Origin of the sequence: Frigidibacter sp. (genome assembly GCF_030695035.1) — a bacterium.
Lineage (GTDB): Bacteria > Pseudomonadota > Alphaproteobacteria > Rhodobacterales > Rhodobacteraceae > Frigidibacter.
In genome coordinates, this window is the sequence record NZ_JAUYTT010000005.1 from 1 (window position 1) to 57102 (window position 57102).

General features: G+C 65.6%; 51 protein-coding genes and 1 tRNA gene (1 of these 52 only partly in view). 22 read left to right on the forward strand and 30 right to left on the reverse strand.

From position 1 onward, the window contains the following. Positions 1-264: 264 nt before the first annotated feature. The 6 genes from gltB to Q8S30_RS02045 form a co-directional block, all read right to left on the reverse strand. Positions 265-4803 carry a glutamate synthase large subunit gene (gene gltB / locus Q8S30_RS02020; RefSeq protein ID WP_305664368.1) on the reverse strand — a complete coding sequence of 1513 codons (4539 nt, stop codon included), beginning with the start codon at positions 4801-4803 and terminating at the stop codon, positions 265-267. A gap of 3 nt (positions 4804-4806) precedes the next feature. Continuing rightward, a complete protein-coding gene (locus Q8S30_RS02025; RefSeq protein WP_305664369.1) occupies positions 4807-5247 on the reverse strand; it encodes a GFA family protein in 441 nt (146 codons plus the stop codon). Next, positions 5240-5965 (reverse strand): hypothetical protein, encoded by a 726-nt coding sequence (locus Q8S30_RS02030; RefSeq protein WP_305664370.1) that lies wholly within the window; start codon positions 5963-5965, stop codon positions 5240-5242. Before Q8S30_RS02030 ends, Q8S30_RS02025 begins: the two co-directional genes overlap by 8 nt. A 177-nt stretch (positions 5966-6142) precedes the next feature. Continuing rightward, positions 6143-7582: an NAD(P)-dependent oxidoreductase gene (locus Q8S30_RS02035; protein WP_305664371.1), complete on the reverse strand. Its 1440-nt coding sequence runs from the start codon at positions 7580-7582 to the stop codon at positions 6143-6145. Positions 7583-7742: 160 nt separating this feature from the next. Next, positions 7743-8549 carry an undecaprenyl-diphosphate phosphatase gene (locus tag Q8S30_RS02040; RefSeq protein ID WP_305664372.1) on the reverse strand — a complete coding sequence of 269 codons (807 nt, stop codon included), beginning with the start codon at positions 8547-8549 and terminating at the stop codon, positions 7743-7745. Positions 8550-8662: 113 nt separating this feature from the next. Continuing rightward, positions 8663-9646, reverse strand: coding sequence for a complex I NDUFA9 subunit family protein (locus tag Q8S30_RS02045; protein ID WP_305664373.1), 984 nt, complete (start codon positions 9644-9646; stop codon positions 8663-8665). Positions 9647-9828: 182 nt separating this feature from the next. Here Q8S30_RS02045 and Q8S30_RS02050 point away from each other — a divergent pair. From Q8S30_RS02050 to Q8S30_RS02090, 9 genes are all read left to right on the forward strand, one after another. Then, positions 9829-9913, forward strand: a tRNA-Leu gene (locus tag Q8S30_RS02050). 127 nt (positions 9914-10040) lie between these two features. Next, positions 10041-10658 carry a ribonuclease D gene (locus tag Q8S30_RS02055; RefSeq protein WP_305664374.1) on the forward strand — a complete coding sequence of 206 codons (618 nt, stop codon included), beginning with the start codon at positions 10041-10043 and terminating at the stop codon, positions 10656-10658. Beyond that, a complete protein-coding gene (locus tag Q8S30_RS02060; RefSeq protein WP_305664375.1) occupies positions 10655-11620 on the forward strand; it encodes an SIS domain-containing protein in 966 nt (321 codons plus the stop codon). Before Q8S30_RS02055 ends, Q8S30_RS02060 begins: the two co-directional genes overlap by 4 nt. Positions 11621-11623: 3 nt before the next feature. After that, positions 11624-12223, forward strand: a complete 600-nt coding sequence (lptC, locus tag Q8S30_RS02065; RefSeq protein ID WP_305664376.1) for an LPS export ABC transporter periplasmic protein LptC — start codon at positions 11624-11626, stop codon at positions 12221-12223. A gap of 46 nt (positions 12224-12269) precedes the next feature. Beyond that, entirely contained in the window at positions 12270-12797 is a 528-nt protein-coding gene (lptA, locus tag Q8S30_RS02070; protein WP_305664377.1) for a lipopolysaccharide transport periplasmic protein LptA, read from the forward strand. Next, positions 12797-13558, forward strand: coding sequence for an LPS export ABC transporter ATP-binding protein (lptB, locus tag Q8S30_RS02075; RefSeq protein WP_305664378.1), 762 nt, complete (start codon positions 12797-12799; stop codon positions 13556-13558). Before lptA ends, lptB begins: the two co-directional genes overlap by 1 nt. A 9-nt stretch (positions 13559-13567) precedes the next feature. Further along, entirely contained in the window at positions 13568-14857 is a 1290-nt protein-coding gene (locus Q8S30_RS02080) for an RNA polymerase sigma-54 factor (RefSeq protein WP_305664379.1), read from the forward strand. A gap of 63 nt (positions 14858-14920) precedes the next feature. Continuing rightward, positions 14921-15502 carry a ribosome hibernation-promoting factor, HPF/YfiA family gene (hpf, locus tag Q8S30_RS02085; protein ID WP_305664380.1) on the forward strand — a complete coding sequence of 194 codons (582 nt, stop codon included), beginning with the start codon at positions 14921-14923 and terminating at the stop codon, positions 15500-15502. A gap of 35 nt (positions 15503-15537) precedes the next feature. Then, positions 15538-16002, forward strand: coding sequence for a PTS sugar transporter subunit IIA (locus Q8S30_RS02090; RefSeq protein ID WP_161346629.1), 465 nt, complete (start codon positions 15538-15540; stop codon positions 16000-16002). A gap of 2 nt (positions 16003-16004) precedes the next feature. Here the strand turns inward: Q8S30_RS02090 and Q8S30_RS02095 are convergent, their stop codons facing one another. The 9 genes from Q8S30_RS02095 to cysQ all read right to left on the reverse strand — a co-directional run bounded on the left by Q8S30_RS02095 (position 16005) and on the right by cysQ (position 26333). Beyond that, a complete protein-coding gene (locus tag Q8S30_RS02095; RefSeq protein WP_305664381.1) occupies positions 16005-17414 on the reverse strand; it encodes a sulfotransferase family 2 domain-containing protein in 1410 nt (469 codons plus the stop codon). Between the two features lie 13 nt (positions 17415-17427). Then, the gene (locus Q8S30_RS02100; protein WP_305664382.1) at positions 17428-19128 is read right to left on the reverse strand and encodes a beta-1,6-N-acetylglucosaminyltransferase; all 1701 of its coding nucleotides are present in this window, start codon (positions 19126-19128) and stop codon (positions 17428-17430) included. 10 nt (positions 19129-19138) lie between these two features. Continuing rightward, positions 19139-20149, reverse strand: coding sequence for a glycosyltransferase family 2 protein (locus Q8S30_RS02105; protein WP_305664749.1), 1011 nt, complete (start codon positions 20147-20149; stop codon positions 19139-19141). Positions 20150-20194: 45 nt separating this feature from the next. Continuing rightward, positions 20195-21436 (reverse strand): glycosyltransferase family 1 protein, encoded by a 1242-nt coding sequence (locus Q8S30_RS02110; RefSeq protein WP_305664383.1) that lies wholly within the window; start codon positions 21434-21436, stop codon positions 20195-20197. Between the two features lie 6 nt (positions 21437-21442). Continuing rightward, positions 21443-22429, reverse strand: coding sequence for a UDP-glucose 4-epimerase GalE (gene galE, locus Q8S30_RS02115; RefSeq protein WP_305664384.1), 987 nt, complete (start codon positions 22427-22429; stop codon positions 21443-21445). A gap of 3 nt (positions 22430-22432) precedes the next feature. Next, positions 22433-23326: a UTP--glucose-1-phosphate uridylyltransferase GalU gene (gene galU / locus Q8S30_RS02120; protein WP_305664385.1), complete on the reverse strand. Its 894-nt coding sequence runs from the start codon at positions 23324-23326 to the stop codon at positions 22433-22435. 165 nt (positions 23327-23491) lie between these two features. Next, the gene (locus Q8S30_RS02125; protein ID WP_305664386.1) at positions 23492-24727 is read right to left on the reverse strand and encodes a glycosyltransferase family 2 protein; all 1236 of its coding nucleotides are present in this window, start codon (positions 24725-24727) and stop codon (positions 23492-23494) included. After that, entirely contained in the window at positions 24727-25539 is an 813-nt protein-coding gene (locus Q8S30_RS02130) for a 3-deoxy-manno-octulosonate cytidylyltransferase (protein ID WP_305664387.1), read from the reverse strand. Before Q8S30_RS02130 ends, Q8S30_RS02125 begins: the two co-directional genes overlap by 1 nt. Then, on the reverse strand, positions 25539-26333 hold the full coding sequence (cysQ, locus tag Q8S30_RS02135; protein ID WP_305664750.1) for a 3'(2'),5'-bisphosphate nucleotidase CysQ: 795 nt from the start codon (positions 26331-26333) through the stop codon (positions 25539-25541). The genes Q8S30_RS02130 and cysQ overlap by 1 nt, the downstream gene beginning before the upstream one ends. Before the next feature lie 139 nt (positions 26334-26472). Here cysQ and Q8S30_RS02140 point away from each other — a divergent pair, with 139 nt between their 5' ends. Beyond that, positions 26473-27354 (forward strand): ABC transporter permease, encoded by an 882-nt coding sequence (locus tag Q8S30_RS02140; protein WP_371135423.1) that lies wholly within the window; start codon positions 26473-26475, stop codon positions 27352-27354. 105 nt (positions 27355-27459) lie between these two features. On the opposite strand, the gene Q8S30_RS02145 is transcribed toward Q8S30_RS02140, so the two are convergent. Then, complete coding sequence (locus Q8S30_RS02145; RefSeq protein WP_305664388.1) at positions 27460-28104, reverse strand: alpha-ketoglutarate-dependent dioxygenase AlkB; 645 nt, start codon at positions 28102-28104, stop codon at positions 27460-27462. 177 nt (positions 28105-28281) lie between these two features. Between Q8S30_RS02145 and dnaK the strand changes: the two genes are divergently transcribed. From dnaK to radC, 3 genes are all read left to right on the forward strand, one after another. After that, the gene (dnaK, locus tag Q8S30_RS02150; RefSeq protein WP_305664389.1) at positions 28282-30186 is read left to right on the forward strand and encodes a molecular chaperone DnaK; all 1905 of its coding nucleotides are present in this window, start codon (positions 28282-28284) and stop codon (positions 30184-30186) included. 72 nt (positions 30187-30258) lie between these two features. Beyond that, positions 30259-31416, forward strand: a complete 1158-nt coding sequence (dnaJ, locus tag Q8S30_RS02155; protein WP_305664390.1) for a molecular chaperone DnaJ — start codon at positions 30259-30261, stop codon at positions 31414-31416. A gap of 258 nt (positions 31417-31674) precedes the next feature. Next, the gene (gene radC / locus Q8S30_RS02160) at positions 31675-32445 is read left to right on the forward strand and encodes a DNA repair protein RadC (RefSeq protein WP_305664391.1); all 771 of its coding nucleotides are present in this window, start codon (positions 31675-31677) and stop codon (positions 32443-32445) included. Between the two features lie 3 nt (positions 32446-32448). Here the strand turns inward: radC and Q8S30_RS02165 are convergent, their stop codons facing one another. Both Q8S30_RS02165 and secA read right to left on the reverse strand, forming a co-directional pair. Next, the gene (locus tag Q8S30_RS02165; protein WP_305664392.1) at positions 32449-33345 is read right to left on the reverse strand and encodes a hypothetical protein; all 897 of its coding nucleotides are present in this window, start codon (positions 33343-33345) and stop codon (positions 32449-32451) included. 191 nt (positions 33346-33536) lie between these two features. Beyond that, the gene (gene secA, locus Q8S30_RS02170) at positions 33537-36260 is read right to left on the reverse strand and encodes a preprotein translocase subunit SecA (RefSeq protein ID WP_305664393.1); all 2724 of its coding nucleotides are present in this window, start codon (positions 36258-36260) and stop codon (positions 33537-33539) included. Positions 36261-36447: 187 nt separating this feature from the next. On the opposite strand from secA, the gene Q8S30_RS02175 reads away from it, so the two are divergent. From Q8S30_RS02175 to Q8S30_RS02190, 4 genes are all read left to right on the forward strand, one after another. Then, positions 36448-37293: a peptidylprolyl isomerase gene (locus Q8S30_RS02175; protein ID WP_305664394.1), complete on the forward strand. Its 846-nt coding sequence runs from the start codon at positions 36448-36450 to the stop codon at positions 37291-37293. Between the two features lie 26 nt (positions 37294-37319). Continuing rightward, positions 37320-38690, forward strand: coding sequence for a bifunctional glutamate N-acetyltransferase/amino-acid acetyltransferase ArgJ (gene argJ / locus Q8S30_RS02180; protein WP_305664395.1), 1371 nt, complete (start codon positions 37320-37322; stop codon positions 38688-38690). A gap of 7 nt (positions 38691-38697) precedes the next feature. Then, complete coding sequence (locus tag Q8S30_RS02185) at positions 38698-39096, forward strand: (deoxy)nucleoside triphosphate pyrophosphohydrolase (RefSeq protein WP_305664396.1); 399 nt, start codon at positions 38698-38700, stop codon at positions 39094-39096. A gap of 203 nt (positions 39097-39299) precedes the next feature. After that, positions 39300-39437, forward strand: coding sequence for a hypothetical protein (locus Q8S30_RS02190; protein WP_305664397.1), 138 nt, complete (start codon positions 39300-39302; stop codon positions 39435-39437). A gap of 98 nt (positions 39438-39535) precedes the next feature. Here Q8S30_RS02190 and infB read toward each other — a convergent pair whose 3' ends face one another. The 5 genes from infB to Q8S30_RS02215 all read right to left on the reverse strand — a co-directional run bounded on the left by infB (position 39536) and on the right by Q8S30_RS02215 (position 45568). Continuing rightward, positions 39536-42058, reverse strand: a complete 2523-nt coding sequence (gene infB, locus Q8S30_RS02195) for a translation initiation factor IF-2 (RefSeq protein WP_305664398.1) — start codon at positions 42056-42058, stop codon at positions 39536-39538. Beyond that, complete coding sequence (locus Q8S30_RS02200) at positions 42055-42702, reverse strand: RNA-binding protein (RefSeq protein ID WP_305664399.1); 648 nt, start codon at positions 42700-42702, stop codon at positions 42055-42057. The genes infB and Q8S30_RS02200 overlap by 4 nt, the downstream gene beginning before the upstream one ends. A gap of 22 nt (positions 42703-42724) precedes the next feature. Continuing rightward, positions 42725-44332, reverse strand: coding sequence for a transcription termination factor NusA (nusA, locus tag Q8S30_RS02205; RefSeq protein ID WP_305664400.1), 1608 nt, complete (start codon positions 44330-44332; stop codon positions 42725-42727). A gap of 2 nt (positions 44333-44334) precedes the next feature. After that, positions 44335-44946: a ribosome maturation factor RimP gene (gene rimP / locus Q8S30_RS02210; RefSeq protein WP_305664401.1), complete on the reverse strand. Its 612-nt coding sequence runs from the start codon at positions 44944-44946 to the stop codon at positions 44335-44337. A 163-nt stretch (positions 44947-45109) separates the two neighbouring features. Further along, positions 45110-45568 (reverse strand): TspO/MBR family protein, encoded by a 459-nt coding sequence (locus Q8S30_RS02215; protein ID WP_305664402.1) that lies wholly within the window; start codon positions 45566-45568, stop codon positions 45110-45112. Positions 45569-45785: 217 nt separating this feature from the next. Between Q8S30_RS02215 and Q8S30_RS02220 the strand changes: the two genes are divergently transcribed. After that, positions 45786-46787 (forward strand): sensor histidine kinase, encoded by a 1002-nt coding sequence (locus Q8S30_RS02220; RefSeq protein WP_305664403.1) that lies wholly within the window; start codon positions 45786-45788, stop codon positions 46785-46787. 63 nt (positions 46788-46850) lie between these two features. On the opposite strand, the gene Q8S30_RS02225 is transcribed toward Q8S30_RS02220, so the two are convergent. The 4 genes from Q8S30_RS02225 to Q8S30_RS02240 form a co-directional block, all read right to left on the reverse strand. Continuing rightward, positions 46851-47351, reverse strand: coding sequence for a ferritin-like domain-containing protein (locus Q8S30_RS02225; protein WP_305664404.1), 501 nt, complete (start codon positions 47349-47351; stop codon positions 46851-46853). Positions 47352-47800: 449 nt separating this feature from the next. Continuing rightward, complete coding sequence (locus Q8S30_RS02230) at positions 47801-48142, reverse strand: DUF2853 family protein (RefSeq protein WP_305664405.1); 342 nt, start codon at positions 48140-48142, stop codon at positions 47801-47803. Between the two features lie 154 nt (positions 48143-48296). Next, a complete protein-coding gene (ahcY, locus tag Q8S30_RS02235) occupies positions 48297-49685 on the reverse strand; it encodes an adenosylhomocysteinase (protein ID WP_305664406.1) in 1389 nt (462 codons plus the stop codon). Positions 49686-49788: 103 nt separating this feature from the next. Continuing rightward, a complete protein-coding gene (locus tag Q8S30_RS02240; protein WP_305664407.1) occupies positions 49789-50232 on the reverse strand; it encodes a hypothetical protein in 444 nt (147 codons plus the stop codon). Positions 50233-50450: 218 nt separating this feature from the next. Here Q8S30_RS02240 and Q8S30_RS02245 point away from each other — a divergent pair, with 218 nt between their 5' ends. Further along, positions 50451-51017, forward strand: a complete 567-nt coding sequence (locus Q8S30_RS02245; protein ID WP_305664408.1) for an HD family hydrolase — start codon at positions 50451-50453, stop codon at positions 51015-51017. 8 nt (positions 51018-51025) lie between these two features. Here the strand turns inward: Q8S30_RS02245 and Q8S30_RS02250 are convergent, their stop codons facing one another. The 3 genes from Q8S30_RS02250 to Q8S30_RS02260 all read right to left on the reverse strand — a co-directional run bounded on the left by Q8S30_RS02250 (position 51026) and on the right by Q8S30_RS02260 (position 52720). Continuing rightward, entirely contained in the window at positions 51026-51379 is a 354-nt protein-coding gene (locus Q8S30_RS02250) for an H-NS histone family protein (protein WP_305664409.1), read from the reverse strand. A gap of 90 nt (positions 51380-51469) precedes the next feature. Then, positions 51470-52024, reverse strand: a complete 555-nt coding sequence (locus tag Q8S30_RS02255) for an ActR/PrrA/RegA family redox response regulator transcription factor (RefSeq protein WP_161346182.1) — start codon at positions 52022-52024, stop codon at positions 51470-51472. A 69-nt stretch (positions 52025-52093) separates the two neighbouring features. Further along, positions 52094-52720: an SCO family protein gene (locus Q8S30_RS02260; RefSeq protein WP_305664410.1), complete on the reverse strand. Its 627-nt coding sequence runs from the start codon at positions 52718-52720 to the stop codon at positions 52094-52096. Between the two features lie 91 nt (positions 52721-52811). On the opposite strand from Q8S30_RS02260, the gene regB reads away from it, so the two are divergent. The 3 genes from regB to tsaE all read left to right on the forward strand — a co-directional run. Then, the gene (gene regB / locus Q8S30_RS02265; protein WP_305664411.1) at positions 52812-54197 is read left to right on the forward strand and encodes a sensor histidine kinase RegB; all 1386 of its coding nucleotides are present in this window, start codon (positions 52812-52814) and stop codon (positions 54195-54197) included. Between the two features lie 142 nt (positions 54198-54339). After that, complete coding sequence (locus tag Q8S30_RS02270) at positions 54340-56019, forward strand: PAS-domain containing protein (RefSeq protein ID WP_305664412.1); 1680 nt, start codon at positions 54340-54342, stop codon at positions 56017-56019. Between the two features lie 104 nt (positions 56020-56123). Next, positions 56124-57102, forward strand: partial view of a tRNA (adenosine(37)-N6)-threonylcarbamoyltransferase complex ATPase subunit type 1 TsaE gene (gene tsaE, locus Q8S30_RS02275; protein ID WP_305664413.1) — the 5' portion only. The gene runs 551 nt beyond the window's last position; only the first 979 of its 1530 coding nucleotides appear in the window; its start codon is at positions 56124-56126; its stop codon lies beyond the right edge, outside the window.

A 57102-nucleotide genomic window follows, 5' to 3' on the forward strand; every position in this document is an offset into this window, starting at 1 on the left:
CGCTTAGTTCGGGCGGAAAAAGGCGAGGCACTGCCTCGCCCCGCCCGTGCGGGACATGTCACCCGGTGCCCCCACAGCGAGAGACCGGATGAGGACAGCGCCCGCCGGGGGCGGGGCGGGCGCTGGCCGGGCCCGTTGGGGGCCCGTCCGGTGCAAGATGCACATGGACCGCGTGGCGAAGGCGATGGCCTTCGCCAAGGAGACGGGTGCGAAGGCAAAGGCCCCGCCGTCCCCGGCAGGGCCCCTCCCGTCACCCCCGCACACTCACTCCGCCGGCATCGCCTGCAGCTCGTCCGACAGCGGGTGCGGCAAGCGCGCCAGCATCTCGCGCGGGCAGATCTGCACGAAATTCGCCCGCTCCTCGGCCCAGTTGGTCAGGATCGCCAGTGCCTTCAGGCTGCCGGTTTCCTTGGCATGCCGCTCCACCAGCCCCTTCAGCTGCCCCTCCCAATGCGGGTGGCTGACGGCGCAGGTCACCAGGCTTTCGAGGTTCATCATGTCCTCGGCCACCCCGTGCGGATCATGCACATAGGCCATGCCGCCGGTCATCCCCGCGCCAAAGTTCGCGCCGATGCTCCCCAGGATCACCGCCACACCGCCGGTCATGTACTCGCAGCCGTTGGTGCCGCAGCCCTCGATCACCACCTTCGCGCCCGAGTTGCGCACCGCGAACCGCTCCCCCGCCCGCCCCGCGGCGAACAGGTAGCCATCGGTCGCACCGTACAGAACCGTGTTCCCGATGATGGTGTTCTCGGACGCCACCAGCGGCGAGGACATCTGCGGGCGCACCACGATGGTACCGCCCGACAGGCCCTTGCCGACATAGTCGTTGGCATCGCCCATCACCTCGATCTTCAGCCCCGGCGCCGCGAACGCCCCCAAGGACTGCCCGCAGCTGCCCGACAGCTTCACCGTCAGATGATCGGGCTGCAGCGCGTTGCGCATCCCGAAGTTCTGCACGATGTGGCTCGACGCCCTTGTGCCGATGGTCCGGTGCGTGTTGCGCACCGCATAGGACAGCTGCATCTTCTCGCCGTCCTCGAAGAACCGCGCACCGTCCTTGACGATTTCCGCGTCCAGCGTGTCGGGCACGAAGTTCCGCGGCTTGCTGCGGTCATAGACGATCTTGTCCCAGCCATCGACGGTGATCAGCAGCGGGTTCAGGTCAAGGTCATCCAGATGCGCCGCGCCGCGGCTGACCTGCGTCAGCAGATCCGCGCGCCCGATCACCTCATCGAGGCTGCGCGCCCCGATGCTTGCCAGGATCTCGCGTACCTCCTGCGCGTAGAAGGTGATCAGGTTCACCACCTTGTCGGCCGTGCCGGTGAACTTGGCGCGCAGCGCCTCGTCCTGCGTGCACACGCCGACCGGGCAGGTGTTGCTCTGGCACTGGCGCACCATGATGCAGCCCATGGCGATCAGCGCCGCGGTGCCGATGCCATATTCCTCGGCCCCCATCATCGCCGCGATCACCACGTCGCGCCCGGTGCGCAGCCCGCCATCGGTGCGCAGCGTGATCCGCTCGCGCAGCCGGTTCATCGCCAGAACCTGATGCGCCTCGGTCAGGCCCATTTCCCACGGCAGACCGGCATATTTGATGCTGGTGCCCGGAGAGGCCCCGGTGCCGCCATTATGGCCCGAGATCAGGATCACGTCGGCCTTGGCCTTCGCCACCCCCGCCGCAATCGTGCCGACGCCCGACGAAGACACCAGCTTCACCGTCACCTTGGCGCGCGGGTTGATCTGCTTGAGGTCATAGATCAGCTGCGCAAGGTCTTCGATGGAGTAGATGTCGTGGTGCGGCGGCGGGCTGATCAGCGTCACCCCCGGTGTCGAATGGCGCAGCCGCGCGATCAGCGAAGTGACCTTCATCCCCGGCAGCTGGCCGCCCTCGCCGGGCTTGGCGCCCTGCGCAACCTTGATCTCCAGCTCTTCGCAGGCATTCAGGTATTCCGCCGTCACGCCGAACCGGCCCGAGGCAACCTGCTTGATCTTGGCGCTCGGGTTGTCGCCATTCGGCTCCGGCACGAAATGCGCCGGATCCTCGCCGCCCTCGCCAGAGTCGGACTTCGCCCCGATCCGGTTCATCGCCACGTTCAGCGTCTTGTGCGCCTCGGGCCCCAACGCGCCAAGGCTCATCCCCGGCGTCACGAACCGCTTGCGGATCGACGTGATGCTCTCCACCTCTTCGATCGGCACCGCCTTCGCCAGCGGCTTGATGTCCAGAAGGTCGCGCAGATGGATCGGCGGGTTCGCCCGCATCGCGGCCGAATACTGCTTCCACAGGTCATAGCTGGCCCGGTCGCAGGCCGATTGCAGCATATGCATCGTCTGCGCTTCCCAGGCGTGCTTCTCGCCCGACCGGCGTGCCTTGTAGAAGCCGCCCACCGGCATCACATCCGCGCCGCCGAGCCAGCCCTTGGCATGGACCTCCTCGGCCTTGTGCTGGATGCCATGCAGGCCGATGCCGGAAATCCGGCTGTGCATCCCGGGGAAATACTCGGCCACGATGGCACGGCTCAGCCCCACCGCCTCGAAGTTCAGCCCGCCGCGATAGGACGAGATGACCGAGATGCCCATCTTCGCCATGATCTTCAGCAGCCCGGCATCCACCGCGTCGCGGAAGCGTCGCGTGGCATCCACAAGGCTGCCCTCCAGCAGCCCGCGGCTCAGGCGGTCGGCGATGCTGTCCTGCGCAAGGTAGGCGTTCACCGTGGTCGCGCCGCAGCCGATCAGCACCGCAAAGTAATGCGGGTCGATGCACTCGGCCGAACGAACATTGACGGAACAGAAGGTCCGCAGCCCCTTGCGCGTCAGCCAGCTGTGCACCGCGCTGGTCGCCAGGATCATCGGCATGGCCACGCGGGCCTCGCTCTGATGCTGGTCGGTCAGCACCAGATGCCCTGCGCCGGAGCGAACCGCATCTTCCGCCTCGGCCCGGATCCGCTCCAGCCCGTTGCGCAGCGCATCCTGCCCCTCGCCCTTGGCAAAGGTGCAGTCGATGAAGGCAACCCCGGCCGCGAATTGGCGCACCATCTCGTCAAATTCGGCATTGGCGATGAACGGGCTTTCGAGCACCAGAATCTCGGTCTGGCTGGAGTTTTCGTCCAGCACGTTCTTCAGGTTGCCAAAGCGCGTCTTCAGGCTCATCACCCGGCTTTCGCGCAGGCTGTCGATGGGCGGGTTCGTCACCTGGCTGAAGTTCTGCCGGAAGAAATGCGACAGCGGGCGATAGACGCTGGACAGCACCGCCGCCGGCGTATCGTCGCCCATGCTGGCGATCATCTCCTTGCCGTCCTCGGCCATCGGGGCCAGCACCTGCTCCAGCTCTTCCAGCGTATAGCCGGCGGCGATCTGGCGCTTGCGCAGTTCGGCCCCCTCGAACAGATGGGTCTCGGGGATGTGGCGCAGATGGGCGTTCAGGTCCACGACCTTCTCGATCCAGTCGCCAAAGGGCTGGCTGCCCGCCAGACGGTCCTTGATCTCGCGGTCATGGTACAGCTTGCCGCCCTTCATATCCACGGCGATCATCTGCCCAGGCCCCAGCGCGCCCTTTTCCTTCACCCGAGTCTCGTCGACCGGCACCATCCCGGCCTCCGATCCCGCGATCAGCAGCCCGTCGCCCGTCACCACATAGCGCAAGGGGCGCAGCCCGTTCCGGTCCAGCCCGCCGCAGACCCAGCGGCCATCGGTCATCGCCAGCGCGGCCGGCCCGTCCCAAGGCTCCATCACCGCGTTGCAATAGGCATACATGTCCTGCCAGGCCTTCGGCATCTCGCCCGTGGTCTTGCTCCAGGCTTCCGGCACCAGCATCGTCTTGGTCATCGGCGCCGACCGGCCCGACCGCACCATCACCTCGAACACAGCATCCAGTGCGGCGGAGTCCGAAGACCCCGCCGGCACGATCGGCTTGATATCCTCCGCCGCCTCGCCGAACGCGCTGCTGGCCATGCGGATCTCATGGCTGCGCATCCAGTTGAGGTTGCCCTTCAGCGTGTTGATCTCGCCGTTATGGGCCAGCATCCGGAACGGCTGCGCCAGCCACCATTGCGGGAAGGTGTTGGTCGAATAGCGCTGGTGATAGATCGCAAAGGCGCTCTCGAACCGCTCATCCTGCAGGTCGGGGTAGAAGACGCTGACGGCCTCGGCCAGCATCATGCCCTTGTAGATGATGCTGCGGCACGACAGGCTGCACAGGTAGAGGCCCGCAATCTGCGCCGCCACCGCCGCCTTCTCGATCCGCCGGCGGATCACATACAGCTCGCGCTCGAAGGTCTCGTCGTCGATGTCCTTCTCGCAGCGGATCAGGATCTGCTCGATCTCGGGCCGCGTCGCATTGGCCTTCTCGCCCAGAACATCGGTGTTCACCGGCACATGCCGCCAGCCATAGATGTAATGGCCCATCCGCAGCACTTCGGTTTCCACGATGGTCCGGCAGCGCTCCTGCGCGCCAAAGTCGGTGCGCGGCAGGAACACTTGCCCCACCGCGATCAGCTTTTGCATGTCGGGCTCATGCCCGGTGCGCCGCACCTGGTCATAGAAGAACCGCACCGGGATCTGCACATGGATGCCCGCGCCGTCGCCGGTCTTGCCATCGGCATCCACCGCGCCCCGGTGCCAGACCGCCTTCAGCGCATCGATGCCGTTCTGCACCACCTTGCGACTGGGAACCCCGTCGATGGACACGACCAGACCCACCCCGCAGGACGCATGTTCATCCTCCTCGCGGTACAGGCTGTTCTCGGCCATCCATTTGCGCTTGGTCTCTTCTTCGCGCACCCAGGCTTCATTGTACTCGGTCATGGTCTACTCCTCTGGGTTGGGCGGAAGCGAGGCAAGGAACTCTGCCTCGGTCATCTGATGGGTCGGGCCGGCAAAGGCATAGGCGTCCGGTTTCCGGTCGATATAGATCTCATGCTCCAGCCGCATTCCGGACAGATCGTCCAGCAATCCGGCGGCAAGGTAATATTCTGCCGCATCGCCCTCGGTGGTCAGCCGGTACCACAGGGGTGAGCCGCAGGTGCCGCAGAACGCGCGCTCGGCCCAGTCCGACGAGGGATAGGCGCGGATCGCCTCCCTACCGCTGAGGATATTCAGCGCATCGGCCGGAACGCCCAGCGACAAGGTGGCAAGCCCCGTCCAGCGCCGGCACATGCTGCAATGGCAGGCGCCCAGTTCATGGGCCGGGTCGGTCACCTCGAAGGCAACCGCGCCGCAGAGGCAATGTCCGCTGCGGATATCAGCCATGATCCACCTCCTGCGCAGGGGCCGCCTGCGACATCAGCTCGTCACAGTCGAACAGCGGCACGGTGGACAGGTATCCCGGCTCGCCCGGGAAGATGAAACTCACCGGCGTGTTGTCGGTCGGCAGCCGGCCATCGGGGTTCTCGAAGGTCTCGCGCCCCGAGAAGAACAGCCGCCAGTCGCGGTGCACATACTGATTGCCCCAGCGCCGCGCGACCACCTCGCCGGTCTCGGTCTTTTCCTCGATCTCGAACTCGGTCACCTCCAGTTCGATCCCGTCGATGGTCTGGCGCTCTCCGGTCAGCCGGTCCACGCCCACATAGCTGCGTCGGTAGCCATCTTCGGACAGGGTGGAGAAATCATAGGTATCCTCGCCCGTCGACAGCAGGCCCGAGAACGACGCCGCATCCCGCGACGGTTCCTCCAGCACGGTCCGCTGCGGCGGGGAAAACTCCCAGCTTTCTATCCACTGGAACTCGGCATCCACCTTGGCGCTGAAGAACGGCCCGTCGGCATCATAGAGCGTGTCCCATTGATCCCCCGGCGCGTCACCCGCGCAGGTGAAGTAATGCGCCACAAGGCAGCCGCGCATCTGCACCGACATGAACGGCGTGCAGCTTTGCGGCGGGGTGAAAGTGGCCGCGGCAGCGGGGCCGCACAGCATCAGCCCCGCCAAAGCGGCGGTCAGGGTAGTCCGGCTTGCGGCCAATCTGCGTGCCATCTCGCGCCCCCTTGTCTGATTGCGGGTCAGCCCTGCTGCCCCATTAACCTAGGTAAAATCTGGTCAGCCTATTCCCGACAGTTCCGCTATACATATAACATATGTATGGGTTCTGTATGACTTCTGGCTGGTCCCACCGGGCCAACTCTGCGGCCCGGTAACGTCCGTTAACGCGACCTATTCGGCCGCCACCGCAGCCACGGGCTGCCCCAGATAGGTCAGGATCGCTTCCGCTGCCTCGCGCCCGTCGCGGATCGCCCAGACCACAAGGCTGGCGCCGCGCACGATGTCGCCCACCGCGTAAACGCCCGGCAGGCTGGTCGCATGGGTGCGGAAATCGGCCTTGATCGTGCCCCAGCGGGTCACTTCCAGCTCCGGCACGTTCCACAGGCCCGGAATATCCTCGGGCTCGAACCCCAGCGCCTTGATGACCAGATCGGCCTCCTCGACGTAATCCGCGCCCTCGATCAGCTCGGGGCTCTGGCGCCCAGTCGCATCCGGCGCCCCCAGCCGCATCCGCTGCACCATCACGCCTTCGACCGCGCCGCTGGCGGTAAAGCCCTTCGGCGCCGCCAGCCAGACGAACTCCACGCCCTCCTCCTCGGCATTGGCCACCTCGCGCTGGCTGCCCGGCATGTTGGCCCGGTCACGGCGATACAGGCACTTGACCGACACCGCGCCCTGCCGGATCGCCGTGCGCACGCAGTCCATCGCGGTATCGCCGCCGCCGATGACCACGACCCGCTTGCCCTCGGCATTCAGCTCGCCGCTGTCATACTCGGGGACCTCATCGCCAAAGCTCTTGCGGTTCGACACGGTCAGATAGTCGATGGCGCGCACGATGCCCTCGGCACCCGAACCCGGGCCCATCAGATCGCGGGTCTTGTAGACGCCGGTGGCGATGACCACCGCATCATGTTTGCCGCGGATCGCGTCAAAGCTCAGATCCTCGCCCACCGTGCAGTTCAGCACGAATTGCACGCCGCCATCTTCCAGCTGCTTGATGCGGTTCATCACCACATCCTTCTCCAGCTTGAAGCCGGGGATGCCATAGGTCATCAGCCCGCCCGCGCGGTCATAACGGTCATAGATCGTGACCTGCACCCCCTTGCGGCGCAGGAAGTCGGCGGCCGCCAGCCCCCCCGGCCCGGCGCCGATGATGCCGACGCTTTCGGTGCGTTCCGAATGCGGGCGGATCGGCTTGACCCAGCCCATGTCCCAGGCGGTATCGGTCACGAACTTCTCGACAGACCCGATGGTCACGGTGCCATGCCCCGATTGCTCGATCACGCAATTGCCTTCGCACAGCCGGTCCTGCGGGCAGATGCGGCCGCAGATCTCGGGGAAGGTGTTGGTGGACTGGGCAATCTCATAGGCTTCCTGCAACCGGCCCTCGGCGGTCAGCCGCAGCCAGTCGGGGATGTTGTTGTGCAGCGGGCAATGGCTCTGGCAATAGGGCACGCCGCACTGGCTGCAGCGCCCGGCCTGCTCTTCCGCCTTCGGAATCGCGAACTCGCGGTAAATCTCGTTGAAATCCTGTGCGCGGACACTGGCGTCACGCTTCTCGGGCGTCTCGCGCCCGACGGTCACGAACTGGAGCATGCGTTGCTTGGCCACTGGCTGCGCCTCCCTGGTTTCTGCGGGTCGCGCATTGCTACAATGGGTCAAACCAAAATAAAAGTCAGTACGGTTTACCTAATATGTCGATTTTTTCGGTGCAGGGGCCCGTTGGGGGCGTTGCCGACCCAAAAATGGGTCAGCACCTTTTACCTATCGGTCAGAAACCCATCTGCAAAGCGGTCAAAGCCACCGCGCCGACGATGATTCGCCACCAGCCGAACAGCGCGAACCCGTGCTTGGAAACGTAGCCCAGCAACCACCGCACCACGAGGATCGCCGACAAGAACGCCATGACAAATCCCACCGCGATCTCGCCCATTGCCGAAGAATCAAGCACATCCCGGTTCTTGAACAGATCATAGGCGAAAGCGCCCGCCATCGTCGGCATCGACAGGAAGAAGGAAAACTCCGCCGCCGCCCGCTTCGACGCGCCCAGCGCCAGCGCGCCCACGATGGTCGCACCCGACCGCGAAACCCCTGGAATCATCGCCAGACACTGGATGAACCCGATGGCCACAGCCATTCCCAGCGGAAACTTCTCCGCCTCATGGTGCTTGGCCACCAGCGGCAGCCTGTCCACCACCAGCAGCACAATTCCGCCCAGAATCAACATGATCGCAATCAGCTTCGGCGTCTCGAACAGCACGTCCTTGATGAAACCATGCGCCATGACGCCGATGAACACCGCCGGCAAAAACGCCAGCAGGACCGCCAGGATGAATCGCCGCGACTGCGGATCATGCCCGGCAGTAGAGAAAACCGCCCAAAGCCGGGCTGAATAGACCCCCAGCACCGCCAGCACGGCGCCCAGCTGGATCACCACCTCAAAGGTCTTGCCCGCGCTTTCAAAGCCCAGAAAATGCCCTGCCAGCAGCAGGTGCCCCGTCGAGGAAACCGGGATGAACTCGGTAAGCCCTTCCAGCAGGCCCAGAAAGCCCGCCACCAGCGTTGTATTGCCGTCCATCCGTTCCGCCTCTTGCTGTCCTGTCCCGTGGCTTTACGCCGCGGCGCAGCATGACGCAGGCCCGGCGGCTTGTCGACCCGCTCCCGCGCTCATCCGGGCGCGGGACGGCAAGATCACGCCCGCAGGTTCTTGGCCGAGGCCTTGATCGCGTCATATTGGCCCGAGGGGCGGAAGCGCCACAGATAGTCCGGCAGCACCGCGCTGAACGGCGTCGGCGCGATCCCCAGGTCCTCGAGCCCCCTGGCCCCCGGCGCCACGACATTGTCGGCCGCCAGATTGCGCACCTGATCGCGGGTCAGCACCGTGTTCGACACCAGCCCGCCGGTGAGCGTCTGCATCAGGTCAAAGCCCCAGCCCATCAGCCGCGCCGCGAAGAACGGCACGTTGACGATCAGCCGCCGGCGATGGATCACCTTCAGCATCGCCGCCATCAGCTCGCGGAAGCTGCAGACATCCGGCCCGCCAAGCTCATAGATCCCCGGCGCCGCCTGCCCCAGCACGCCCTTGACCGCGGCCTGCGCCACATCGTCCACGAACACAGGCTGGAACTTCGTGTCCGCACCCACCACCGGCAGGATCGGGCCCATGCGGGTCATGCCTGCAAAGCGGTTGAAGAATTGGTCCTCGGTCCCGAAAATGATCGAGGGGCGCAGGATCATCGCCGACGGGAACGCTTCCAGCACCGCCGCCTCGCCCGCCGCCTTGGTCCGCGCATACTCGCTGCCCGACCCGGCATCAGCCCCGATGGCAGAGATCTGCACCAGCCGCGCCACTCCGGTCTCCGTTGCGATCCGCGCGATCCGCGCGGCGCCTTCGGCCTGCACCGCATCGAAAGTGTTCTTGCCGCGCCGCCCCAGGATGCCGACGCAGTTCACCACCGCCTCCGCCCCCGCCATCGCCGCGCGCACCGACGCATCGTCGCGCACGTTGCACAGCACAGGCTCAACCTGCCCGACGGCGCCGTAGGGCTTCACGAACAGCGCCTCGTTCGGGCGGCGCACGGCAACGCGCACCAGCCAGCCCTCCTTGGCCATCCTGCGGGCGATGTAGCGCCCCACAAACCCCGAACCGCCATAGATCGTGACCAGCCTGGACATGGGCGAAACCCCTTTGTTCCTTGAATGGCTCCTGATTAGCGCCAAGACCGGCACCGGACAAGGCGCAATGCAGCGCACCGGAGCCAGCCCCGCAAGGCCCGGACGAAGCCCCCGGAAAAAATCGCAAAATGGGCCGTTGACAGTGCCGGTGCCCCTCTGTAAATCCCCGCTCCACGACACCGGCCCAGGTGGCGGAATTGGTAGACGCGCACGGTTCAGGTCCGTGTGCCGCAAGGCGTGGAGGTTCGAGTCCTCTCCTGGGCACCATCGTTCAAAACGCTCCGAAGCCTCGCGCTTCGGGGCGTTTTGCGTTTCGGCCGCGAGCGTCAAGCCGCAGTAGCATCGGCCCCGCCAAAGGACTATATCAACGCCGAACCAAAAGGCGGACCGGCAATTGGCAATCCATTTCTACAAGAACGACCTGCCCGACGGGCTGGACCTTGGCCCCATCGTGGCCATCGACACCGAAACCATGGGCCTCGACCCCCGGCGCGACCGGCTCTGCCTGGTGCAGATGTCCTCAGGCGACGGTGATGCGCATCTGGTGCAGATCGCCCGCGGCCAGACCAGCGCGCCCAATCTGCAGCGGATGCTGGCCGATCCGGCGGTGCTGAAGCTGTTCCACTTCGGCCGTTTCGACATTGCGGCGCTGCAGCAAGCCTTCGGCGTGGTCACCGCGCCGGTGTGGTGCACCAAGATCGCCTCGCGGATGATCCGCACCTTCACCGACCGGCACGGGCTGAAATACCTGCTGCAGGAGCTGGTCGGCGTCGATGTGTCCAAGCAGCAGCAAACCTCCGACTGGGGCGCGGCCGACCTGACCGACGCGCAGAAGGAATATGCGGCGTCCGACGTTCTCTACCTCCACCGCCTGATGGACGAGCTTTCGGCGCGGCTGGAACGCGAGGGGCGCACCGAACTGGCGCAGGCCTGCTTCGACTTCCTGCCGACCCGGGCGCATCTCGACCTGCTGGGCTGGGATGAAACCGTCGACATCTTCAACCACTCATGACACCTGATCGCGCCACCCTTCTGGACACCGGCCGCCGCGTCATCGAGATCGAGGCGCGGGCGCTGGATTTGCTCACCGCATCGCTGGATGACAATTTCGCCGCGGCGGTGGAGATCATCCTCAAGGCCCGCGGAAGGGTGATCGTGTCGGGCATGGGCAAATCCGGCCATGTCGGGCGCAAGATCGCCGCCACCTTCGCCAGCACCGGCACGCCCGCGCAATTCGTCCACCCCGCCGAGGCGAGCCACGGCGATCTGGGCATGGTCACGCCGGCGGATGTGGCGCTGGTCCTCTCTAACTCCGGCGAGACGCCCGAGCTGGCGGATATCATCGCCCATACCCGCCGCTTTTCCATCCCGCTGATCGGGGTGGCCAGTCGCGAGGGCTCGACCCTGCTGCGCCAATCTGATGTGGCGATCCTGCTGCCCAAGGCGGAAGAGGCTTGCGGCACCGGCGTGGTGCCCACCACCTCCACCACGATGACGCTGGCGCTTGGCGATGCGCTGGCCGTGGCGCTGATGGAGCATCGGCAGTTCACGCCCGAGGATTTCCGCACCTACCACCCCGGCGGCAAGCTGGGCGCGCGGCTCAGCCGCGTCGCCGACCTCATGCACCGCGACATGCCGCTGGTGGCGATGGACACGGCCATGGGCGATGCGCTGCTGGCGATCAGCCAGAAGGGGTTCGGCGTTGTCGGCGTGACCGATGACGCGGGGCGCCTCGCCGGCATCATCACCGACGGTGACCTTCGGCGGCATATGGAGGGGCTCTTGTCCCGCACTGCAGCCGAGGTCATGACCGCCGCCCCCCGCACCATCGACCCGGGCGCGCTGGCTGAAAAGGCCGTCGCGGTGATGAACGACCGCAAGATCACCTGCCTGTTCGCCGTGGACCCGGTTGGGGATGGCCGCCCGCTGGGGATCCTGCACATCCATGATTGCCTGCGCGCCGGGGTCGTCTGAGCCATGGCCGCCCATGACAATATCCACTCACGGCTGGTGGCCTGGCTAAAGGTGATATTGCCATTGGCAGCGCTGGCGCTGCTGTCGACGATGTTTCTGGTCTCGCGTGGCATCGCGCCCGAGGATGCGCTGCCCTATTCCGAGGTGGATGTCGAAGAGCTCGCCCGCGAGCCGCGCCTGACCGCCCCGCGCTATTCCGGCGTCACGCTCGACGGCGCCGCGCTCAGCGTCACCGCCGAAGTCGCGCGGCCCGATGTTGGCGGGGCCGGTCAGGCCAGCGCCACGGCGCTGACCGCAAGGCTGGAGACGCCCGATGGGATAACGACCGATATCGCTGCCAGCGATGGCCAGCTTGACACCGCCGCCGGCTTGCTGATGCTGACGGGTGATGTGCAGATCGCCGCCTCCAGCGGCTATGCTATCACCACCGGCGCGCTGACCGCAGCGCTGGACCAGACCCTACTAACCTCGCCCGGCGCAGTGGTGGCGACTGCCCCCATGGGCCGAATCGATGCCGGCGCGATGCGGATGACCTCGCAGGACGGTGACTATGTCTTGGTTTTCAATGGCGGCGTGAAGCTGGTATATGAGCCCAAGAAATGAGCATCCATTTGACGCCCCGACCGGGGCCAAGGAATTGAGTCGCGACATGGCACTGACCCTCCGCCTGACCCTGGCCTCGCTCGCCCTGGCTGCCGCACTGCCCGCTCTGGGGCAGGGCACCAACCTCACCGTCTCGGGCCTGCAGCAAGACACCGGCGCCCCGGTCGAGGTGACGGCGGATTCGCTGCAGGTCGATCAGGCGGCGGGCAGCGCTGTCTTCACCGGCAATGTGCTGATCGTGCAGGGCACCATGCGCCTTGCCGCCGCCGAGGTGCGCGTGACCTATGCGACCGACCCGGCCGGTGCCACAGACACCACCACGATCGACAGCATGACTGCCACCGGCGGCGTGACGCTTGCAACGGCGACCGAAGCTGCAGAGGCGGCCGAAGCCGTCTATTCCCCGCAATCGGGCGAACTGGTCATGACCGGCGACGTGTTGCTGATCCAGGGCGGAAACTCCATCGCCGGCCAGTTGCTGACCATCGATCTGAACAGCGGCGCAAGCCGGATGGACGGGCGCGTGAAGACCGTCCTGCAGGGCGGCGGCGGTCTCATGGGTGGGGGCAACTGATGGCCCCCGCGCCCGATCTTACCGTCTCCGAAGGCAGCGCCGGGCTGCGCGTCGTCAACCTGCGCAAAAGCTACAAGCGTCGGCTGGTGATCCGCGATGTCTCGCTGGAGCTTCGGCGCGGCGAGGTCGTGGCGCTGCTGGGGCCGAACGGGTCGGGCAAGACCACCTGTTTCTACAACATCGCCGGCCTGATCACCCCCGAAGGCGGACAGGTGACGATCGACGGGCGCGACGTGACCGGCCTGCCGATGTATCGCCGCGCCCGGCTCGGCATCGGCTATCTGCCGCAAGAGGTCAGCATCTTCCGCGGCCTCTCGGTCGAGGACAACATCCTGGCCGTGCTGGAGATCCGCATTTCCGACAGCCACAAGCGCCGCGAACGGCTCGAAGACCTGCTCAGCGAGTTTTCCATCACCCACCTGCGCCGCGCCCCCGCCCTGTCCCTCTCGGGCGGTGAGCGGCGGCGGGTGGAGATTGCCCGCTGCCTCGCCGCCGATCCGAAATACCTGCTGCTGGACGAGCCCTTCGCCGGGGTCGACCCGATTGCCGTGGGCGAGATCCGCAGCCTCGTGCATGACCTGAAATCGCGCGGCATCGGCGTGCTGATCACCGACCATAACGTGCGGGAAACGCTGGAGATCGTGGACCGGGCGTATATCTTGCACGACGGCAAGGTGCTGATGAGCGGCACCGCCGATGAGGTGGTCCGCGATGAAAACGTCCGCCGCGTCTATCTGGGGCAAAGCTTCCGCATCTCGTAAGGGCCGCCCATGTCGGTGACGCCCGGCCTGCGGCTTTCGACCCGCCAGCGGCTGGCGCTGACGCCCGGGATGCGGCAATCGCTGGCGATCCTGCGGCTGCCCGCGCTGGAGCTGCACGAGGAAGTCGCCCGCCTCGCCGCCGAAAATCCGTTCATCGAGCACCAGCCTGCCAACCCCTCCCGCGGGGATTGGCTGCTGGATGTGCCCGCTGCCGAGCCCTCGCTGTTCCAGTCGCTGCACGGCCAGCTCTCCACCCAGCGCCTTGCGCCAGAGGTACGGGCCGCCGCGCTGATGCTGGTCACCGAACTGCGCGAGGACGGCTATCTCGACGCCACGCTGGACGAGATCGCGGCCGAAACCAGCGCCGCGCCGGATGTGCTGGAACAGGCTCTGGCCGCGCTGCAAGGCTGCGACCCGCCCGGCATCGGCGCCCGTGACCTGCCCGAATGCCTGGCGTTGCAACTTCAGGCGCAGGGCTATGCGCCCGCGCTGGCCCGCGCCATCTGCGCCCATCTGGAAGACTTTGCCGAAGCCCGCTGGCAGCGCTTGTCCCGCGCGCTTGCCTTGCCAACCGACCAACTGACACACATCGCCGCGCTGCTGCCGACCCTTCGCCCCGCGCCAGAGCTGCCGGATACTGGCCCCACCCTGCCGCTGCTGGCCGAGCTGATCGTGGAACCCGGCCCCGATGGCAGCCCGCTGGTGCGCCTAAACCCCGATGCGCTGCCGACGGTCACCGTGGCCCGCATGGCAGGCGCCTCCGCCGACCTCGCCCGCGCGCAGTCCGAAGCCGGCTTCCTCGTCGCCGCGCTACGCGCCCGCGGCGCCACCCTGCTGCGCATCGGCACGCATCTGGTCACCCAGCAGGCGCGCCATTTCGCCTCCGCCGGCGATCAGCCGCTGCTGCCGATGACCCGGGCCGAGGCTGCGGCGGCGCTTTCGATGCACCCCGCCACCCTCGGCCGCGCCATTTCCGGCAAGGCGCTGTCGGCCTTCGGCCGCACGCTTCCCATCGAGGGTTTCTTCTCACACGGCCTGCCCGGGCGGGACGGCGCCGTTTCTGCCCACCAGATCCAGCGCCGCATCCGCGCGCTGATTGCCGCCGAGCCGCCGGAGGCCCCCCTTGCCGATGACGCGATCTGCACACAACTCAGAAAGGAGGGCGTTGACATCGCACGCCGGACTGTCGCCAAATATCGGACATGCATGCGTATCGCTTCATCGTTCGAGCGTCGGCGCCGGAAGGTCATCAAAGACCGGCCAGCAGCCAGTTCGGCCATGAACCCGCCCGGATACTAACCGCGCCGAAAGCATTCAGGAGCCAACCTGAATCGTCCGGTGCACATACCTGAAGGAGGAGTCATGCGCTATCAGATCAGTGGCAAGGGAATGGATGTGGGCGACGCCCTGCAAACCCATGTCAAATCCGAGCTGGGCGAAACATTCGAGAAATATGCCGGTCGCCCCACCGATGCGACCGTTGTGTTCTCGCGCGCCGCCTATGAGCATATCTGCGAGGCCACGGTGCACCTGTCCACCGGGCTGACCGCCTCGGCCACCGGCCGTGCCTCTGAAATCTATCCTGCCTTCGAAGCCTGCCGCGAAAAGATGGACAAGCAGCTGCGCCGCTACAAACGCCGCCTGAAGGACCACCACCGCGACCGGGTGGACCCGGTTGAATTCGCCGGGGCGCCCTCGTATATCCTCGCCGGAACAGACGGAACAGAGACCGAGGAAACAGAGCCGGATTCGCTGCAGCCCATGATCATTGCCGAGATGGAGATGCAGGTGCCCACCCTCTCTGTCGGTGAGGCGGTGATGCAGATGGAACTGTCGCATGCCCCGCTTCTGGTGTTCCGCAACGAGAAGAGCGGCGGCGTCAATGTCGTCCATCGCCGCGATGACGGGAATATCGGCTGGATCGATCCAGCCCACAGCAGATAGGCGCCCGAGGACGGGGCGTGGAACAGTCAGGTCAGATGGAACTTTCTCAACTGCTGAAACCGAATGCCGTAAAGGCATTCGGCCACGCCACGTCTAAGAAGCGCCTGTTTCAGGATCTGGGCGACATTGCCCATTCTGTCTATGGCTTGCAGACCGCCGACACCGTCGATGCGCTGCAGGAACGCGAAAGCCTTGGCCCAACAGGTGTGGGCCATGGCGTCGCGCTGCCCCACGCGCGCCTGCATGGGCTCGACCGGGTGGTGGGCGTGTTCATCCGGCTCGACAAGCCAATGGATTTCGACGCGGTGGACCGGCAGCCGGTGGATCTGGTCTTCGCGCTCTTCGCGCCCAAAAGCTCTGGCGTCGATCACCTGAAGGCGCTGGCGCTGGTCTCGCGCACCATGCGCGACGCCTCGACCTGCGCCAAGCTGCGGGCGAACAGCGATCCGGCCACCCTCCATGCGGTGCTGACAGAGGTACGGGGGACTCAGGCGGCCTAAGCTCAGGGTTGCCAGCCGCCGAAGCCAAAGGCGACGTAATCGCGCTGATAGGCCTCGCGCAACAGCGCCTCGATTTCCTCGGTCATCACCTCGGCAAGCGCGAAGGGCGCTGTGGGGGCTTCGGGCGCAGCCAGCACCGGGGCAACCCGCCCCACAGCCTCCGCCATATGCCCCAGATCCTCCGCCAGCCGCTCCTCGCGCGCGATCAGGTCCGGCACGGCAAACTGCGCAAAGCCCTGCAGCACCGCCGCCTGGCTGGCCCACGCCGCATCGATCCGCACGGAAGTCTGCCCCGCCAGATGGCCCTTCAGGAACCGCGCGAAGCCGGCAAAGGCCGCCCGGTGCGCCTCTAGGTCCATCTTCGCCACCTTGTTCACGGGGGGCAGCGGCAACTTGTAGGTCTTGCGCAGCACCTCGCGCACCTCGGCATATTGGCCGTTCAGGATGTATTCGCAAAACGCCGCATGTGCCCGCGGCACCGGGTGGCGCAGCACGGTGAAGCTGCGGTGCCCCGGATGGCCGCGCAGCCACTGGCGCAGCGACTTCTGGGTAAACTCCTCTTGCAGCGCCCCGTCGTCCAGCGCGGCCAGCCAACCACGCACCGCCGCCACCGGCCCGGCCTTGATCGGCATGAACAGCAGCGGTGCCCGCGCCGCCGCCACGAAGCTCGGCACTGCCGGCCCCCGCCGCGGTTCAAAATTCGGGGTGCGGGTCAGGTTGAAGCGGTCCAGCTGCGCCAGCGCCGCCTCCATCGCCCCGAAATTCGCAACCTTGCTCTCCAGCGGCTCGGGGTTCTGCTTGACCAGCGATGTCGCCAGCCCCTGCACGCCCCCCTCGGCGCCCAGGAACCGCGCAAGGCCGTTCAACACTGCAACGTCCTGGATATCCTCGTAATCCACATAGAAGGCCGTCTGCCCGCCCACCTGCAACGCCCGCAGCAGCTGCAGCTGGAACTCCTGCAGCCCCGCCAGATGGCCCGTGAACTCCCCGGCATCGAACAGCACCTGCGAGGTTTTCTGATGCCGCGCATCGCCCAGCTTCCACTGCCCGGTCTGCCGCGCGATCTGCAGCGAGACATAACTTTCCACCGGGTTGCGGGTCAGGATCACCTTGGCGCAGCGCGGATCGTCCAGCACCGCGTCCAGCACCCGCGGATCGTGGTCATGAAAGAACCGGAAGCCGTTCAGCCCCGGCGCCGCCCGCATCGCCGCCAACAGCGCGCCCGGATCCTCGGCCCGCTTGGCCAAAGTAATCCCCAGCAGGCTGTCGGTCTTCGGGTGCCCCATGAAGTGCGGGTTGAACGCCTCGCCATGGCAGGTCACCCCCGGCACGCCATTCAGACTCGCTTCCAGCAGGTTGGAGCCGGTGCGCATTTCGGCGAAGATCACGAACATATCGAAACGGCGGCTCATGGGGCGCTCCCGGTCATTGCACCAGATAGGGGCGCTGGCCGCGGTGGGCGGCGTTGCGCGGATCGCTGCCCACGGGGAATTCGCCCATCAGCATGGGCTGCATCCCCTGATTCTTGAGGTTCTGCAAGAACCTGCCAAAGCCGGTGAGGTCCGCCATCCGCGGCGCCTCGCTCAGCCGGCGGGTGGCACGGGGGCTGATCTCGTCGATGATGGTCTGCAGCGGCTCCATCGGGTTCTCGATGAAATCGGCCATGGTCCAGACGCGCACCCGCGCCTTCACATACATCGAGCGCAGGATTTCCAGATGCTCGGTCTCGATCCGCTGCAGCCGTGCGGCCTCGGCCCGGATATCGGCGAAATTGGCGTTCGACCGGAACAGCGGCACCGACCAGGCGCCGGAAATCACGCTGATCTGCGCATTGGGATCGGTGGCGGTGAACCAGTTGATCGCCTGATTGTCGCGCGGGCTGAACTGGAAGCATTGCCGCTCGCCCCGCGTGTTCCAGATCAGGTTGGTCAGGAAGGCCCGCGGGTTGTAGTCGCGCAGCGCGGCAGAATCGGTCAGCGCGCCATTGAACACCGTCTCGCCGCCGGCAAACTCCACCCGGCCCGGCGCGAACAGATGCCCATGCGCCCGACCGCCGCCAACCGCCTTGGTCAGCCACAGCTCGAAATTCTCGAAGAGGTCGGAAAAGCCCTGAAACACCGAATAGGGCGCGCTGGTCTTGCCGTTCTCATGATCCTGCCGCGGGAAGCGCGCCTGCATGTAGAGGCCCGCCCGCCCGCGCGTCCGCCGCTCCACCGCCTTCGAAAACAGCCGGTCGATCTTGCCGGGCTGCGGTTCGGCCCGCATCTGCCCGGCGGCGCTGCCTTCAAGGAAGGTGCGATACAGCCGGTCCGCCTTGGGCCAGATCTTCCGCGCGATGAAGCAATCCGACCGGCGCAGAAGCTGCAGGTGATCGTCATAGAAGATATGCGGCTTGCCCTGAAAATCGAACTTCGACAGGGTCAGCGACCGGCTTTCGACGTTGATGGAATACGACCGCGTCAGCGTTTGGAAGTAACTCTCATCCGGGATCCACACCCGCCGGAAATAGCGGTCATGCAGCGCCCGGTCCGGGTCTTGCAGGATGCAGGACAGCGTCTGCCGCGTCAGGCACCACCACTGGCTGCCCAGATGCGGCACCAGCCCCTTGGGAACGCTGCGCCGGTATTTCACCCGCCGCTGCAGATCGACATATTTGTCGAACAGGACCCGCTGCTTCTTCCACGAAAACGGGAAGCGCAGGGTAAAGCGCTCGGTGTTCAGCCCGCCAACCGTCCAGCCCACATCCGATGTCGTGACGCTCTCGATGAAATCGGTCTTCGGCCGCGCGTCGAGGTATTCCACCAGCTCCTGCACCGGCCGCAGCGGCAGGCACGACCCGGAGGACAGATAGACATGCCGCACATCCGCATGCCGCTCCAGCATCTGCTCCGATGCCGCCTGCGTCGCCGCCACCAGTGACCAGGTGCCCCATTCGCATTTGTAGCGGCGCGAAAAGCTGACGGTCTCGATATCGGCCAGCATCCGGCGGAAGGCGCCGAAGTCATGCGGCGACACCCGCGCATCGACATGGATTACCACCGGGCAGCCGCCCTCGGCCCAGAACCGCGCAACCTGCGCGGCGCGGTCCAGCGCGGTATGGCACAGCATCACAAAGCCGACCGTCAATGCCCGCCCCTCATGCCCAGTTGCCCTTCGACATCAGCCCCAGAATCTCCAGTTGCCGCCAGTTGATGTACTTCTCGCTCCACTTGCACCACAGGTCCGGGCTTTCCTTCAACCCGTCCGCATAGGCGCGGTATTCGCGGCTGCCCGCGTAATGCTCGCCCCGCTCCAGCTCTTCCTCGACCTTGGCCGGCAAGGTGGACAGGAATTTAGCATGAAGCAGGCAACCAGAGGCCTTTTCCCCGCCCCATTCATCATAGGTCAGGTTCAGCCCCCGCGGCAGCAGGTTGTGGGTCGAACTGACATAGCAGTACGAGCGATGCCACTTCACCAGCGGGATCTTGTTCAGCGTCGGCGCGTGCAGCGCATCCCCCGCAAACATCGTCCGCGCCCTCGGCCCGCCCTGGATCCACAGATTGCCATAGGTGGGGTTGCGCGAGATCATGTAGTTGCCGCTGTCAAACCAGCAGGCAATCTCCATCGGGTTCTGCCCCTCGCGGTAGGGCTGCGCATCCAGCGGGCCCTTGGGATACATGTCCAGCAGCATCGCCGGGAAGGACCGGATCGACATCGTGTCAAGCCAGTCGGTCAGCGCGCTCAGCGGCCGGGTATCGCAGAACGGGTAGACGAAGAACTCATCGGGATCGACCACCAGCGTCCAGTGCCCGTGGCCATGGCGCATCTGCAGCCAGTTCAGCCAATCGACGCCGAAGCGGGATCGCTTGTAGCTGGCCGTCGTCGTCCAGACCGAACAGTCCTTCTGCTCGGCCAGATATTCGCGGCTGCCATCGTCCGAGCCATTGTCCACGAAGAAGAAATGATTGACGCCCAGATCCCGGTAGTAGCGCAGGAAATACGGCAGCCGCAGCCGCTCATTCCGCTGGGTGGCGAACAGCAGGATGTCGTTGCGGCGGATCTTCTTGCTGCGGTCAGCGACGGGCTTCAGCTCTCTGCGCCGCCGGAAGGCACGCCAAAGCCTGCGCTTGCGCTCGAGTCGCAGCCGGTATGTCGCCCAAGCCCCCAACACGTCCCTTTCGCGGGAAATCGTTCGCCAGCCTATGGCCTCGGGCTAGCACGCCTTGCTTAAGACGTGATGAAAATGCCCCGCCCACGTCTTGAGTGCGAGCTGCGGCACACACCTCCGCATCGCACCCTGGACTGCCGCGTCCGATCCCAACTGTTCTTGTATCCTCGCCGACCAAGAATACAGATCACCCTGCATTACGTAAACCGGGTAATCGCCCACAAACTCAAGATAAACTGGCAAAGGCGCGGCAATCACCGGGGTTCCCATCGCCGCCGCCTCGGCCACTGGCAGCCCATAGCCCTCGGCCAGGCTCGGCATCAGCAGCGCCCTTGCCCCCGCCATCAGCGCCGCGACCGCGCCATCCGGCAGGCCCGGCAGCTTGTGGATGGTCCGTCCCAGATGCGGCGAGAGGTCCAGCCGGGCGAACAATTCCTCGTTCCGCCAGCCGCGCCGGCCGACCAGAAACAGCCGCGGCACCTCGTCTTCGGGCATGGTCGCGTGCAGGTGATCCCACACATCCAGCAGCAGCGCGTGGTTCTTGCGCGGCTCCAAAGTGCCAAGCGCGAGGAAATACGGGCGGTCCAGCGGCAGCCCTTCGGGCAACGCGGCGGGGTCCGGCGCGGCGACCTCCGTTCCCAGATGCGCAACAATGCTCTCGGGCAGCGGGCCGTGGCGGCGGGCTTGGCGGGCCAGATCATCCCGCGTCGCCGCCGAATTGCAGATCACCAGATCGGCATGGCGCACCACCGCCTCGACCAGCGCGCCGAACTCCTCCACCGCATGGGGGCGCGAGAATTGCGGGAAATCCAGCGGGATCGTGTCATGCACCAGCACCGCGACCTGCATCCCCGGCACGCTGCGCACCGCCGCCAGCAGTTCCACCCCCGCGTTCACATGCCCGGTGTTGAAATACCACCCTCCCATCGGCAGATGCCGCGCCAGCAGCGCCGCCACCCCGTCCGGCATCGCCCCGCCGAGCGCCATCCGCCTGAGCCGCCGCGCCGCCAGCGCAGGCGCCCCGCGCCGTGCGATCAGCCGTTCGACCAGCACCCGAGGCACCAGCTGCGCGGGATCCGCCAGCCACCCCTCCAGCAAACTCCCCGCCGAACGCGGCAACAGCCATTGCCGCCGCCCCTGCTTCATCAGCAGGAACAGCGGCTCTGGCCGGTCCAGAAACTCTCGCAGGTATGCGCGCTCCACCCGGTCGATGCCGGTCAGCGTGGACCGGCCAGTGCGCAGGACCAGCCGGGTCACATCCAGCACCCTGCCCCGCGCTGCTGCCATCAGGCTCTACCGGTCATAATGCCCGGACTGATGCCATTTCCACGCATCGCCGATCATCTGCGCCAGCGTGGAGCGTGCCGGCTGCCAGCCAAGCTCGGCCATCGCCCGCTCGCTGCCCGACACCAGCTTCACCGCATCGCCCGCCCGCCGGTCCCCCAGCACGATGGGCACCTCGCGGTTGGTCACGGCGCGGGAGTGGTCGATCACCTCGCGCACCGAAAAGCCGCGGCCGGTGCCAAGGCAGAACACCCGGCTGCCTTTCCCGGCTTCCAGCCACTGCAGGCCCAGAACATGCGCGTCCACCAGATCCATCACATGCACATAGTCGCGGATGCAGGTGCCGTCGGGCGTGGGATAATCGGTGCCAAACACCGTCAGCGCCGCCCGCTTGCCCTCGATCGCGTCCAGCATCAGTGGGATGAGGTGCGTCTCGGGCTGGTGGAACTCGCCCACCTCGGTTTCGGGATCGGCGCCCGCCACGTTGAAATAGCGGAAAATGACAGACCGCAGGCCATGCGCCGCGCCGAAATCCTTCAGCATGTCCTCGATGGCGCGCTTGCTGGCGCCATAGCTGTTCAGCGGGGTCTGCGGGGTGTCCTCGTCCAGCATCACCCCGTCATGGTCACCGTAAGTGGCGCAGGTCGAGGAGAACACGAAATCGAGGCAACCGGCCGCCACCGCCGCCTCGATCAGGGTCAGCGAGGCGGAAACGTTACCGCGCCAGTATTTGCCCGGCTCCTTCATCGCCTCGCCAACCTGGCTGAGCGCGGCGAAATGCATCACCGCCACCGGCTGCCATTTGGCAAAGACTTCATCCAGCCTCGCGCGGTCGGCAAGTTCGCCCCGCTCGAACGGGCCGAATTTCACGGCCTGTTCCCATCCGGTCACCAGGCTGTCGAAAGTGACGGGCACATAGCCCGCCGCCTTCAGCGCCTTGCAGGCATGCGAGCCGATATAGCCCGCACCGCCAGTCACCAAAACATGCTTCGCCATGCCTTATTCAGCCGCCTGCCGCATCGCCACGATCTCGCCCAGGTATTGCGAGAACTCTTCGTTCAGGTCGTCGCGCGCCAGACCGAAGGCCACCGTCGCCTGCAGGAAGCCGGCTTTCGAGCCGCAGTCAAAGCGCTGGCCGCGGAAGCGGAAGCCATAGACGTCATTGCTGTTGACGATCTCCTGCGCGATGGCATCGGTCAGCTGAATCTCGCCTCCGGCACCGACCTTGCGGGCGTGCAGATTGTCCATCACCCGCGGAGTCAGGATGTAGCGCCCGATCACCGCAAGGTTAGAGGGCGCAACATCGGCCTTCGGTTTCTCGACCATGCCCTTGGCACGGACGATGGCGCCCATGTCTTCCGCCACATCGAGCACGCCATAGGACGACACCTTGTCCATCGGCACTTCCATCGTGGCGACCATGTTGCCGCCGGTCTCGGCATAGGCTTCCATCATCTGCTGAAGGCATGGCTTTTCCGCCGCGATCACGTCATCGGGCAGCAGCACCGCAAAGGGCTCGTCGCCCAGAAGGCGGCGGGCGCACCAGACGGCATGGCCGAGACCAAGCGCTTTTTGCTGGCGCACATAGGCGATGGCGCCCGAATCCATGTCGGTCGCCTTCAGGATTTCCAGAAGCTCCGTCTTGCCCTTGGCCCGCAGGTCGGCCTCGATGATCGGTGCAACGTCGAAATAGTCTTCGAGCGCGGATTTCCCCCGCGAAGTAACAAAAATGAACTCTTCAATCCCTGCCGCCCGGGCTTCGTCGATCGCGTACTGAATCAACGGGCGGTCGACGAGGGTCATGATCTCTTTGGGAACCGATTTCGTAGCGGGCAGGAACCGTGTTCCGAGCCCGGCCACCGGGAAAATGGCTTTCGTGACTTCGCGCTTCATATCGCCTACCTTGTGTTCCGGTCCGGCATGGCCGCATGGCCGGACGTCGCGTCTGAATTAATGCGTTCTGTGCATCACCTGCACAAGCCTCACTCACGCCACAGTTTGCATATGCAGCATTTTCGCAGAAATTGTGGCATGTCGTGCAAGAAACCGCCGAGACGGTCAGGAAGTTTCTGCCGATATAGGCCGATTTTCGCTCAATCTGCGGCTCTCCTGCACAATCCTATCAGGGAATGCGCAAAGGCGCACCCTCGGTTCGGTCCGCGCAGCACGACCAAGCAGCCCGCCGGACTGTTCCCAGAACCCGCGCGAGTCGTAGTGCTGCCAGTGATAGCGCGGTGTCGAGTCCATCAAGATCAGCGTCACGATCTCGCCGCGCTCCGCGCAAGCCGCTGCCTTGGCACGCAAACGCGCTGCCTGCCACAATCGCCCCGCCAGCAGCCGTCCGGCCCGGGGCCCTGCGGGCAGCGGCAGGAAATCCGCACCATCTGGCAGGGCCGGCAGCGGCGGCAGCTCTTCGGCCAGCCCCTGCGCAAAGCCCGCCTCCAATGTGTGCGCCAACCGCCCCACGTCCCGCGGCTCGATCCCTCCTGCGACCATCAAGCGAATCAGCTTGGCCCTCTCGCCACGCATCAGCCAGTCGCGGGTCGCGGCAATCTCCGCCGCGCTGGCCCCGTGGCGCCGCAGCGTGATCGCCGTACTGGCGCCGATGTCATGCAGACTGCGCGGCACCCGGCGCGCGCTGCGCTGCCGGCTTCCGGCCTTGAAATGATGCACCTGCGCGCCCGGAACCACCGCCACCAGCGCGCCCGCCGCCGCCAGCCGCAGGTTCAGCTCGGTCTCATCGAGGTAATAGCGCAGCCCGGGGTCGAACCCGCCCAGCCGGCACAGCACATCCCGCCGATAGGCGCAGTTGGTGCCCTTGATCTCCACCGCCACGCCCGGCACCGCGCGGTGCAGGCTGACCCGATCCCCCGGCACCGCCATCGGCGCTGGCCGCGTCAGCCGGTCCACGGTGCCTGCCTGCCACTGGAACGAAATCCCGTTGCGGCTGCGCACCCAGCCGCCCGCGGCGCTTACCTCGGGGTCCGCAAAGGGGGCCGTCAGCCGGCGCAGCCATGTCGGTTCCGGCACCGCGTCATCGTCGAGGAAGGCCACCACCTCGCCCGCCGCCACCGCGATCCCGGCATTGCGCGCGGCAGAGATGTTGGGCGCATCGAACGCCACCAGCTTCAGCGGCAAGGCAAGCGCCCGCACTGCCGCCGCCGCCACCGGATCGGCCACCACGATCAACTCGAACTCTGTGTGGTCCAGCTGCCGCACCGCCGTCAGGCAGCGCAGCAAAGTCTCCGTCCGGTGCCGCGAGACGATGATCAGACTCGCCCGCACCGGCGGCATCAGGCCATGCCCATCCCGGCCATCATCGCCTCGAGCCGCGGCACGTCCTCGGGGTTGTTCAGCTCCCAGAACTGCCGACCCCGCGCCTCCACCTCGACGCATTTCACGCTCCGCCCGTTCTCCAGGAACCGAAGCTGCTCCAGCCCCTCCAGCGCCTCCAGCGGGCCGATCTGCCAGCCCGGATAGGCCGCCAGCGCCGCCGGGCGATAGGCATAGACGCCGACATGGTGGAACACCGGCGTCATCTCCTCTGGCGCATAATTCCGCCCGCAATACGGGATCACTTCCTTGGAAAAGTAGAGCCCGCGCCCCCCCGCACCGAACACCGCCGTGGTGCCCCCCACGCGGCCATTGCGGCGGTCCTCCAGCAGGCTCTCACGCATCGCGCCTTCGCAGCGCAGCACCGGCGTCGCGATCTCGGCCCCGGGATCGGCGCGCAGGCCCGCCACCAGATCCTCGACGAACCAGGCCGGCGTCAGCGGCGCATCGCCTTGCAGGTTCACCACGATGCCAAAGCCGCCTCCCAGAACCTCATGCGCCTCGGCGCAGCGCTCGGTCCCGTTGCGGCAGTCTTCCGAGGTCATCACCACCTCGGCCCCGAACCCCTCGGCGTGCTCGCGGATCCGGTCATCATCGGTCGCCACGACAACACGGTCAGCGCCCTGCACAGCCATCGCCGCTTCCCAGCTGCGGCGGATCAGCGTGCGCGCCACCCCGTCCGCCCCGGTCAGCGCCACCAGCGGCTTGCCCGGATAGCGGGTGGAGGCGTAGCGGGCGGGCACCACGACAAGAACGCCTGTTTCGCTCGGCATCACTTCACCAGCAGCACGCCGGGGGCGTAGGCGATGAAGAACGGATTGCCGAAGCCCGGCTTGCCATAGACCAGCGGCGCGTGATCCTCAAAGCTGATCACCTCACCGCCCGCGCCGCGCAACACCGCATCCCCGGCCGCCGTATCCCATTCCATCGTCCGCCCCAGCCGCGGATACAGATCCGCCTCGCCGGTCGCCACCAGACAGAACTTCAGGCTCGACCCGGCCGAGGTCATGTCGCGCACCGCATATTGGCCGATGTAATCATCCGTCGCCTGATCGCGGTGCGACTTCGACGCCACCACCATGAGGCCCCGGTTGTCGGGGGTGGACACCATGATCGGCGCCTGCGTACCCGGCGCGGTCTTGTCGAACGCCCCATGCTCTTCCACCGCGCGGCCATCGGGCAGCGTGTAGAACAACCGGCCCTTGGCGGGCGCGTAGACCACCCCGCGCAGCGGCACGCCGTTTTCCACATAGGCAATGTTCACGGTGAAGTCGCCGCGGCGCTGCACGAACTCCTTGGTGCCATCCAGCGGATCGACGATCAGGAAGGTGCTCACCTCCTGGCCGTGGCTCGCCGCCTGCTCCTCGGTCACCAGCGCCACATCCGGGAAAGCTGCCCGCAGCCCGGCCGAGATCAGCGCATCCGCCGCCTCATCGGCCTCGGTCACCGGGCTGGAATCCGACTTGGTCTTCACCTCGAAATCGGGCGAGTTGTAGATCTCCATGATCCGGTCGCCAGCCTCGAGCGCCAGGCGCCGCATCACCGCGGTCAGGTCCGTGAAATTCACCCTTGTCTCCTTGCCGTCGCAGGCATGGCCCGGCAGCAGCGCCGAATTCATGCTTTGTTGATAAAATCCTGCGCTCCACTTATGATCGCCAGCGGAAGGAACGGCAAGGTTTCTTGGGCCAGATCCCCTTGTGGGTGCGGTGCAGGGACGTTCCGTCAAGCGCCGCCGCGGGCCCCCGCGGCAGATCGGGATCGTACAGCAGATGTTCCACCGCGAGACGCAGAAGAGCCCGCTGATGGCCGCGGTCACGCTGTCCGAGCTGATCTTTCACTCGACCGTGCGCAGCGTGCGTCAGGGCCACGGCAACGCGATCTATGGCCTGCTGATCAATGTCTTCCAGACCGCTTCGATGCTACTGGTCTTCTACTTCGTGATGACGCTGATCGGGATGCGCGGCGCCGCACTGCGCGGCGACTATTTCCTGTACATGATGACCGGCATCTCGGTCTTCATGGCCCATACCAAGACGATGGGCGCCGTGTCGGGCGCCGGCGCCGCCCTGTCGCAGATGCAGCAGCACGGCCCGATGACCACCGCCGTGTCCATCGCCTCGGCTGCCCTCGGCGCGCTCTATCTGCAAGTGCTGACAATGGCGGTGCTGCTCTACGGCTACCACGTCCTGTTCACGCCAATCACCATCTCTCAGCCGATCCCGGCGATGGGCATGGTGATCATGGCATGGCTTTACGGCGTGGCGCTTGGCCTCGTGCTGCTGGGGATGCGGCCCTGGGCGCCGCGGCTCGTGCAGATCCTGCAGTCGATCTACACCCGCGCCAGCATGTTCGCCTCGGGCAAGATGTTCGTCGCCAACTCGCTGTCCTACACGCTGCTGCAGTTCTTCGACTGGAACCCGCTGTTCCACATCATCGACCAGACGCGCGGCTTCGTGTTCATTAACTACAACCCGCACCACACCTCGGTCAGCTATCCGATCTACGCGATGCTGGTCGTGGCGATGATCGGGATGATGGGCGAGTTCTACACCCGCCGCCGCGTCTCGGCGAGCTGGTCTGCAAGGTAAAAACTTCCTTCTTCTTGCCCGGAATCAGGGCGCTTTCGCGCCGCCGGGCAGCGCCCACCCGGCGGCCGGGCCCTGCCCTCTGACAGTGCGAACGAGCCTGCCCGCTTACGTCGCCACCCGCAGCGTCAGGTTGATCCGCCCTGCCTTCGGGAGCAGCGTCGAGGTGCCGAACGCCACCCTGTCCACCCCGTGATAGGCCAGCCGCGCGGCGCCGCCCATTACCATCACATCGCCCGACCGCAGCCACAGGCTCTCCGTCTTCCCGCCCCGCTCCAGATTGCCGATGCGGAACAGCGCGTCGTCGCCCAGGCTGATCGACACCACCGGCCATGCAAAGTCCGCCTCGTCCCGGTCCTGATGCATCCCCATCTTGGCGCCCTCGCCATAGAAGTTGATCAGGCAGCAATCCGGGAGCCGCTCCACCCCCGATACCGCCCGCCACACCGCCAGCACCCTCTCGGGAATCGGCGGCCAGGGCGTGCCCTCGGGATGCAGCGGCGCGTAGCGATAGCCGCGCCGGTCCGACACCCAGCCAAGGCTGCCGGCGGATGTCATCCGCACGCTCATCGGCTTGCCATAGGGCGTCATCGGTGAAAACAGCGGCGCTGCGGCGATCACGCCCCGCAAATCCTCCACCAGCGCCGCCTGCTCCGCCGGCCCCAGCCAACCGTCATGCAGCGCAAACCCGCGAATGTCCCGGCTGGGAACCGCCGCCCTGCCCGGATGTTCCACTTCTTCGGCATTTTCCATGACTTTCTCCGCCTTCCCCCGCACTGCCGCCGCTTGCAGCGCCAAATGCCCCTCCCTATATACGGCCAGAAGCCGGAACCGGGTCCACTCCCGGCCGCACAAAAGACTGGGATCGGAGGGCAGGGGCCGCGCTCGGGCCTGCCGTCCACAACATCGCCACTGCATGAGGTATTTTACATGGCCAAAGTCATCGGGATCGACCTCGGGACCACGAACTCCTGCGTCGCCATCATGGACGGGTCGCAACCGCGCGTCATCGAAAACTCCGAAGGGGCCCGCACCACGCCCTCCGTCGTCGGCTTTACCGACAACGAACGCCTTGTCGGTCAGGCCGCCAAGCGCCAGGCCGTGACCAACCCCGCCAACACCGTCTTCGCCGTCAAGCGCCTGATCGGCCGCCGCGTCACCGACGCGGAAGTGGAGAAGGACCGCAAGCTGGTCCCCTACAACATCGTCGACGGCGGCAATGGCGATGCCTGGGTCGAAACCCGCGGCGAGAAGTTCTCGCCCAGCCAGGTCTCGGCGATGATCCTGCAGAAGATGAAGGAAACCGCCGAATCCTACCTCGGCGAGACCGTCACCCAGGCCGTCATCACCGTCCCGGCCTATTTCAACGATGCTCAGCGTCAGGCCACCAAGGATGCCGGCAAGATCGCCGGGCTCGAAGTGCTGCGGATCATCAACGAACCGACCGCCGCCGCGCTCGCCTATGGCCTCGACAAGAAAGATGCCAAGACCATCGCCGTCTATGACCTCGGCGGCGGCACCTTCGACATCACGATCCTCGAGATTGACGATGGCCTCTTCGAAGTGAAATCGACCAACGGGGACACGTTCCTCGGCGGCGAAGACTTTGACATGCGCATCGTCAACTACCTCGCCGACGAGTTCAAAAAGGAACACGGCGTCGATCTGACCAAGGACAAGATGGCCCTTCAGCGCCTGAAGGAAGCCGCCGAGAAAGCCAAGATCGAGCTCAGCTCCAGCCAGCAGACCGAGATCAACCAGCCCTTCATCAGCATGGACCGCAACTCGGGCCAGCCGCTGCACATGGTCATGAAACTGACCCGCTCGAAGCTGGAACAGCTGGTCATGGACCTGATCAAGGCCTCGCTGAAGCCCTGCGCCGCCGCGCTGAAAGATGCCGGCGTGTCCAAGGGTGACATCGACGAAGTGGTTCTGGTCGGCGGCATGACCCGGATGCCCAAGGTGGTGGAAGAGGTGACCGCCTTCTTCGGCAAGGAACCCCACAAGGGCGTCAACCCCGATGAAGTCGTGGCCCTCGGCGCCGCGATCCAGGCCGGCGTGCTGCAAGGCGACGTCAAGGACGTGGTCCTGCTCGACGTGACCCCGCTCTCGCTGGGTATCGAGACCCTCGGCGGCGTCTTCACCCGCCTGATCGACCGCAACACCACGATCCCGACCAAGAAGTCGCAGATCTTCTCCACCGCCGAAGACAACCAGAACGCGGTGACGATCCGGGTCTTCCAGGGCGAGCGTGAAATGGCCTCGGACAACAAGATGCTGGGCCAGTTCAACCTTGAGGACATCCCGCCCGCCCCGCGCGGCATGCCGCAGATCGAGGTAACCTTCGACATCGACGCCAACGGCATCGTGTCTGTCTCGGCCCGCGACAAGGGCACCGGCAAGTCGCAGAACATCACCATTCAGGCCTCGGGCGGCCTGTCGGATGATGAGATCGACAAGATGGTCCGCGACGCCGAGGCGAATGCCGAAGGCGACAAGGCCCGCCGCGACATGGTCGAGGCCCGCAACCAGGGCGAAAGCCTGCTGCACTCGACCCGCAAGTCGCTGGACGAGCATGGCGACAAGGTCGATGCCTCCACCGTCGAGGCGATCGAGCTGGCCATGGGTCCGCTGGAAGAGGCGCTGAAGACCGAAGACGCGGGCAAGATCCGCAGCGGGATCCAGAACCTGACCGAAGCCGCGATGAAGCTGGGCGAGGCGATCTACAAGGCCCAGGCCAGCGAAGGCGGCAAGGACGAGGATGAGGTCCGCTCGGCGGATGACGACATCGTCGATGCCGATTTCGAGGATCTGGGCGAGAACAAGCGCCGCTAAGCGCGCTGGAACGGCCAAGGCCGGTCCGCCCCAGGGCGGGCCGGTCCTTCATGTTCCGACAAGGGGTGCAGCATGGCAAAGCGCGACTACTATGAAATCCTGGGCATCGCGCGCGGCGCGGGTGCCGACGAGATCAAGAAGGCCTACCGGGTCAAGGCGAAAGAACTGCACCCGGACCGCAATCAGGATGACCCCGAAGCTGAATCCCGCTTCAAGGAGGTCAACGAGGCCTATGACATCCTGAAGGACGAAAACCGCAAGGCCGCCTATGACCGCTACGGCCATGCCGCCTTCGAAGGCGGCGGCCCGCGCGGCGGTGGCCCCGGCCCCGGCGGCCCCGGTCAGGGCGATTTCGCCTCGGCCTTCTCCGACGTGTTCGAGGATCTCTTCGGCGACTTCATGGGCGGGCGTGGCCCGGGGGGCGGCGGTGGGCGCCAGCGCGCCCAGCGCGGCTCCGACCTGCGCTACAACATGCGCATCTCGCTCGACGAGGCGTTCCGCGGCGCGCAGAAGACCATCACCGTCCCCACCTCGGTCGCCTGCACCGCCTGCACCGGCACCGGGGCCGAGGGCGGCGCCGAACCCACCGTCTGCCCCACCTGCTCGGGCATGGGCAAGGTCCGCGCCCAGCAAGGCTTCTTCACGGTCGAACGCACCTGCCCCACCTGCGGCGGGCTCGGCCAGACCATCAAGAACCCCTGCAAGGTCTGCCACGGCGCTGGCCGCACCGAAAAGGAACGTTCGCTCTCGGTCAACATCCCCGCGGGCGTTGAGACCGGCACCCGCATCCGCCTTGCCGGCGAGGGTGAGGCCGGGATGCGCGGCGGCCCGGCTGGCGATCTCTACATCTTCCTCGAGGTGCGCGAGCATCAGCTGTTCCAGCGCGACGGTGTCAACCTCTTCTGCCGCGTGCCCGTGGGCATGACCGCCGCCGCCCTTGGCGGCGAGGTCGAGGTGCCCACCATCGACGGCGGCCGCAGCCGGGTGAAGATCCCCGCCGGCAGCCAGACCGGCCGCCAGATGCGCCTGCGCGGCAAGGGCATGCCGGCCCTGCGCGGCGGCGGCACCGGCGACATGCTGATCGAGCTGGCGGTGGAAACCCCGGTGAACCTCACCAGCCGCCAGAAAGACCTGCTGCGCGAGTTCGAAAAGCTGTCCGAGGACAACAACCCGGAAAGCTCGTCCTTCTTCTCGAAGGTCAAAAGCTTCTGGGACGGGATGAAGGGCTGAGGCCTTTCCCAGCGGAAGCATCAGGGCGCCCCACGGGGCGCCCTTTTTTCTTGCCCGGAATCGAGGCGCTTCAGCGCCGCCGGGGGGCCATCTGACGAACCGCATCAACCCGCAAATCGTATGCATAACATCTGCATAGGTTCTGCATGGTTTCTGCATCCCGAAAATCCCGCCTTTTCAGCGCTTTGCCCCCGTTTTTCGCCCTCCCGCGCAAAACCCGTTAACCTTTCCTTCACCACATCCCCGCACGCTGCCGGCATGTGCCCGACTCGCGCCCTTCACGAAGCCCCCTCCCTCTTCGACCTCGACGGCGACGAGGCCGCGGGCGACGCCGCGCATCTCCCTGAAGGCCGCCTCCCCAGCTACATCCGCGACCACCGCAAACGCCTCCGCACCCGCTTCATGGCGGGCGGCGCGGCCGCCATGCCGGACTATGAACTGCTGGAGCTGGTCCTCTTCCGCGCCATCCCCCGGCAGGACGTGAAACCCCTCGCCCGCCGCCTGCTGGACTGTTTCGGCGACTTCAACCGCGTCATCACCGCCCCGGCCCACCGGTTGGCCGAAGTGCAGGGCGTGGGCGATGCCGTGGTGCAGGAGCTGAAGATCGTGGAGGCTGCGGCACAGCGCATGGCACGCGCCAAGGTCTTGAACCGGCAGGTTCTTTCCTCGTGGAACGCGCTGCTGGACTATTGCCACACTGCGATGGCGCATCGGGAAACCGAGCAGTTCCGGGTGCTTTATCTCGACCGCAAGAACGTGCTGATCGCCGATGAGGAACAGGCCAAGGGCACCGTCGACCATGTCCCCGTCTATCCGCGCGAGGTGGTCAAACGCGCCCTCGAACTCAACGCCAGCGCGCTGATCCTGGTCCACAACCACCCCTCGGGCGACCCCACCCCGTCCGATCAGGACATCATCGTCACCGGCCAGATCCAGGACGCGGCGCAGGTGATGGGCATCACCCTGCACGACCACCTGATCATCGGCAAAAGCCGCGAACTCAGCTTCCGTGCCCAGGGTCTGCTGTGAAATTCAGTCCGCCAGCGCCAGCCGCTGCGCCGCCACCCCCGGCAGCGGCATCACCACATAGCCGCCCAACTGGTCGCACCCCGGCAGCGCCAGCGTGATCGCCGTCAGCACCACAGGCGCCCCAGCCTCCGCCCGAAAAGCCTGCGCTTCCAACGGCTTGCCGCAACTCTCCGGCCCGATCTCGGTCGCAATCTCCAGCGCCACAGCACCACCAGCAGGCGCAGTATAGACCTGCGCCTGCATCGGCCGCGCCAGCGTCGCATCCCCCAGCACCATCAGCCGCCCCTCCGGCGCCCCGGCATGAACATGCCCCGGCGCGCCGAACGCAGCGCCATTTTCATAGGCGTGCAGCTCCAGCGGCGCCGTCCCGCGCCACTCCACGCCCACCCGCACCAGCCCCGGCAGATCGGCCAGCCGCATCCGCCCCAACAGCTCATCCCCCGCCTCAAACCGCAGCGCGATCGCCGCATCCTCGGTCAGCGCAGGTACGGCCCCCTGCCAGCTCGCCTGATCGGACAGCCGCACCGCAAAGCCAAGCCCCGCATGGAAAATTTCCAGCCGCTCCCCCGCACGGCAGGGCGCCTCGACCGCCACCGCGATCATCGCGCCCGGTAGCGGCGACAGCGTCAGCATCGCAGGCGCACAGCCCGCGGGCGCGGCGGACTCGGGCAACACTGGCAGCGGCGCATCCGCCATTCGCACCGCAACATCCGGTAGGGTCGGCAACTCAGGCACCGCCAGATCGACCGGCATCTCTGCGCTGTCCAGCGCCGCCGACAGCGGCACGATCTGCGTCGGTGGCACAGGCGGCGCGCCGTCTTCCATCAGATAGCCGCTGCTGCCGGCAATCGCCAAGGCGAAGCCTGCCATCATGATCTGTGCCCGGGAAACCATCATCATCCGTCTCCACCTACCCAATCCCAAGCATCGTTAATGCTGGGGAAAAGCGGCAAGGGCACGGCCATGTGGGGGCGTTTTCGGCGCGGGACCATTGCCACAGATAGCGACATGGAGCGCCGGGGCCACAAGAGAAAGGGCCGGAGGCATCCTTGCCCCCGGCCCCGTCCAAATCACGTCACAATTCGTGGAAGTCAGGCCAACTTGCCATGGCAATGCTTGAACTTCTCACCCGATCCGCAAGGGCAGGGATCGTTGCGCGACGGGTTGCCCCAGCTCGCCGGATCCGCCTCGTCGAACCCCGGCCGAGCCTCTGCCGCAGCCGGAGCGGCCAGCGGCGCGGGCGCCGGAGCCTCTACCGCAGGCGCCTCCTCAGCCGGTTTCTTCGGCGCGTTCTGCGCAAGATACTGCTTCATCAGCGTATCTTGTTCTTCTTGCGTCAGCGGCCGGATCTGGCCCAGCTTCTGCGTCACCTCGGCGCGCAGGCTTTCCAGCAGCGTCTCGAACAGGCTGAAACCCTCGGTCTTGTATTCCGACAGCGGGTCGCGCTGCGCATAGCCGCGGAAGCCCACGACCGAGCGCAGATGCTCCAGCGTCACCAGATGCTCGCGCCATTTCGCGTCGATGGTCTGCAGCAGGATCTGCTTTTCGATGTTGCGCATCGACTCAGGCCCGAACTTCTCGGCCTTGTCGGCCATGAAGGCATCGGTCTCGCGCTCCATCCGGGCGCGGATCTCGTCTTGGTCCACGCCTTCCTCGGCGGCCCATTCGGCAATCGGCATCTCCAGCGCCAGCTTGTCGCGCGCGGCGGCATCCAGCCCGGTGATGTCCCACTGGTCGGCATAGGACCGCGGCGGCATATGCTCATGCACCAGATCGTCGATCAGCTGGTGGCGCATGTCGCGCACGATTTCCGACAGGTCTTCCGCTTCCATGATCTCGCGGCGCTGCGCGAAGATCGCCTTGCGCTGGTCGTTCATCACGTCATCGAACTTCAGCAATTGCTTGCGGATGTCGAAGTTGCGGCCCTCGACCTTGGCCTGCGCGCGCTCCAGCGACTTGTTCACCCAAGGATGGACGATGGCCTCGCCTTCCTTCATCCCCAGCGAGGACAGCACCTTTTCCAGACGCTCGGACCCAAAGATCCGCATCAGGTCATCCTCGAGGCTGAGGAAGAACGAAGACCGCCCCGGATCGCCCTGCCGGCCCGAACGGCCGCGCAGCTGGTTGTCGATCCGCCGGCTTTCGTGCCGTTCCGAGGCCAGAACGAACAACCCGCCCGCCTCCAGCACCTTCTGCTTTTCCTCGGCGTGTTCAGCCTCGATCCGGCTGCGCAGCTGGTCGGGATGCGCCTCGGGATCGGCGGCCAGCGCCTCCATCACCTTCATCTCGACATTGCCACCCAGCTGAATGTCGGTGCCGCGGCCGGCCATGTTGGTGGCGATGGTCACCGCGCCGAACTTGCCGGCGTCGGCGACGATCTTCGCCTCCTGCTCATGCTGGCGGGCGTTCAGCACGTTGTGCGGCACGCCTTCCTTGGTCAGCATCGCTGCCAGCATTTCCGACTTTTCGATCGAGGTGGTGCCGACCAGCATCGGCTGGCCCTTGGCATGCGCCTCATGGATCGCCTTGACGATGGCCTCATACTTCTCGCGGGCGGTGCGATAGACGGCGTCGTGGTCGTCGATCCGCTGGATCGGCCGGTTGGTCGGGATCTCGACCACGCCCAGCTTGTAGATCTCCATGAACTCCTCGGCCTCGGTGGCCGCGGTGCCGGTCATCCCGGCCAGTTTGCCATAAAGGCGGAAGTAGTTCTGGAAGGTCACGGATGCCAGCGTCACGTTCTCGGGCTGGATCTTGACGTCTTCCTTGGCCTCGATCGCCTGATGCAGCCCGTCCGACAGGCGGCGGCCGCGCATCATCCGGCCGGTGAATTCGTCGATCAGCATCACCTCGCCGTCGCGCACGATGTAATGCTGGTCCTTCAGGAACAGCTTGTGGGCACGCAGGGCCTGGGTGACGTGGTGCACGATGCTGGTCGACTCGGGGTCATACAGCGTCTGCGCCTCGGGCAGCACACCTGCGGCGTGCAGGCGCTGCTCCAGATATTCGTTGCCCTCTTCGGTGAAGGTGGCGTTGCGGGCCTTCTCATCCAGCTTGTAATGCTCTTCGGTCAGTTCGGGGATGAAGGCATTCAGCGTCTTGTAAAGGTCGGACCGGTCCTGCGAGGGGCCGGAAATGATCAGCGGCGTGCGCGCCTCATCGACCAGGATGCTGTCGACCTCATCGACGATGGCGTAGAAATGGCCGCGTTGGCTCATCTCCTCGACCGAGGTTTTCATGTTGTCGCGCAGGTAGTCGAACCCCAGCTCGTTGTTCGTGGCATAGGTCACGTCGGCGCGGTAGGCGGCGCGCTTTTCGGCATCGGGCTGGTAGGGATAAACGACGCCGGTGGTCATGCCGAGCGCGGAATAGACCTTGCTCATCCAATCGGCATCGCGCTTGGCGAGGTAGTCGTTGACGGTGACGACATGCACGCCCTTGCCCGCAAGCGCGTTGAGGTAGACCGGCAGCGTCGCCATCAGCGTCTTGCCCTCGCCGGTCTTCATCTCGGCGATGTTGCCCCGGTGCAGGAAGATCCCCGCCACCAACTGCACATCGAAGGCGCGCAGGCCGAGCGCCCGCTTCGCCGCCTCGCGGCAGTTGGCGAAGGCCTCGGGCAGCAGCGCATCGAGGCTTTCCCCGCCCGCCACCCTTGCCTTGTATTCTTCGGTCTTCTGCTTGATGCCCTCGTCGGACAGCTTCTGGAACTCGGGCTCCAGCGCATTGATCCGCTCGACAAGCGAGCGGGCGGATTTGACCTTGCGATCATTCGGCGTGCCGAAGACCTTCCGCGCGAGACTTCCGATGCCCAGCATGTTTTCTCCGCTTGGCTTCAACTGACAGGATCGTGTGAGACGCGACCCTTGCCCGCCCTTCGCGCCTTGCCTAGAAGGGCTGCGAACAATGGACGGAACGGCCCTCACAGGACCATAGGCGATGTAAGGGGCCGCCGTCAGAGTGTCAACGCCGCGCCGAGACGCGGCCCTTCCGGGAGTTGCTGCGATGTCGATGGGCTTGAAATTCAAAGGCGCGGCTGTTGCCTGCCTTTTGCTGGCCACCCCGCTGGCTGCACAGGACGTGACCGCCGATACCGTCGTTGCCACCGTGAACGGCCAGGACATCACCGTGGGCCAGATGATCGCCATGCGCGAAAGCCTGCCGCAGGAATATCTGGCCCTGCCCGATGACCTGCTGTTCAACGGCGTGCTGGACCAGTTGATCCAGCAGACCGCGCTGGCCCAGCTTGGCGAAAAGTCGATCAGCCGCCGGGATGAGCTGATCCTGGAAACCCAGCGGCTTGGCTATCTGGCCGGAATCGTTCTGGACGATACCGCGATCGCCGCCGTCACCGATGAGACGCTGCAGGCCGCCTATGAGGCGAAATATGCGGACGCCGCCCCCAGCAAGGAATTTAACGCCTCGCATATCCTGGTCGAGACCGAGGAAGATGCGGCGGCGATCAAGGCCGAGATCGACGGCGGCAAGGATTTCACGGAAGTCGCCAAGACCCGCTCCACCGGCCCCTCGGGCCCCAATGGTGGCGAACTTGGCTGGTTCGGGCTGGGGATGATGGTCGAACCTTTCGAGACCGCCGTGCAGACGCTGGAGCCCGGTCAGGTCTCGGGCCCGGTGCAAACCCAGTTCGGCTGGCACATCATCAAGCTGAACGAGACCCGGATGGCCGAGGCCCCGGCGCTGGATGAGGTGCGCGACGAGCTGGCGGCCGAGGTTCAGGAGCAGGCGGTGATGGACCGTGTTGCCGCCGTGACCGAACAGGCGGATGTTGTGCGCAAGGACGAAGGGCTTGACCCGGCGATCCTGAAGGATACAGCGATCCTGGGCGAATAAGACACGCGGCAGCGGAGGGAACGGCGATGGCGAAGAAAGACAAGAAGGACGGCGACAAGAAAGACGGCCCGAAGCTGCGCAAGCTGAAGGCCAAGGTCGCCAAGCTGAAGTCCAAGCTCGTCGGGGGTGACGCTACGCCCGCTGGCAAGAAGCCCTTGGCCGTCTCTCCGCTGGCGCCCAAGGGCGGCTTCCCGACGCTGCCGATCATCGGCGGCGTAGAATTCGCTGCCGCTGCGGCCGGGGTCCGCTATGCCGGCCGCACCGATGTGATGCTTGCCCGCCTTGCCCCCGGCACCGCGGTTGCCGGCGCCTTCACCCGCTCCTCGACCCGCGCCGCCTGCGTGCTCGACTGTCAGGCCAAGCTGGCCTCTGGGGGCAACGCCGAGGCGGGGGCGGCCATCGTGGTCAACTCCGGCAATGCCAACGCCTTCACCGGCGCAGATGGCCAGAACGCCGTGGACCGCGTAACCGGCGCCGTGGCCGAGGCGCTTGGCCTTCCCCCTACCCGCGTCTTCTCTTCCTCCACCGGGGTGATCGGCGAGCCGCTGCCCTGGGACCGCATCGCCGCCAAGATCGACGAGCTGAAGGGCGCGCTGGATGACGAGGGCATCGAGGACGCCGCCCGCGCGATCATGACCACCGACACCTTCCCCAAGGGCGCCAGCGCCGAGATTGAGGGCGAGGGCGGGCCGATCCGCATTGCCGGTATCGCCAAGGGCTCGGGCATGGTCGCGCCGGATATGGCGACGATGCTGGTCTACATCTTCACCGATGCCAAGATCTCGGCAAAGAACCTGCAGAAGATCCTGTCCCGCAATATGGACAGCACCTTCAATGCCATCACCGTGGACAGCGACACCTCCACCTCGGATGCGCTGATCCTGGCGGCCACGGGCGCCTCGGCCGCTGCCGAAATCTCGGACCTGCGCTCGCGCGTGGCGAAAGAGTTCGAGGCAGCCCTGCGCGGCGTGATGCTGGATCTTGCGCAGCAGGTCGTGCGTGATGGCGAGGGCGCGACCAAGTTCGTCGAAGTGCAGGTGACCGGCGCAGAGACGGCCGAGGACGCCAAGCGCGTCGCCTTCGCCATCGCCAACTCGCCGCTGGTCAAGACCGCCATCGCCGGGCAGGACGCGAACTGGGGCCGGGTGGTCATGGCCGTCGGCAAGTCCGGCGCCAAGGCCGACCGCGACCTGCTGGCGATCCGCTTTGGCGACATTCTGGTGGCCGACAAGGGCTGGCGCGTGCCGGATTACTCCGAGGCGATGACCTCGGCCTACATGAAGGGCGATGAGCTGGTGATCGGCGTCGACCTCGGCCTCGGCAAGGCGGCCTACACCGCTTGGACCTGCGACCTGACCCACGGCTATATCGATATCAATGCCGACTATCGCTCCTGAGGCGGCCGTGAAGGTTGTTCTGGTCTCTGCCGTCGCGCTGATCGATGCCGACGGCAGGGTGCTTCTGGCACAGCGCCCCGAGGGCAAGTCGATGGCGGGCCTCTGGGAGTTTCCCGGCGGCAAGGTCGAACCCGGCGAGACCCCCGAGGCGGCACTGATCCGCGAACTGCGCGAGGAACTGGGGATCGACACCTGGGCCTCGTGCCTGGCGCCGCTGACCTTTGCCAGCCACGCCTATGACAGCTTTCACCTCCTGATGCCGCTCTTCGCCTGCCGCAAGTGGCAAGGGATCGTGGCGCCCCAGGAAGGGCAAAAGCTGGCCTGGGTGCGCCCGGCACAGCTGCGTGATTACCCGATGCCCCCGGCCGATATCCCGCTGATCCCGATCCTGCGCGACTGGCTGTAATCGCCGCGAAGGGGTGAGTCGCGGGCGCGGCAACGCAGCGCCGTCTTCGCCGCAATGCAGAATAAGTTTCAAAATAGTTACCGCTCGCGCAATAAAAGTTCTTGCGGCTTCATTCATAAATATGTCAAAACTGCAGCATGGGGATGCAGGGTCGGGGCAAGATTTATGCATCATGGAAACAGCAGGAAGTGGGAGACTTTGCAATGCTGAGAACGATCACGGTCGGCAGCTGCGTTTCGGTGCAGGGCACGTTCGAGCGTCAGCTCGAGAATGGCAAGATCCAGGTGCGCGTTGGGGAGCGCGTGTTTGCGGGTAACCCGGTTGCCCAGAAGGCCGACTAGGAGGAGAGTCGGCTTTCAACGAAAAAGGGAGGCTCGCGCCTCCCTTTTTTGTGTCTGATCGCCAGAAGGGGCCCGCCGCAAGGGCGGGCCGCAGGCCGTTAGAGCAGCCGGCGTTCCACTTCCTCGCGCTCGAAGATCTCGATGACATCGCCTGCGCGAATGTCTTCGTAGTTCTCGAAGGCCATACCGCATTCCTGGCCCGAGATGACTTCCTTCACCTCGTCCTTGAAGCGCTTCAGCGTCTTCAGCGTGCCTTCGTGGATCACCACGTTGTCGCGCAGCAGGCGCACGCCGGCGGACCGGCGGGCAACGCCCTCGGTGACAAGACACCCGGCAACCATGCCGACGTTCGACACCTTGAAGACTTCCTTGATCGTCGCGTAACCGATGAAGGTTTCGCGGATCTCGTTCTTCAGCAGGCCAGAGGCAGCGGCCTTCACGTCGTCGACCAGATCGTAGATCACCGAGTAGTAGCGGATCTCCACACCCTTCTGGTTGGCAGCGGCACGGGCCGGCGCATTGGCCCGCACGTTGAAGCCGATGACCGGCGCACCCGACGCTTCGGCCAGACCGATATCGCTCTCGGTGATGGCGCCGACTCCCGAATGCAGCACGCGCACGCGCACCTCTTCGTTGCCGATCTTCTCCATCGCCTGGATGATCGCCTCGGCAGAACCCTGCACGTCGGCCTTCACCAGGATCGGCAGCTCCGACACGTTCTTGTCGGCCTTGGCCTTGGCCATCAGCTGTTCCATCGTGGTCGCGGCACCGGCAGCGGCGCGCTTGTCGCGCGTCACCTGATCGCGGTAATCCGCAATCTCGCGGGCCTGCGCCTCGGTCTCGACGACGTTCAGCACGTCGCCGGCCTCGGGTGTGCCGTTCAGACCCAGCACCTCGACCGGAACCGACGGCCCGGCCTCATCGACGCGCTCGCCCTTGTCGTTGATCAGGGCGCGAACCTTGCCCCACTGCGCGCCAACGACGAAGATGTCGCCCTTGTGCAGCGTGCCATGCTCGATCAGCACGGTGGCGACGGGGCCACGGCCCACATCCAGCTTGGCCTCGATCACCGCGCCGGCAGCGGCGCGTTTCGGGTTGGCCCGCAGGTCAAGGATCTCGGCCTGCAGCGCGATGCTTTCCAGCAGCAGGTCGAGCCCTTTGCCGGTGGTCGCCGAAACCTCGACGTCGAGCACATCGCCGCCCATCTGTTCGACGACAACTTCATGCTGCAGCAGCCCGGTGCGAACCTTTTGCGGGTTGGCCGACGGCTTGTCGCATTTGTTGATCGCCACGATCATCGGCACGTTGGCGGCCCGCGCATGGGCAATCGCCTCGACCGTCTGCGGCATCACCGCATCGTCGGCGGCAACCACCAGCACCACGATATCCGTCACCTGCGCACCGCGGGCACGCATCGACGTGAACGCAGCGTGGCCCGGCGTGTCGAGGAAGGTCAGCACAGCCCCCGAATCGGTGGTCACCTGATAGGCGCCGATATGCTGGGTGATGCCGCCAGCTTCGCCCGACACGACACTGGTCTTGCGGATCGCATCCAGCAGCGAGGTCTTGCCGTGGTCAACGTGGCCCATGATCGTCACGATCGGCGGGCGCGGGATCAGGTCTTCATCGGCGTCCAGCACCTTGTGGATCACTTGTTCCACGTCCGAGTCGGACACGCGCACTGCCTTGTGACCGAATTCCTCGATCACCAGTTCCGCGGTATCCGCGTCGATCGCCTCGTTCATGCTGACCATCAGGCCCATCTTCATCAGCGACTTGACCACATCGGCGGCACGTTCGGCCATCCGGTTGGCAAGTTCCTGAACAACGATGGTCTCGGGCAGCTGGACGTCGCGCACCATCTTCTCGGCGCGCTGGCCCATGCCCATCGCCTTCTGGCGGGCCTTGTCCTGCTTGCGCTTCATCGCGGCGAGCGAGCGGGTGCGCCCGCCTTCGCCATTCAGCGCCTCGTTCAGCGACAGGCGGCCGGTGCGGCGGCTGTCTTCGGTGCCCTTGCTCTTGCCACGCGCGTCGCGGTCGGCCGCGGCATCACGCTCGCGGTCGGTCTTGCGCGGGGCAGCGGCGGTGACGCCCTTGGTTGCAGCGCGCGAGGCAGCAGCTTCGGCAGCGGCCGGATCGGCCGGCTTGTCGGATGCTGCGGGCTTGCGCACGTCTTCTTTCTTCTGGGCGCGGATCTCGGCTTCGCGGACCTTGCGGGCGTCTTCCTCGGCCTTCAGCCGCAGGGCTTCCTGATGCTCGCGCTCTTCGCGCTCCTTCGCCTCGATCTCGGCGCGGCGCCGGTCGCGCTCTTCCTCGCGGGCCTTCTCGTCAGCCAGACGCTGCGCAGACTCTTCAACCTCACGTGCCTTCGCGGCACGCAGGGCAGAAAGACGGCGCTCCATCTCGGCGTCGGTAATCCCGGCGGGGCGCTTCGACGGATCGCCCAAGGCGCCGGTGCCAGTGCCCTTGCCGGGGGCCGTCCCGGGTTTTGGCACCACAACACGCTTGCGCTTCGTCTCGACCAGCACGCTTTTCGTCCGGCCGTGGGAGAAGCTCTGCTTCACCTGACCGGAACGCCCGCTGCCGAGCCCAAGGGGTTTTTTGCCGTCACTATCGCTCATGCCGAATTCGTATCCTTCCCGGCGGTCCTGCCGCCGTCGTGCTTGCCTTCGATGGCCTTGCTACGCAGACCCGAAAGCTTTGCCGCTTCCTCTACAACACGCCGTGCGAGTCCGCCAGCCGCAAGCGCGCCGTGTATCGCATGTTCGCGCCCGAATGCCAAACCCAATTCCTGGGCTGTCAGGCACCCGAAATACCGCCCACCGGGCGGCGTCCAAAGCTTGGTCTTGCCGCGCTCGGACCCGTCCGAGGCTTGCAGCAGAACCTTGGCCCTACCTTGGGCCAACCACTCTTTCACCTTCTCGAACCCAGTCACTGCGCCGCCAGCCTTGCGGGCCAGAGACACCAGATGCACCACGCGGTCCGCCAGCATCGCCTCGACCCGGTCCACCAGATCGGGCGGAACGATGACGGGCTGCTTGGCCGCGCGGGCAAACAGGCCCTTCTTCGCCGCCTTCTCCAGCGCGTCGCGGTCAGCGGTCACCCACATCCCGCGGCCCGGCAGCTTTTCCGAAAGGTCGGCCACGACGGTCCCGTCGGGCGCGACAACAAAGCGGATCAGCCCGGCTTTCGGCTGCGTCTCGCCGGTGGCAATGCACCGGCGCTCCGTTTCGTCTTCGTCCTTGTCACGGCCTCCGCGCGTCATGGCTGTCCTCCGGGGTCCGTTCTCAGACCTCGTCCTCCGCCGCAACGTCGGCTTCTGCCTCGCCGGCAAGCTCGGACGGGTCGACCCAGCCCAGCTGGATCCGCGCGGTCATCACCAGATGCTGCGCTTCCTCCAGGCTCATGTCGAACTTCTCGAGGATGCCTTCGTCCTTCACGCGCTCGCCGTTGACTGTGGTCCAGCCGCCGGCCAGCTCCCAGTCGGCGCAGGTGGCGAAGTCTTCCAGCGTCTTCACATCGTCTTTCGCCAGCGCTTCCACCATCTGGGGTGTCAGGCCCTCGAATTCAATGAGGCTGTCCTCGACACCCAGCTCGCGCGCCGCTTCCAGCGCCTTGCGGTTGAGTTCCTCGATATGGTCGCGGGCCCGGGCCTGAAGCTCGGCGGCGGTCGCATCATCGACGCCCTCGATCACCAGCAGCTCTTCAAGATCGACATAGGCGACCTCTTCAAGGTTGGTGAAGCCTTCCGACACCAGCAGCTGTGCGAAGGTCTCATCGAGATCCAGCGCAGCCATGAACATGCCCGTCCGCTCTGCAAACTCGGCCTGACGGCGTTCGCTTTCCTGCGCTTCGGTCAGGATGTCGATGTCCAGCCCGGTCAGCTGGCTGGCAAGGCGAACGTTCTGGCCGCGGCGGCCGATGGCCAGCGACAGCTGTTCGTCCGGCACCACGACCTCGATGCGGTTCGCCTCTTCATCGATCACCACTTTCGACACTTCGGCCGGCTGCAGCGCGTTCACAAGGAAGGTCGCCTGATCCTCGTTCCACGGGATGATGTCGATCTTCTCGCCCTGCAGCTCGTTCACCACGGCCTGCACACGGCTGCCGCGCATACCCACGCAGGCGCCGACCGGATCGATGGAGCTGTCATAGCTGATGACGGCGATCTTGGCACGGCTGCCCGGATCCCGGGCCACAGCCTTGATCTCGATGATGCCGTCATAGATTTCCGGCACTTCCATCTTGAACAGCTCGGCCATGAACTGCGGATCGGTGCGCGACAGGAAGACCTGCGGGCCCCGGGCCTCGCGGCGCACGTCCTTGATGTACGAGCGGATGCGGTCGTTCGGGCGATAGCTTTCACGGCCGATCTTCTCGTTCCGGCGCAGGATGGCTTCACCGCGGCCGATATCCACGATGATGTTGCCGTATTCCTCGCGCTTGACCACGCCGTTGATGATGGTTCCCTTGCGGCCTTCGAACTCTTCGAACTGACGGTCACGCTCGGCTTCGCGGACCTTCTGCAAGATCACCTGCTTGGCTGATTGCGCGGCGATGCGGCCCAGATCGACCGGGGGAACCTCTTCGATGATCTCGTCACCGATTACGGGTTCGGCCAGGAACTGCTTGGCCTGCGCCACGGTCATCTGCGCCTGATAGCTTTCGACGGCGTCATCCTCGACAACCGTGCGCACGCGGGTGAACTGCGCGCGCCCCGTCTTGCGGTCGATGGTCACGCGGATGTCCATCTCGGACCCGTATCGGGACTTCGCCGCACGGGCGAGCGATTCTTCCATCGCCTGAATGACAAGCTCGGGGTCGATCATCTTCTCGCGCGCGACCGCCTCGGCGGTCTGCAGAAGTTCCAGCTGGTTGGCGGAAGTGATAGCCATGGTCAGGCCTCCTCGGACCGGTCGGTGTCTGTATCGGTTTCGTCTGTATCGGTTTCGATGTCGTCGAACTGGCTCTCATCGATGATGCCGGCCGCCTTGCGCTGGCGCAGCATCTCGGCGATCAGCTCGTCGGTCAGGATCAGTTTCGCATCGGTCAGCCAGTCGAATTTCAGGCCGATGGTCTGGATGCCATTGGCGCCGTCCTCGATGTTGATCAGCACCTCATCGGCTTCGGTGCCGACAAGGATGCCCTTGAAGCGCTTGCGCCCGTCGATCTGGGCTTCGGTCTCGATGCGGGCCTCATAGCCTTCCCACATGTCGAAATCCTTGAGCCGGGTCAGCGGCCGGTCGATCCCGGGGCTGGAAACCTCAAGGTAATAGTTGTCCTCGATCGGGTCTTCGACATCCAGAACCGCCGACACCGCGGTCGACACCTTGGCGCAATCGTCGACATCGATGCCGCCTTCGGGCCGGTCGGCCATGATCTGCAGCGTCTTGGTCTGGCCGCCCATCAGGCGGATGCGGACCAGCTCGAACCCCAGGCCCTCGATGGCCGGGCCGACGATTTCAGCCAGCTTCCGGTCGATGGCGGTCTTGGCGATCAGGTCGCTCATGTTCCGATCCTTAAAAACAAAAAACGGGCCGTGGCGGCCCGTTGCAAGCTCCGGTGGGCCGCCGGGTTTGGACCCCGGTAGCGCCGCTGTTGAAGGGCCATATACGGAAGCGGCAGCGAGTCTGCAAGCCTGTTCGCGCTATGGCCCCCTTGGTCGCCCCGGTTCAGCCCTGCCGCGGGTTGAAGCGCCAGACCCACAGGTTCAGCGCCGCCGCCACCACCAGCCACGCCAGATACGGCACGATCAGCAGCCCCGCCACGGTATCCAGCGCCCAGAAGGTGACCAGCATCCCCACCACCGCGACCAGCAGGCCGGCCATCACCAGCAGCGCCGTCAGCATCCGGTGCGCGCCGAAGAACACCGGCGTCCACAGGGTGTTGAACGCGATCTGCATCGCCCAGAAGGCCAGCGCCTGACTGTTTCCGGGCAGCACCGCCACCCGCGTCGCGGCGTAGCTGGAGAACAGGTAGAGCGTTGTCCACACCACCGGAAACGCCCAGTTCGGCGGCGTCCAGGTGGGTTTGTTCAGCCCGACATACCAGGCGCCTGGCTTGAACAGGAAGCCGGTAGAGGCAGCGGCGGCCGAGGCGGCAAGGAAGGTCAGGAACAGCGGGAGGGTCATCATAGGTAGGGTTCCATTCGGGTTGGCAGGGGCCAAAGCGCGGGCCTGCCTTCAGGCTCCGCCGCGCGGCACATTCATCACACGGACAAGCCAGGTCAGGCCAGCGAGATTCTGGCCCGGCACGCGGCAGGTGGAGACATCTTCCCCAGCGTGGTATATGGCTGGCAAGATGCGCATCGTGTAGCGGTTCGCCAACGTTCCGGATATGCGAGGAAACTTGTCCAAGATCGCGACAGACAATCCCGAATGGGGGTATGAAGAACTGCGGCGCGCGATAGACGCGGCGGGCGTGGCCCTGTGGTCGTGGAACGTTGATACCGATGATCTTGCGATGGACCCGCAGGGCTATGTGCTCTGGGACGTTGCTCCGGGGCAGCCCCTGACCTTCGAGCGCCTGTCCGAGAAGATCCACCCCGCCGACCGCGACCGGGTGCGCGACGCCTTCTCTGCGACCAGGGCGCTTGTCGGGGCCTACGAGATCGATTTTCGCACCATCATCGGGCAGGAGGTCCGCTGGATTTCTGCGCGGGGGCAAGGGGATGATGCCGGTATCCAGAAACGCAAGTTGACGGGCGTATTCCTCGACATCACCGGCCGCAAGCAGGCCGAAGAAGGCCATGAGCTTCTGGCCGGGGAAATGAGCCACCGCGTCAAGAACCTGCTGGCGATTGCGACCGGACTGACGCGGATCACCTCCCGCTCCTCGACCTCGATCGAGGATATGACCAAGCAGCTGATGAACCGGCTGACGGCGCTTGGCCGCGCGCATGATCTGGTGCGTCCGCTGCCGGGCGAACAGGGCAAGACCGCCCTGCTTGGCGACATCTTTGCCGTGCTGCTGTCCCCCTATGATGACGAAGGCGCGTTTGCTGGGCGGATCAGGGTGGCCGTCCCGCGCATGGGGGTGGGCAATGGTACGGCGACCGGGCTGGCCCTCGTCGTGCATGAACTGGCAACCAACTCGGTCAAATACGGCGCGCTCTCGGTCGAGGGTGGCACCCTCGACGTGTCGGGCTCGATGGTGGGAGAGGATGTCCAGATCTGCTGGACAGAACAAGGCGGCCCCGAAGCCTCGTCTCCGGCAGAGATGAGCGGCTATGGCAGCAGCCTTGTGCGGCAAACGATGGAAGGTCAGCTTGGCGGATCGGTCAGCTATGAATGGTCGAAAACCGGCGCGCTTGTCACTCTGGTCATCAGCGGGCAGCAAATTTCCAGCTGAGGCCGGGCCCCTCGCACGCAAAGGAGCGGCCGCCCACCCCGATGGGCAAGCGGCCTCACCGCATCACGCGGCGTGGTTCAGACGGCTTTCGGCCAGCTTCGACAGCTTCACATCGGTGGCCTTTTCTTCGGCCAGGGTCTGCGCGAAGAGGTCGGCGCATTCGGTGCGGCCGAGTTCCTTCGACCAGGCGATCAGCGTGCCATAGCGGGTGATCTCGTAATGCTCGACCGCCTGCGCGGCGGCAGCAAGGGCCGCATCCAGAACGCCCTCATCGTCGATGTCACCAGCGATCTCGTTGGCTTCCTTGATGATGCCGTCGATGGCCGGGCAGGTCACGGCCTTGGGCTTTTCACCCAGCAGCGCGAAGACCTGTTCCAGCCGGCTGATATGGCCGCGGGTCTCTTCAAGGTGCATCTCGAAGCCGCTTTTCAGCGCCGGGGCGCTGGCCTTTTCAATCATTTTCGGCAGGACTTTTTCGATCTGCTTTTCGGCATAGTAGATGTCCTGCAGCGTATGCAGGTAGAGGTCGTCCATCGTGTGGATATCTGCGCCAAAGAGGGCCATGGGGGAATCCTTCCATCGATTTCGCGGCGCGCCCGGGGGGCGACCGCCTTGCCCCCTCAAAACGGTTGCCGGCGCGGAATGTTCCCAAATGCGGGCGCACAGCCATATAGGATATGTATGGGTTCTGTATGCTTTCCGTATGTGCGGCTCAGGGCACCAAGCCGCGCATCTACGCCAGAGCGGGACGCCGCGCGCCTGCGCCAAAGCGGGGCATCCCCCAAAAAAATGGAGGGCCCCGGCACCCCTACCGAGACCCTCCCCACCCCACGTGCTCCCTACTCACCACACGTGACTGCAAAAGGTCTCGGCCTACTGGCCTATGGATGGACCTTAGGTCGGCCGGCGATTCCGCGCAAGCCGCGACTGTGGATAAATCTATGTGAAATCAGTGCAGTAGAGTGAACGCGGCGTTAAGCACGGCACCCAAAAGGGGCACCGTGCAAGGGCGATCACGCGTAGACGGCTTCCTTGCCGAACTGCTTGACCAGCAGATAGTAGATCGCGGCGCGATACTTGTTGCGGTCGGATTTGCCATAGGTCTCGACCGCAGCATCAATCGCCACCATCAGCTCGGGCCCCTCGGCAAGCCCCAGTTTTTTCATCAGAAAATTGTTCTTCACCCGCTCCATCTCCGCCGGATCCGACGCGGCAATGGTCTCGGCGTCGGCGTTGTAGATCGCCGGGCCGCAGCCGATGGTGACCTTGGTCAGCAGCGCCATATCGACCTCGATGCCGCATTTGCTTTGCAGCGCTTCGGCATATTTGGCGACGAGGTCTTCACGTTTACCCATGTTCTTCCACCCTTATTCGGCCGAATTGCACCGGCCTTGAACCAGTCTCACGCCCCTCAGGGCTGGGGCAAGCATAGGGGTCACGGGCGCGTGATGGCAAAAGAAAACCGCCCGTGACGCAGGGCCCGGGCGGTTTGTCGCGTCCTTGCGGCGCTTAGTAGCGGTAATGTTCCGACTTGAACGGGCCGTCAATGTTGACGCCGATATAGTCGGCCTGATCCTTGCGCAGCTCGGTCAGTTTCACGCCGATCTTCTTGAGGTGCAGACGGGCGACCTTTTCGTCCAGATGCTTGGGCAGGATATAGACACCCGGCGCATATTCACCCTCCTTGGTCCACAGCTCGATCTGCGCCAGAACCTGGTTGGTAAAGCTGGCCGACATCACGAAGGACGGGTGGCCGGTGGCATTGCCAAGGTTCAGCAGCCGGCCTTCCGACAGCAGGATGATCCGTGCGCCCGAGGGCATCTCGATCATGTCCACCTGGTCCTTGATGTTGGTCCATTTGTGGTTCTTCAGCGCCGCGACCTGAATTTCGTTGTCGAAGTGGCCGATATTGCCGACGATCGCCATGTCCTTCATCTCGCGCACATGCTCGATGCGTATCACGTCCTTGTTGCCGGTGGTGGTGATGAAGATGTCGGCGGAAGAAACAACGTCCTCCAGCAGCACCACTTCAAACCCGTCCATCGCCGCCTGCAGCGCGCAGATCGGGTCGACCTCCGTCACCTTCACCCGGGCGCCGGCGCCTTGCAAGCTGGCGGCAGAGCCTTTGCCCACGTCGCCATAACCGCAGACCACGGCGACCTTGCCGGCCATCATCGTGTCAGTGGCGCGGCGGATGCCGTCGACCAGCGATTCCTTGCAGCCATACTTGTTGTCGAACTTCGACTTGGTGACCGAGTCGTTCACGTTGATCGCTGGGAAGGGCAGCTGGCCCTTCTTGTGCAGATCATAGAGGCGATGAACGCCGGTGGTGGTTTCTTCGGACACGCCCTTGATCGCAGCGCGCTGTGCGGTGAACCAGCCCGGCGAGGCCGCCAGCCGCTTGCGGATCTGGGCGAACAGGCACACTTCCTCATCCGAGGTCGGCACGTCGATCAGCCCTGCCTCGCCAGCCTCGACCCGCGCCCCCAGCAGGATGTAGAGCGTGGCATCGCCGCCATCGTCGAGGATCATGTTGCAGGTGCCCTCGGCGAACTGGAAGATCCGGTCGGTATAGGCCCAGTAATCCTCCAGCGTCTCGCCCTTGGTCGCGAAAACCGGGATCCCCACTTCTGCAATGGCGGCCGCGGCATGATCCTGGGTCGAGAAGATGTTGCAGCTGGCCCAACGCACATCGGCGCCAAGCGCCTTCAGCGTCTCGATCAGCACGGCGGTCTGGATGGTCATGTGCAGGCTGCCGGCGATGCGCGCGCCCTTCAGCGGTTGCGCGGCGCCAAATTCCTCGCGCAGGGCCATCAGGCCCGGCATCTCAGTCTCCGCGATATCGAGTTCCTTGCGGCCATAGGCGGCGAGGGAAATGTCCTTGACGATGTAATCCATTGGCAGCCGGTGCCTCCTGTCCCGAAATTCAGGTCAGGACGTAGCATTGCCGGGACCTTGCTTCAATGCACAGCACGGGCCGATTTACCAAGGAATTGAGGCTTTAGCCCGCGGCAAGGGTCTCAAGCCCGGTTTCCCCGGCCCAATCGCGCCCGGTCTCGATCACGCAGGCGATGCCATCGGCGCGGGTGGCCAGCATCGTCCAGGTGCCGAGCCGGTCCGAGGCCCAAAGCTCGACAAAGATCCCGTCGCGTTCCTGCGGGGCGCTGACACGCGTTTCTTCGAAATCGTTCGTCAGCTTTTCGGTCACGGTCACGCGCACGTCGCAATAAGGCTCGTCATAGGCCTGATCGTCACCATAGGCGGTCACAAGATCAAGCAGGGCCAGATTGTCGAGGCTGGGCACTTCGGCGCTGCTGCGCATCGCATCAGACGGCGGAACAAGCCGGTAAGAGAGGGACTCGGCCGGCGCCGTCATCGCCAGCGTGGCAGCGGCGACGACAAGGCCCAAGGCCGTGAACACGGTGGCGGTGTGGGAGGTTTTCATCAGCGGCTCCTTTGCGGTCCGGGTGATGTTGCGGGGATCGGTCACCATTCATGCGGGACCAGATCGGATGAACGTCCTGCAACAAGCCGAAAGAGGCCAATAAGTTCCCTCCGCCGCGTTTACAGATCCGCGAGCGGCCCGTAATCAGGGCGCAGACATTCCTCAAGACGGTGGCTATGGCCCAGCCTTTGCAAAAACTCCCGCGCGCATGGCAGCGGATGTTGTCGGGCCGGCGGCTGGATCTGCTGGACCCGACGCCTATGGATATAGAAATCGAGGATATCGCCCACGGGCTGGCCTTTGTCGCCCGCTGGAACGGGCAGACGCGGGGAGATTTTGCCTATTCGGTGGCCGAGCATTCCTTGCTGGTGGAAGAAATCTTCGCACGGCTGGTGCCCGGGGCCGCGGTGAAATGGCGGCTGGCGGCACTGCTGCATGATGCCCCGGAATATGTGATCGGTGACATGATCAGCCCGGTGAAATCCGCCATCGGCCCGGCCTATGGCGAGCTGGACCAGCGATTGACGGCCGCCGTGCATCTGCGCTTTGGCCTGCCGGCGATGCTGCCCGTCGGCATCAAGAAAGACATCAAGCGGGCTGACCGGGTGTCTGCCTGGCTGGAAGCGGTGCAGATTGCCGGCTTCAGTTCCGCCGAGGCCGACAAGTTCTTTGGCCGTCCGAACCGGGCGATCCTGCAGGGGCTCGAAATCCGCCTGCGTCCCCCGGCCGAGGTGCGGGCGGATTATACCGCCCGACACCGTGATCTTATGGCGCTGATGCCCTGACGGCTGGCTCAGATCGCCAGATCGTTCAGGCTTTTGCCTTCTTTCAGCGCAGCCTCGACCCAACGCGGCCGCCGGCCCCGGCCCGTCCAGGTATCGGACGGGCTTGCCGGATTGGCATATTTCGGCGCAGCGGATTTGCGTTTCTTCTGCACCTGCACGCCGGTCAGCTCGGCCAGCGAGAAGCCGAGTTTGCGGGCGGTTTCTTCAAGCTCGCTCAGGGCTTCTTTTTTCTTGCGGTCCTCGAACGTGGCAATCGCACGCGAGACCTGTGTCTGCAGGTCGCGCAGTTCTTTCAGCGAAAGATCGTCCAGGTTGAAAGCGTTCATCATTTTACCTTTAATATCCCATCCCTCTTTCATCATTTAATTCGGAGAATTACAGAATGCAAAGAAAAAACCCCGAAGCAGCGCTTCAGGGTTTTCGGGTCGCGGGAGCGCGCGCCTCTGGCAGTCTTAGCGCGGGCTGCGCTTCGCCAGAATACGCTGCAGGGTGCGGCGGTGCATGTTCAGCCGCCGCGCCGTTTCGCTGACATTGCGGTCACACATCTCATAGACGCGCTGGATATGTTCCCACCGCACACGGTCTGCCGACATCGGGTTTTCGGGCGGCGGCGGCAGCGCCTCGCCCGTGGACAGCAGCGCCGCGGTAATGTCGTTGGCATCGGCCGGCTTAGACAGATAGTCGGTTGCGCCCATCTTCACCGCAGCCACGGCCGTGGCGATGGCGCCATAGCCGGTCAGCACCACGATCCGCGCATCGGGCCGCTTCTCGCGCAGCGCCTCGACCACATCGAGCCCGTTGCCATCTTCCAGCCGCAGGTCGATCACTGCATAGGCCGGGGCCGATTGCTGGACGATGGCCTTGCCCGCCGCCACGCTTTCTGCCGTTACCGGCGCGAAACCACGCTTTTCCATGGCACGTGCAAGCCGGGTGACGAAAGGTGCATCGTCATCGACCAGCAACAGGGACCTGTCAGGCCCCAGCTCGGCATGTTCGTCCTCGGCCATTTTTCGAGTATCCCCCAGTGCGTCGGTTGAACCGTTCTAGGACCTTAGACGGCCGGGGTCAATTTCTGCCTAGCTGGCGGCCTCGATGAAGCAGGCGGCCCGCTCGGCCATCTGCTGCGGCTCCACATCGCGGTTGAAGTATTCGACGAAACCGTGGCCCGGCAATACCAGATAGGTCTGGGTCGAATGATCGACAAGGTAATAATCATCCTCGGCCGGTTGGGCCTTGTAATACGTGCGATAGGCCTGACTTGCCGCCCGCACCTGCTCTTCGCTGCCGGTCAGGCCGATCATGCGCGGATGCATGATCGACGCGAATTCGCCCATCACCTCGGGCGTGTCGCGGTTCGGGTCGATGGAAATGAACACCGGCGTCACCTGATAGCCCATTTCTTCCAGCGCATCGACCGCTTCGGCATTGCGGGCATTGTCGAGCGGGCAGACGTCGGGGCAGAAGGTATAGCCGAAATACAGCAAGCTGGGCTGGGTGATGACATCGGCATCGGTCACCGTGGCGCCGGTCTTGTCTACCAGAGTGAACGGCCCGCCGATGGCGCCCGCCCCGCCCGCGACCACGCCCTGACGGCAGTCAGCGAACTGGTCGCTGCCGCCCCGGGTCAGCGCGAAGCTGACCACAAGCCCGATCGCCACCACCGAAACCGCCGCGACCGCCAATCTCTGCGTTGAAACTGCCATACGAATATCCCCCAGCCAGATGGCGCATTGATCCCTCATCCGGGCATCACTATCAATCCCGCAAGCACCAGTTGCGACATCGAGACCGCTCATGCCCGACACGACCGATGCCATTCCACGCGAAACGCACAGCGATTGGATGCGTCTGCAAACGCTGATCCTGCTGCGTTGGGGTGTGATCACCGGCCAACTGGTGGCGATCACCGTCGCCTGGCGCTTCTACGGCATTCAGTTCAACCTCGGCGCCTGCTTTCTTGTGGTGGGCGCCGCGATCATCGCCAACCTCGTGTCGATCTTCGTCTACCCCGCCAACAAGCGGCTGACGCAGGTTGAAGCCGTGATGACGCTGCTGTTCGACACCGCACAACTGGCGCTGCTGCTGGCGCTGACCGGCGGGCTGCACAATCCCTTCGCCCTGCTGATCCTTGCTCCGGCCACCATCGGCGCCACCGCGCTGCAGACCCGGGCGACGGTGTTTCTGGCGGCGGCGACTATCGCCATGGTCACGCTGTTCGGATATGCCAACCTGCCGCTGCGGATGCCCGATGGCAGCCAGATCCGGGTGCCGCCGCTGGTCGAGTTCGGGCATTGGCTGGCCATCGTGATCGGCGTCGTGTTCTTCGGCATCTATGCGCGGCGGGTGTCGTCCGAGATCCACACGATGGGCGATGCGCTGCTGGCGACGCAGATGGCGCTGGCGCGGGAACAGAAGCTCACCGACCTTGGCGGCGTGGTCGCGGCTGCGGCGCATGAGCTTGGCACGCCGCTGGCCACCATCAAGCTGGTCAGCGCCGAGCTGATCGATGAGTTGGCCGACCGGCCAGACCTGCGCGAGGATGCCGAGCTGATCCGCAGCCAGGCCGACCGCTGCCGCGACATCCTGCGCTCGATGGGGCGCAGCGGCAAAAGCGACCGGCTGATGCACAGCGCTCCGATCCTGCAGGTGCTGCGCGACGCGGCAGAGCCCCATGCCGCCCGCGGCAAGGCGCTGCATTTCGATGCGGCCCCCGGCCCGGGCGGGGATGACCGCCAGCCGGTGATCCTGCGCCAGTCCGAGGTGATGCACGGGCTGCGCAACCTGATCCAGAACGCGGTGGATTTCGCCCGCGCCAATGTCTGGATCGATGTGGAATGGACGCCGAAACAGATCGTCATCCGCATCGTCGATGACGGGCCGGGCTATCCGCCGCAACTGTTCGGCCGGCTGGGTGACCCCTTCACCCGCCGCCGCCGGATTGAGGAAGACCGCGCGCAGCGCCCGGAATACGAAGGAATGGGTCTTGGGCTGTTCATCGCCAAGACATTGCTGGAGCGGACCGGCGCCGAGATGACCTTTGCCAATGCCGCCGACCCGTTCCTGAGGGCGGATGAACGCCCGCAACGCAGTGGAGCGATTGTCGAGGTGATCTGGCCGCGCGACCGGATCGCTGCGCCGGAAAGCGGCCCCCTTGGAGAGAATCTCCGCATCGAGGATTGACCAAAGCGCTCCGGCGCGGAAATTCCTCTCTGGGTTGCAGGAATTTCCGTTCCTCCCGCGAGGGTTAACCTACCATTAACTATTCGCTCCAAGACTGACCCGGTGTCCTCCGCAGCCCGCAACCGAAAGGGTCGGTCAGCAGATGCCTCCAAACTGGGCCTTCGCCCTCATCCTCGTCGCCACGTCGGTCGGGTCCGCCTTCATCGCCCTGGCGCTGCTCTCGGCGCTCACCCCGCGCCGCGGCCCGCCCCGCAAACTGGCCGAGGTGGAACCGGCGATGGAGGAAGCGGTGTTCCTCTTCGATGATCAGGCGCTGATCGACGCCTCGGCCCCGGCCCGCGCGCTGATGGAGGCGACCCCGCTGCGCGGCAGTGACTGGGCCCGGCTCTGCGCCTTCCTCGGCCCGCAGTTTGAGCGGTTCGAGTCTGAAATGGCTCGGCTGGCCGAGCGTGGCACCATAGAGCTGAAGGGCGCGGGCCCGGCCCCGCTGCGGCTGAAGGCAGAGCTTATTTCGGGCCTCGCGCGGATCACGCTCCTCGACCCCGAGGCCGAGGGGCAGGGGCGGATGGTCGATGCCCTCAGCCTGCGCGCGATGGAGGATGAGCTGGAGGGGCTGCGCGAGGCCGCCGACGCGATGCCGGTGCTGGCCTGGCGCCAGGACGCGCGGGGCGAGGTGGTCTGGGCGAACCGCGCCTATCTGCTGCAATCGGGCGCGCTGACCAGCGATGCCGAGGATCCCTGCCTCTGGCCGCTGCCGCGCCTGTTCGACCTGGGCCCCGAGCCGACCCTGGCACAACCCGGAGGCCCCTTGCCACCTGCCCGGCGGATGCGGCTGGATGTGCCGGGCCAGGACAAGCCGCTGTGGTTCGACTGCCATAGCCTTGACACCGCCAGCAGCGCGATCAACTTCGCCCTGCCCGCCGATGCGACAGTGCGGGCGGAAACCGCGCTGCGCGAATTCGTGCAGACGCTGACCAAGACCTTCGCGCATCTGCCGATCGGGCTGGCGATCTTTGATCGGCAGCGGCAACTGGCGCTGTTCAACCCGGCGCTGATCGACCTGACGACCCTTGGCCCAGATTTCCTGTCAGGCCGTCCGACGCTGTTCTCCTTCCTCGACCGCCTGCGCGAGGCGCGGATGATCCCCGAGCCCAAGGATTACCGCAGCTGGCGCCAGCAGATGACAGAGCTGGAAAAGGCCGCCTCGACCGGCCACTATCAGGAGACGTGGACCCTGCCGTCGGGCCTGACCTATCAGGTCACCGGCCGCCCGCATCCCGATGGCGCAGTCGCGCTGTTGATCGAGGATATCTCGGCCGAGGTGTCGCTGACCCGCCGCTTCCGTTCGGATCTGGAACTGGGACAGGCGGTGGTCGACAGCCTGCCCGAGGCGATTGCCGTCTTCTCCCCCGCCGGGGTGCTGGTGATGTCGAACACCGCCTATGCGCGGATGTGGGGCACCGATCCCTCGACCACCCTCGGCGAGGTCGGCGCGACCGAATCGATGCGGCTGTGGCAGGCCGGCAGCCTGCCGAACCCGATCTGGGCCGATGCGCGCGATTTCATCTCCAGCATCGGCCCCCGCGCCGACTGGACCGGCGAGGCTGTGCTGCAGACCGGCCAGCGCATCACCTGCCGGTTTCAGGCCATCGCCGGCGGCGCCACGCTTGCGGGCTTCCTGCCGCAGGGGTCCGATACGGTGCTGCCACTTGACACACGCCGCCTGCGCCGTCGCCGCGACCCGCTGGAACCCGAGGCAGGGCCGGACGACTGCCCGGACGGGTTCAACGGCCTCTCGGGCGCCGAGGGCGCACAGGCCTGACCGGAAAAGGCCAGGCCACATCGCCCGGCGGGCCTTGGCGCCCCGGCACCTACTCGGCGCCTCGGCGCTTGCGGCTGCGGCCGGGGCGGATAAAAGTCGGGCGCATGATGGATGCCCCGCCTCTTGCCACCACGGCTGACCCGCTGCGCCTGACGCTGCGGCTGCCTGATGCCGAGGCGACGGCCGCGCTGGCGCGACGGCTGGCCCCGAGGCTTCGCGCCAGGGACGTGCTGCTGCTGCAAGGCCCCATCGGTGCCGGCAAGACCCATTTCGCGCGCTCGCTCATCCAATCCTTGCTGGCCGCCGAGGGCCGCACCGAGGACGTTCCTTCCCCCACTTTCACGCTGGTACAGACCTACGCCACAGAAGCGCTGGAGATCTGGCACGCCGACCTCTACCGCCTCACCTCGCCCGCCGAGGCCGAGGAGCTGGGGCTTGAAGAGGCCTTTACCGAGGCGCTGTGCCTTATCGAATGGCCCGACCGGCTTGGCGGCCTCGCCCCGGCAAACGCGCTGACCCTGACCCTCGCGCCAGAGCCGGGGGGTGACGGGCGGCACCTGACGCTCACCGCCACCGACCCGCGCTGGCACGCAATCCTGGCCATGGAGCCCTCTATGACCGAAGCTCCCCGCGACGCCGCCGCCTTCATCGCCACCGCCGGCTGGGGCGACGCCGCGCGCAGCCGGCTCGCCGGCGATGCCTCGAACCGCAAATATGACCGTCTGATCCGCGACAACGGCAGCCGCGCCGTGCTGATGGATGCCGACCCGGCCAAGGGCGAAGATGTGGCGCCGTTCCTGTCCATCGACCGCGCGCTGCTGCTGCGCGGGTTGACGGCGCCGGACGTGCTGGCCGAGGACCGGGCGCAAGGCTTCCTGCTGCTCGAGGATCTGGGCGACGACCTCTTCGCCCGGGTGCTCGCCCGCGATCCATCGCAGGAATCCACCCTCTACGCAGCCGCGACCGATGTGCTCACCCATCTGCACGGCGCGCCGCTGCCCTCGGGCCTGCGCGCCTATGATGCCGCGCTGATGGGCAAGATGGCCGCCCTGGCGCTGGACTGGTATCTGCCGGGCGTGACCG

Bases quoted from the DNA above. Each gene is read 5' to 3' on its own strand.
- Q8S30_RS02175 (WP_305664394.1), top strand. From the start codon at position 36,448: ATGTCGATGGGCTTGAAATTCAAAGGCGCGGCTGTTGCCTGCCTTTTG.
- Q8S30_RS02260 (WP_305664410.1), bottom strand. From the start codon at position 52,720: ATGGCAGTTTCAACGCAGAGATTGGCGGTCGCGGCGGTTTCGGTGGTG.
- Q8S30_RS02230 (WP_305664405.1), bottom strand. From the start codon at position 48,142: ATGGGTAAACGTGAAGACCTCGTCGCCAAATATGCCGAAGCGCTGCAA.
- Q8S30_RS02045 (WP_305664373.1), bottom strand. From the start codon at position 9,646: ATGTCCAGGCTGGTCACGATCTATGGCGGTTCGGGGTTTGTGGGGCGC.
- lptB (WP_305664378.1), top strand. From the start codon at position 12,797: ATGGCCCCCGCGCCCGATCTTACCGTCTCCGAAGGCAGCGCCGGGCTG.
- Q8S30_RS02250 (WP_305664409.1), bottom strand. From the start codon at position 51,379: ATGATGAAAGAGGGATGGGATATTAAAGGTAAAATGATGAACGCTTTC.
- nusA (WP_305664400.1), bottom strand. From the start codon at position 44,332: ATGGCTATCACTTCCGCCAACCAGCTGGAACTTCTGCAGACCGCCGAG.
- lptA (WP_305664377.1), top strand. From the start codon at position 12,270: ATGGCACTGACCCTCCGCCTGACCCTGGCCTCGCTCGCCCTGGCTGCC.
- galE (WP_305664384.1), bottom strand. From the start codon at position 22,429: ATGGCGAAGCATGTTTTGGTGACTGGCGGTGCGGGCTATATCGGCTCG.
- Q8S30_RS02060 (WP_305664375.1), top strand. From the start codon at position 10,655: ATGACACCTGATCGCGCCACCCTTCTGGACACCGGCCGCCGCGTCATC.
- Q8S30_RS02245 (WP_305664408.1), top strand. From the start codon at position 50,451: ATGTTGTCGGGCCGGCGGCTGGATCTGCTGGACCCGACGCCTATGGAT.
- ahcY (WP_305664406.1), bottom strand. From the start codon at position 49,685: ATGGATTACATCGTCAAGGACATTTCCCTCGCCGCCTATGGCCGCAAG.
- galU (WP_305664385.1), bottom strand. From the start codon at position 23,326: ATGAAGCGCGAAGTCACGAAAGCCATTTTCCCGGTGGCCGGGCTCGGA.
- Q8S30_RS02215 (WP_305664402.1), bottom strand. From the start codon at position 45,568: ATGACCCTCCCGCTGTTCCTGACCTTCCTTGCCGCCTCGGCCGCCGCT.
- rimP (WP_305664401.1), bottom strand. From the start codon at position 44,946: ATGAGCGACCTGATCGCCAAGACCGCCATCGACCGGAAGCTGGCTGAA.
- Q8S30_RS02110 (WP_305664383.1), bottom strand. From the start codon at position 21,436: ATGGCAGCAGCGCGGGGCAGGGTGCTGGATGTGACCCGGCTGGTCCTG.
- regB (WP_305664411.1), top strand. From the start codon at position 52,812: ATGCCCGACACGACCGATGCCATTCCACGCGAAACGCACAGCGATTGG.
- Q8S30_RS02240 (WP_305664407.1), bottom strand. From the start codon at position 50,232: ATGAAAACCTCCCACACCGCCACCGTGTTCACGGCCTTGGGCCTTGTC.
- Q8S30_RS02025 (WP_305664369.1), bottom strand. From the start codon at position 5,247: ATGGCTGATATCCGCAGCGGACATTGCCTCTGCGGCGCGGTTGCCTTC.
- Q8S30_RS02125 (WP_305664386.1), bottom strand. From the start codon at position 24,727: ATGCCGCCGGTGCGGGCGAGTCTGATCATCGTCTCGCGGCACCGGACG.
- Q8S30_RS02095 (WP_305664381.1), bottom strand. From the start codon at position 17,414: ATGAGCCGCCGTTTCGATATGTTCGTGATCTTCGCCGAAATGCGCACC.
- Q8S30_RS02130 (WP_305664387.1), bottom strand. From the start codon at position 25,539: ATGCCGAGCGAAACAGGCGTTCTTGTCGTGGTGCCCGCCCGCTACGCC.
- Q8S30_RS02145 (WP_305664388.1), bottom strand. From the start codon at position 28,104: ATGGAAAATGCCGAAGAAGTGGAACATCCGGGCAGGGCGGCGGTTCCC.
- dnaJ (WP_305664390.1), top strand. From the start codon at position 30,259: ATGGCAAAGCGCGACTACTATGAAATCCTGGGCATCGCGCGCGGCGCG.
- hpf (WP_305664380.1), top strand. From the start codon at position 14,921: ATGCGCTATCAGATCAGTGGCAAGGGAATGGATGTGGGCGACGCCCTG.
- Q8S30_RS02190 (WP_305664397.1), top strand. From the start codon at position 39,300: ATGCTGAGAACGATCACGGTCGGCAGCTGCGTTTCGGTGCAGGGCACG.
- argJ (WP_305664395.1), top strand. From the start codon at position 37,320: ATGGCGAAGAAAGACAAGAAGGACGGCGACAAGAAAGACGGCCCGAAG.
- Q8S30_RS02090 (WP_161346629.1), top strand. From the start codon at position 15,538: ATGGAACTTTCTCAACTGCTGAAACCGAATGCCGTAAAGGCATTCGGC.
- Q8S30_RS02030 (WP_305664370.1), bottom strand. From the start codon at position 5,965: ATGGCACGCAGATTGGCCGCAAGCCGGACTACCCTGACCGCCGCTTTG.
- Q8S30_RS02040 (WP_305664372.1), bottom strand. From the start codon at position 8,549: ATGGACGGCAATACAACGCTGGTGGCGGGCTTTCTGGGCCTGCTGGAA.
- Q8S30_RS02200 (WP_305664399.1), bottom strand. From the start codon at position 42,702: ATGACGCGCGGAGGCCGTGACAAGGACGAAGACGAAACGGAGCGCCGG.
- secA (WP_305664393.1), bottom strand. From the start codon at position 36,260: ATGCTGGGCATCGGAAGTCTCGCGCGGAAGGTCTTCGGCACGCCGAAT.
- Q8S30_RS02080 (WP_305664379.1), top strand. From the start codon at position 13,568: ATGTCGGTGACGCCCGGCCTGCGGCTTTCGACCCGCCAGCGGCTGGCG.
- radC (WP_305664391.1), top strand. From the start codon at position 31,675: ATGTGCCCGACTCGCGCCCTTCACGAAGCCCCCTCCCTCTTCGACCTC.
- Q8S30_RS02255 (WP_161346182.1), bottom strand. From the start codon at position 52,024: ATGGCCGAGGACGAACATGCCGAGCTGGGGCCTGACAGGTCCCTGTTG.
- Q8S30_RS02225 (WP_305664404.1), bottom strand. From the start codon at position 47,351: ATGGCCCTCTTTGGCGCAGATATCCACACGATGGACGACCTCTACCTG.
- infB (WP_305664398.1), bottom strand. From the start codon at position 42,058: ATGAGCGATAGTGACGGCAAAAAACCCCTTGGGCTCGGCAGCGGGCGT.
- gltB (WP_305664368.1), bottom strand. From the start codon at position 4,803: ATGACCGAGTACAATGAAGCCTGGGTGCGCGAAGAAGAGACCAAGCGC.
- Q8S30_RS02165 (WP_305664392.1), bottom strand. From the start codon at position 33,345: ATGATGATGGTTTCCCGGGCACAGATCATGATGGCAGGCTTCGCCTTG.
- dnaK (WP_305664389.1), top strand. From the start codon at position 28,282: ATGGCCAAAGTCATCGGGATCGACCTCGGGACCACGAACTCCTGCGTC.
- lptC (WP_305664376.1), top strand. From the start codon at position 11,624: ATGGCCGCCCATGACAATATCCACTCACGGCTGGTGGCCTGGCTAAAG.
- Q8S30_RS02270 (WP_305664412.1), top strand. From the start codon at position 54,340: ATGCCTCCAAACTGGGCCTTCGCCCTCATCCTCGTCGCCACGTCGGTC.